Genomic DNA, 57,671 nt, shown 5'->3' with positions numbered 1-57,671 from the left:
CGGCAATGCCCACAATGGACGTGGAGTCGGACACCGTCTGAGCCGCCGTGGCCGGATTAAAGAGGCCCACCACAGCCTGAATGACCATGCCAATGTAGGTAAAGCCCGCCTGCAACGCCTGAAGCACCGAGGCATGAATGGTGATCAACTCGCCTGTCTCGGGATGCTGCACCTGAAAGCCGATGATCGAGAACACCAAAACGAAGACGAGCATGGCGAACAAGAGGTTCATGGCAATGCCCGCCAGCAGAATAACCGAGCGCTTCCAGAACGGCAGCGAGCGATACTGCTGAGAGTACTCGCTGTCGTACAGCGCGCGCGGATCATCAACCGGACGCGCCTCGCCCAGCTGATAGGAAGCAAGCGCCGGCTTTCCCGCCTTGGCCGCCTTGCGCTGCTGACGCTTGGTGGGCATCACGCGCGGAGCGCGATAGGTGTTGAACTGGTCCTGCTTGGTGGGGCCGATGACGCTGCCCCACTCCACCAGTTCCTCCAGCGCCTCGTAGGCCTCGTCGTCGGTGATGCCGCAGTCAAGGGCAATGTCCTCCATGTTCGCCGTACCGCGGCGATAGAGCGCAGCAAGCACTTCCTGCAAATGGGGCTGCATCGGTCCCGCCTCCATGCCGCACACCTTGGCGTAACCGCCCAGGGGGACGGCCGTCACGCCGAAGCGCGTCTCACCGCGGGTAAAGCCAATCGAGGGGCCGGGCAGACCCAGCATGAACTCGGTTACGCGCACGCCGAAGGCACGGGCCGCCAGATAATGGCCGCCTTCGTGAATGAACACCAGAAAGCCGATGACAATAACGGCACAGACCAGAATGATAAGAAGATCCATGTAAGCCCTCCTTGAGGGAACGGGGAAACGTACAGCAAAAGTAAAAGGCCGCGAATCACCGTCCGCAGCTTGGTTTCGCAGCCCATTATAAAGAGCAGGGTAAACGCGGGCCCTCACAACGCCCTCTCTCGCGAAATCCCTACAACACACGGGCATTTCTTCGCAGTTTCTTCACGACGCCTCCCGTCATTATCTCCTCCATGAACCTCGTAAGCGAACCGAACGCGAACCAGAGCCGACGGCTTCGCGAAGCTCCTGCGATTGACCGCACCTATGGTGCCCCCAGTCGGGTGTCTCGCTGCCAAACGCCAACCCACTCTCTCGGCCCCTTTTCTTCCGTGGACGTTTTGATGCAGCGGACACCCGATTGCTGTTTCATTCGTTGTCGCGTACGCAACGCGCAGAAAGGAGAGCCCATGAACCCCGCTCAAGCCGTTTCCTTGCGAGCCGCCCCGCCCGCACCCCAAAGACCTGTCCTGCCCGTTCCTCTTCTTCTCCGCGCGTCGTTGGCCCTGCTTTTGGCCCTGGGTCTTTTCACGGTTTTCTTGCCCGCCTCATCGGCCGCCTATGCGTCGGCGCCGTCGACGGTGCAGGTGGTCCTTCACTTCAAGGACAACAGCCTGGAGACCGTGGATTTCGCCAGCTATGACGCCGCGGCTGCCGTTGAAGGCGATACTCTGGTAGTACGCGTGAACGAAGACCCCAAAGCACTGTCTTTCGATTCCCCTCTTTCCTTCGAGGTCTACGACCAGTTCGCCACCTTTGATAATCGGCAGCGCGACATCACGGATCTCTGCCGCTACGACGCGGAAGCCGGCACCGTCACCATCCCGCGCGACGCCATTACCGACGAGAGCACTCTGGCCATTGTTTTCTGGCTCACCCCCGCCTACCCGGCCTACGAGCGCTACGTGACCGCCGATCTTGATACTAGCGACCTGGTTCTCACCCATCAGGGCGCCGAGATCACCTTCCAGTCCGACGTCCCCGATCTTGTGGCCCAAGCACAGCAAGAAAGCTATACGACCGACGGGCTGACCTTGCAAAGCGACACTGCGTTCCCAGGCGAAAGCGAGAAGCACTACCTCCTCAACCCGCGCACGCGTCTTGAGAATTTCGACCCCCGTATGAAGGCGAAGCAAGAGGCCTTTGGCTTTCCCTCGGGCATGATCGGACAACCTGGTTTCGGCGTATTCTTCGGTTGCGGACGAAGCTTCCAAGAAGGCACCCTGGAGAAAGAAAATTGGGATGACCGCATACTCAACACCAACGCAAGCACCTATGACGAGGCCGTTGAGATGTTCTTCAAGTATCTGCTTGCTGCCCACCAAGGTTCGCGTGCCAGATTCGCTGTTTCGACTGACGGAAGCGATTTTCGCCCTTGCTATATAACCTCCGGAGAGTTCTTCTACGACGACGGATTCCTGCCTGGCAGCGCACCCGAGAACAAAGCGATGGCTCATGGCGTGAGCGACACTTCCGAGTTTTCCAACAGTGGGGGCCTCTTGATGACCAACGAAGAAGGCGATAACTATATTGCCTTTAAAGGCGTCTATAACGGATCCGATCCCCACTATGCCGGTTGGCTTAAGTTCTATTACAAATTCGATGTCAAATATGCCTCTTCAGGACTGCTCTTTCCAAACATTTTTGGCTATGTCCTCGTCCCGCCTACTTTCTCTGGAAGAGCTCAAGTCATCAAAGTCTCATCCAATCCAGACATCTTAAATACCTCCCCCGATCACTCCCTCGAGCACGCCGTCATCGTTGCGTATTCCCAAAAGTCGAAAGCCGAGAAGCTCATTGACTCCCAAAATCGCAAGCAGTTTTCCACCTGGGAAGAGGCGCGCGACTGGGCGCAGTCGGATGCTGATATGACCTTCGTCACCAAGGCCGACGGGAAGAGCAACATCGTAGAGGATGCGCGACCGGGGACCTACTATGCCGTGGAGCTTTTCGCTCCTCCGGGCTTCCGTCTCTCTGACGACATCAAAACTCTGTCGGTGCAGCCCCGCGAAAGCCAGGACAACCCCGATACCGTCACCTTCGTCGATTATCCCGAAGGCGGCGTCATCGAGCTAGTCAAGGCTTCTTCCAATCAAGGGCTGACCGACGGCAACCCCTCCTACTCGCTGGACGGCGCCACCTACGGCGTGTTCACCGACGCCGCCTGCCTGAACAAATTCGGAGAGATTTCCGTGACCCTGAACGATCGCGGCCTGGCCATAGGACGCCTTACCGACGTGCCCTTGGGCTCCTACTGGGTGAAGGAGACCACGCGCGCTGCCCACGGCTACGCCCTCGACAGCCGCACCTACGCCGTCACCGTCACCGACGACGATGTAACCCGCGTCAACGACCCCGCTGTTAAGACCTATCCCAAGCTCAACCCGCTGCGCATTATGCTGCAGAAGCTGGACCATCAAACCCAGAAACCCCTCGCTCAAGGCGGAGCCAGCTTGGGCGACGCCCAATTCCGCGTGAACTACTACGCTACCCAGAAAGGCACCGCGGAATCCCTGGCCCAAGAGCAGCCCCGCGCTTCCTGGGTAGTACGCACCAACGACGAGGGCGTCTTCTCGCTCCAGGACGCTGATGGCTCGTTCACCCACCACAGCAGTCGCGGTGCCGACAAGGTGCTCCCCTACAAAGTATCCGGCTCTTCCTTCTACCGTGCCAGCGACAAGTCGCCGGCACTGCCCTTGGGCTCCTACACCATCCAGGAAATCCAGGCTCCGGAGGGTTATCTCGTCGACCCTGCCATTCATGTGCGCCACATCGATGACGAAGACCACGACCAGGAGTTCGTCGTCAACTTCCAAGCCATCCCCCACGATGACGGTTTTGCCAGTCAAGTGGCTCGCTCCGAGCTGACGTTCATGAAGAACGAACACGAGGCGCTGCAGGTTGCCGGCATCCCCTTTAAGGTCACTTCGAAGACAACAGGCGAGTGGCATATCCTGGTCACCGACAGCACGGGGCGCGCTTCTACGGCCGCCGCACCGCACTCGGAGCTCACCAACGGCAACGATGCACAGTTCCGCGCCGAGGATGGCAGCTTCGCGGCACCCTTCATTCTTGATGAGTCCACCCTCAACAGCCAGGCCGGCCTATGGTTCAGCGGCTCGTCGGAAACCGAAACGACCCCCGACGACGCCTTGGGCGCCCTTCCCTTCGATCAGTACGACGTCGAGGAGATTCGCTGCCTTTCCAACGAACTGTTCGATTTGAGCCAGGGCAACACCACCGTCGACACGGACGACCACGGCACCGTCATCGATATGGGCACCCTGAGCAGCTCTGATAACAATGGCCCCCGCATTGCCACCACCGCCCTCGATTTGGCTACCGATTCCCACGTTGGCGTCGTGCGCCCCGAGGCGGCCATTATCGATACGGTGTTCTACGAGGGTCTTACTCCCGGCCAAACCTACACGCTTACGGCCGTGCTCATGAACGCCACTACCGAAGCGCCCCTCGAGAACGACGGCGTGCCCGTTACCAGTGAGGCTTCGTTCACGCCCGAAGAGGCTTCCGGCTCCGTTGATATGAGCCTTTCCTTCTCGGCCGAGGATCTGAACGGCACCCGTGTTGTTGTTTTCGAGTCCCTCAGCCAGGAAGGCGAGGAAGTAGCGCTCCATGCCGATCTGGACAGCGAGGAGCAAAGCGTCACCTATCAGCTTGCGAGCAGCTCCGAAGCGGGCGAACCCGGCTCGGGCTCTGACGAGGCTGGCGGCAACGGAGACTCCTCCTCGGATGAACCAACATCCACCACCCTCAAGGACGGCTCCGAGGGAGGCTCTGGCAAAGGATCCGGCGACAGCTCTGGCTCTTCAAAAGCAGGCACAAAGCTTTCCCAGACCGGCGATGAGCACGAGACAACGGTTCGAGCCCTCAGCGCCTTGACGCTGCTGAGCGTCGCCGCGCTCTCCCTGGTGCTGTTCCGTCGCCTCCGTGCAAGCGCTGACTAACCGTCCGAAACATCGTCCCTTACGTTAAGAAGGAAGGCCGTCGCTAACTCCGGCCTTCCTTCTTTTGTGTCAATCGCTGAACAGTCCTTACGCTGACGCAGACGGGCACGCCCGCGCACCACAGCGCTGCGCGATCCTTTCTCAGTCCGATGCCCGACGCAACCCCACGTCATGCTCGGATCGGCGCTCTTCACAAGCGCCGCGCCCTTAGGCAAGCGGGTGCGTGCCGCACCAGCCGCGGGCGAACAGCCGCGTGCGCGCGTCGACCTCCTCCAGCTGCTCCAGACTTTCCACGGGCTCGACCTGGTGGGCATCCATGGCCGCCTCCACACAGGCAGCAATATCTAAGTAGCCGATGGATCCTGCCAGAAACTCGGCCACGGCCACTTCGTTGGCGGCGTTCATGACGCAGGGCAGCGTGCCCCCGCGCTCGCCCGCCGAACGGGCCAGGGCCAAGCAGCGGAACGTATGGGTATCGGGCGCGGCAAATTCCAAGGTTCCCAACGTCCGGAAATCCAGCGGTGCCACCGGAGCCTCCCAGCGATCGGGGTAGGACAGGGCGAACTGGATGGGAATGCGCATATCCGTAGTGCCCAGATGAGCCTTTACCGAGCCGTCGGTAAATTCCACCATGGAGTGAATGGCGCTTTGGGGCTGCACCACCACCTCGATCTTGTCGTAGGGCATGGCAAAAAGATGATGGGCCTCGATGACCTCCAGCCCCTTGTTCATGAGCGTGGAGGAGTCGATAGAGATCTTCGCTCCCATGTTCCAGGTGGGATGGGCCAGGGCCTGGGCCGGCGTAATGTGATGGAGATCGGCCCGCGTCTTGCCACGGAAGGGACCGCCCGAAGCCGTCACCCACAGCTTCGAAACCTCTCGGGGGTTCTCGCCCAACAGGCACTGGTAGATGGCCCCATGCTCCGAGTCGATGGGCATGAGCGCGCCAGCGGGGCCCACAGCCGGCGCCAGCCCGGCGGCGCGGCGCGCCTCGTCCACCTGGGCCGCCAGGGGCATGATGAGGTCGCCGCCTACCACAAGGGACTCCTTGTTGGCCAGCGCCAGCACTTTGCCGCAGGCCAGCGTCTCATAGCTGGCGCGCAGACCGGCAGCCCCCACCAGGGCGTTCACCACCACATCCACCTCGGGCAAACGCACCAGGTCAAGCACGGCGTCAGGCCCCACGCCCACAGTGCCCTCTTCGCCGGGATGAGCAGCCGCTATGGCGTCCACCACCTGCCGTGCCTCGTCGATGCGGCTGTCGGAAGCCAGCGCCTCATCGCCGAAAGCTACGTGGCAGACCTCAAAGGCGCGCGCCTGGGCCACTACCTCGTCGGTGCGGCTATGGGCCGCCAGGCCGACCACTTCAAGCTGATCGCTGTGCTGACGCACCACGTCAAGCGTTTGCGTACCAATGGAACCCGTTGAGCCCAGCACGACAATACGCCGCTTTTCCATGGGCGCTCCTTTCGCCAAATGGTTCGTTGGCGCTTTTCGCAGTTAGAAAAGCGCGTAGGGGATGCAACCGCCCACCACCAGCAAGATGGCGGCGGTGATGGAGGTAAGGAACAGCGAGTCGCTGCGATCGAGAAGGCCGCCATGACCGGGCATGATGGTGCCCGAGTCCTTGAAGCCCGAATTGCGCTTGATGCGGCTCTCGGCCAAGTCACCCAACACGCCCATGGCACCGGCAATAAGGCCGAATATCACCGCCTGCAGAATGCTCATGGTGACGCCGGGCACGAAGGTCATGGCGCACCAGAAGAGCACCGAGCCCACCAGGCCGGCAATAAAGCCTTCCCAGCTTTTCTTCGGGCTGGTGCGCGGCGCCAGCTTGTGCTTGCCAATTTTGCTGCCCACCAAGTAGGCGAAGGCGTCGTTGGCCCACACGCCCAGGAACAGCAGCAACACCATAACGCCGCCCCACGGATCGGGCAGCGACACGCGGATAACCACAAGGCCGCACAGCAAAAGCCCCGTGTAGGCCGCACCGAAAAAGCTGACGCCCACATCGGGGATGCGCGCGCGCAGCCAGAACACGTACCACACCAACAGCGCCAGCAGCAGCGCCAGACTCACGATCATGGCACCGACAAGCCCGGCCACGTACACGCTGGCCGGATAGAGCACCGCGGCAATAATGCCCAGCATCTCGTTGGGAAGCTTGGCGTCGGAGCGCAGCATGTAGAAGAATTCGCCGGCACAGATGCCGGCCACTGCCATGAGCATAAGCACCATGGGGATATTGCCCGCCAGCACGCAGATAACGGTGACGGCCGTATACACCACGCCCGTGCGGAAGCGCACCTGCAAATCCGAGGGGTTCTTCAACTTCTGCGGGGTTTTGTCGAGGGCCTTCTGCTTCAGCTGGTTGCGCTTTTCGGCGCGGGTCTCCCGCTTTTCCTGAAGCTGCTGGGCTTCCTCTTCAGACAGATCGTAGTGCCAAGGCGGCCCTGCGGGGGCCGTCTCGGGATCGCACACCAACGGCGGCAGCCCCTCGTCTTCCTGGGCTTCCGGGGCCTTATCGCCGTGGAGGCGGTGCTGCAAGCGCGCCTGGGCCTCACGGCGCCGACGCTGCTCGGGAGTTTCAAAATCCTCCTCGGGATCACCCTCGAAGGCCTCGATCTCCGCTACCTCTTCCGTTGCGGCCTCCTCGACGGGGTCCTGGGGCGCCGCATAGCTGCCCGCGCTGCGGCGCAGGCGCTCTCGGGCCTGCCGCGCACGGCTCTTCTTTTCGTCGGGAGAGAAGATGCTGGCCATTAGGCCACCCCTCCGAACCGACGATCGCGGTTCTGGTAGTCGAGCAAACACTCGAGGAAGGTGTAGCGGTTGAAGTCGGGCCACAGCACGTCCGTGACCACGAACTCGGCGTAGGCAATCTGCCACAGCAGGAAATTCGAGATGCGCATCTCGCCCGACGTACGAATGACCACGTCGGGATCGGGCATGCCGTAGGTGTACAGGCCCTCTTCGAACATGTCTTCAGTGGGGGCCACGACCTCGCCCGTTTCCTCGGCGTGGAGCACGGCCCGGCGCATGCAGGCCTCGGTAGCCCGCAGGATTTCCTGACGGCCGCCGTAGTTCACCGCCACCACCAACGTCATGCCGTCGTTGTGGCGGGTTTTCTCCCAGGCAGCGTCGAAGGCATCGCGGGTTTCCTGGGGCAGCGCGGCCAAATCACCGATGGTGCGCACGCGCACGCCCTCTTCATGAAGCCCGTCCACTTCGGCCAGCATAGTTTTGGCGAACAGATCCATAAGCCCGATGACCTCGTCTTCGGGCCGCTTCCAGTTCTCGGTGGAGAACGAGTAGATGGTAAGGTAGCGCACGCCCAGATCGGACGCGCAGCGAATGGTCTCGCGCACCGCCTCGATGCCGGCCTTGTGCCCCTTCAGACGGTTGAGGGCGCGCTTCTTCGCCCAGCGCCCGTTGCCGTCCATGATGACGGCCACCGATTCGGGAATGCGCGCCGTATCCAACGCCGTCGGGTCAAGCCCCGCCGGCGGATTCGGAAATATGTACTCCAAATCTTTGTTCATATACTCGTTCAAAACTTACTGGTAGTTGGCAATGCCAGCGAGGATCCTAGATCTCCATTACTTCCGCTTCTTTGTGCTTCAGAGCCTCGTCGATTTCGGCGACGAACTTGTCCGTGATCTTCTGGATCTCGGCCTCGGCGCGCTTGGACTCGTCCTCGGGGAGATTGTCGTTCTTAACGGCCTTCTCCACCGCCGTGTTGGCATCGCGGCGCGCATTGCGCACGGCCACGCGGGCCTCTTCGGCATAGGTGCGGCACTGCTTGGCCAGGTCGCGACGGCGCTCCTCGGTGAGCGAGGGGAAGGGCAGGCGGATGACCGAGCCGTCGTTGTTGGGGGTCACGCCCAGATCGCTTTCGAGGATGGCCTGCTCGATGGCGCGCAGCATGCCCTTGTCCCAAGGCTCCACCACCAGCAGATGAGCCTCGGGCACCTTGACGCCGGCCATCTGGTTGATGGGCGTGGGCACACCGTAGTAGTCCACCTTGATGCGATCGAGCACCATCGCATTGGCGCGGCCCGTGCGCACGCCGCCAAAGTTCTCCTTCAGCGCCGTGACGGCCTTCTCCATGCGCTCCTCGGCGCTCATCAGGATTTCATCGATATCTGCCATGGGGTTCCTCCCTATTCCAGCGGGATCGGTCGATCCCTTCATCACAATTGAGCCGTGCTATTACTCGACGACCGTGCCCACAGGCTCGCCCTGCAGGGCGGCCTTGATATTGCCCGTCTTGGTAAGATCGAACACAATCATGGGCACGTTGTTGTCCATGCACAGCGACGTGGCCGTGGCGTCCATGACGTTCAGACCGCGGCTGAGCACATCCATGTAGCTGATGTGGTCGAAGCGCTTGGCGTCGGGGTTCTTCACCGGATCGGCATCGTAGACGCCGTCGACCTTCGTGGCCTTCATGACGCAGTCGACGTCCAGCTCACAGGCGCGCAGAGCCGCCGTGGTGTCGGTGGTGAAGTACGGATTGCCGGTGCCGGCGGCCAAAATAACCACGCGCCCCTTTTCCAGATGGCGAATGGCGCGACGGCGAATATAGGGCTCGGACACTTCCTGCATGTTGATGGCGCTTTGGACGCGCGAGAAAATGCCGTGGCGCTCGAAGGCATCCTGAAGGGCCAGGGCGTTCATGACCGTAGCCAGCATGCCGATGTAATCGGCCTGGGAGCGATCCATGCCCTCGGCCGAGCCGGCCAGGCCGCGGAAGATGTTGCCTCCGCCGACAACGACCGCCAGCTGAACGCCGTCATGCACAATCTCGGCAATTTCCTCGGCCAGGTCATCGACGACTTTCGGATCGATGCCATAGCCCTGATCGCCCGCAAGGGCTTCGCCGGACAACTTGAGCAGGACGCGGTCGTACTTGTATTCGTTTGACATCGAATGAGTCCCTTCGTCGGCAAGGAATAGTTTAAACGGATATATAGTACCTGAAATGAGTTACAGACACTGCGTCACTGCCGCAACACCTGAAAAAACAAACGGCCCCTCGGTTGCATTCGAGGGGCCGTCGGTCAAGCTGCGAGAGCGTGAGGGCAGAAGCCTTAGGCAGCGTCCTGCTGTTCGGCGCCACGCTGGCCGAAGAGGTCTTCCAGGCTGTAGCCGTCATAGGACTGCTGGTGCTGCTGGGCCTCGGCCTTCTCCTTCTGCGTGGAGGAGTCGTCGCCCAGGGTTACCTGCACGTCGCTGGTCTGACCGCCGCGGTTCACCGTCAAGGTAACCGTGTCGCCGGGCTGCTTGGAGCGCACGTCCAGCATGAGGTCGGAGGCCGACTCAACCGCTTGGCCGTCGAAGGCGGTGATGATGTCGCCTACCTGGATACCGGCCGCGGCGGCGCCGGAGTCCTTGGATACGGCGGCCACATAGGCGCCCGTGTCAGTGGCCAGACCGTAGCGCTGGGCCGTGCTGGCGTCCACCGTGGAGAGGCTCACGCCCAGCTGGGCATGGGTGGGCGTTTCGCCAGCGATGATCTGCTGAGCCAGGTTGATGGCGTAGTTCACCGGGATGGCGAAGCCGACGCCGGAGTAGTTGCCGGAGTAGGAGGTGATCAGCGTGTTGATGCCGATGAGCTTACCCTCGGAATCCACCAGCGCACCGCCGGAGTTGCCCGGGTTGATGGCCGCGTCGGTCTGGATCATGTTGGGGTAGATGGTTACTTCACCCGTGCCGCCAGACTGCATGGACTCCTGGGCGTCCATGATCTGGGAGCGGCTGGTGGCCGACACGATGCCCGTGGCCACGGACTGCTCCAGGCCGAAGGGGGATCCCAGGGTCATGACCCACTCGCCGATGGTCAGGTTGTCGGAATCGCCGACCTCCATGACCGTCAAGCCGCTGGCGTCCTTCGCCTTCAGCACGGCCACGTCGGAGGAGGGATCGGCGCCCACCAGCTCGGCGTCGTAGGTCTCGCCGGCCACGGTGACCTTGTAGGCCTCGCCGCCCTCAACCACGTGGTTGTTGGTGATGATGTAGCCATCCTCGGTTAGCACCACACCGGAGCCCTGGGAGTACATCTGCAGGTCCTGGTTGCCCTGGCTGCCCTGGTCGGAACCATAGCCATAACCGAAGAGCTCTTCCAGACCGCCCATGCCGCTCATGCTCTGCTGAGGCGTGGCGTACACGTCGATGGCCACCACCGAGGGCAGGCACTTGGCCGCCACGGCCTCGGACAGGGTAGAGTCCTCGGCGCTCACGTTGATGGTCGTCTGCTCACCCGTGGTGGGATTCGTGATGGTTTCCGTGTGGCTGGTGGGATTCATGGCATTGAAGACGCCCCACACGCCGAAAGCCAGCACGCAGGCAACCAAAGCGCCGGCGAAGGCAATGAGGAAGGTCTTGCCGCCGGAAGCCTTCGGTGCCGCATGCTGGGCATGGACGGCCACGGGCTCGGCCTCGTAGGTTTGCTGGGTCGCGCCGGCGCCGTAGGGTTGATGCCCGTAAGCCTGCTGACCGCCGTAGGGCTGCTGGGCCGAGGCGTAGGGCTGATAGCCGCCCTGGGCATTGGCCGGAGCCGTGGGCTGGGTGGGCTGCAGCGGCGTGGGGTCGCCGCCGTAGGGGTTCTGATCCGGGTTCTGCCCCGGAGGGGTGGGGATGCCACCGTTCATATCGGTCATAGGAATCTCCTTTGAAGAGGGGCCATTTCCTTTTTGCTGGCGCAAACATTACCACCGACGTGCACTTTTCCACCTGCCTGGCAACACATCGTCACGGTTGCGTCACGGAGATACACCAAACGGTGTACTCCCCTCGCCTCCCAGGCCTCGCCCTGAGTCGTCTCGGCCACAACCGTCCCGAACTGAAGGAGGAGCCCCCTCCTGGCGCTGTGGCCGCGGAACGACTTTTCAACAAAGCCCCCGATGGGAGCTGCGCCGCGCCGCCCTGTGCCAGAATAGCGGGAGAACTTCGATTACCTGGATGCCCGAGGAGGCCCTCCCATGAAACTTCCTACTCTTACTACCGTGCAGCCGCAGAATGAAAAGCTCCTGGTAGAGCTGGCGAATATGGCCGGCGACTCCTATCTCGAGGAGCTGTGGGTGCGCGAGCTGCTCTCCGCCATGCCCGAAAACTCGGAAGGCTCCGATCGCGAGCGCTTCCTCTCCCGCGCCCTGGTGCTGAACGAGGCCATGGCCGCCGCTCCTTCGCAATCGGTGCACTGCACCGGCGACGGCTACGGCCTTACCATTGCCTACCAGCGCAGCGAGCTGGGCACAACCTCGTGGGCCCAGCTTATGAAGGACGCCTCGGCCAACCTCATTGCCTCGGTATTCTCCGACGAGGAAATTGACGCCTACGAGCAGCAGCAGCGCCGCATGGAGGGGGTAACCGTGCTCGATTGGGTCGAGCGCGAAGAGGCGCCGGGGGATTTCCTGCACATCACCCTGACCGCCGTCGACGCCGAGCATCGCGGCTCGGGCACCTTCCGCAAGCTTCTCGAACCAGTGCTCACCTATGCCGACGAGGCTCAGCTGCCCATCTTCCTGGAAACGTACTCCGATGACCTTACGGCCCTCTACGAGTACTTCGGGTTCAAAGTGGTGCACGAGTTCAAGAGCCCCGAGGTTTCCATAACGCAGCGCTGCCTGCGCCGCGATCCTCAGCCTCAGGAGGCCTAGAAGCTTTAAGCCCGCAACCGGAGCATTACGCAGCCGGCGTGGCTATCTTGTCGTCATTCAGCGACGGGACCGCGTCGGTTGTCGTTGGGGGCTCTTCCTCGACGGAAGGCGTCGCAGGCACCTTCGGAGCCGCGCCCGTCGTCAAATGGCTTGTGTCTCCCACAAGCTCGACAGTTACGGCACCGGCGTCCCACACCACCTTCGTCAGCGAGGCATTGGCAATGCGAGAAGGATCCTCCCCCAGGTCCTTGCCGAACATGAACACCAGTGCGCGAATGAACATAGCGTGCGTGACCACCAGCACATTGCCGCCTCCCGCACGGGCCACCGAAGCCCCGCAGTCGTCCAAAAACGAGGCAATGCGCGTGGAAATAGCGGCGAAGTTCTCGGCCCGGTGGCTTTTGTCGGTGCGCCAGATGTAATCGGCAATTTCGTCAATGCGCTTGTTCTGCTCAGCGCGGGGAAGGTCATCGCCAAACAAGTCGTACAGACGGTTGCGCAGCTTCACCGTCGGCTGGCCCTCCAAGTCGCCAAAGCACCACTCGCGCAAGCGCGTGTCGCGACGAATGGGCAGCGGGGGCTCGTCCTCTTCCCTGAAGGCATGGGACGGCAGTGTGCGTGCCGGATAGTCGATGGCGTCCACCTGGCTTACCGACGGGCTCCACTGTTCCGAGAGCACCATCCACTGGGTAAGCACCGGGGGCGTAGCGGGCGTATCGGGCACCGTAGAGCAGGGTTCAAGACACCCGCGCGTACGCAGGAACTGCTCAAGAGCGGCAATCTCGTCCATATCCCCGAACTCGGACAAATCGGGAAAGCCCTCATCGTTATCGAGAAGTATCTCTTCAGCCGCAAGGGTCTTGCCGCTACGGCGCCGGCGACGTTCGTTTTCGCGAGCCTCCAGGGCAATAGAAAGGGTGTCTTCCGCCCGCTGGCTGTCGCTGGTGCAGGCGCCGACAAAATCGATATCGGCCAAGCCATTGCCCAGCTTGTAAGCGGAATAGACGCCATAGGGAGAAAGGGGAGAATCAGCCCAGCCCTGCACTTTACCGGCGACATTGAACTGCGTCTCGCCGTGGCGGGCGAAGTAAAAGGTTACAGACAAGCGGCTTCGCCCCCTTTCGCGCGTCAAGCAGTTCGACGACGCGGTCGCGCGGAGGCATGAGAACAATCCGATCGGCTGTGCCATCGTGGGATCGCGGCGCGATCCCCCATGATTATTATCCCCTTCCCTCAAAACAGAATCAAGAAAAAGCTGACGACGGGTCAAGGAAGAAAAAAACGGCCCTGCTACGCCAACGCTGAGGGCAGCAGGGCCGTCTTAGGCGCGATACGCTAGTCGCGATCGTAGTTGGCAAGGAAGGCGCGGGTGCGCTCGTGCTGCGGGTTGTTGATAACCTGGTTGGCCGGGCCTTGCTCCACAATAACGCCGCCGTCCATGAAGATGAGGTGATCGGCCACGTCGCGGGCAAAGCCCATCTCGTGGGTCACAATGACCATGGTCATGCGCTCGGCAGCCAAATCGCGAATAACCTTGAGCACTTCACGGGTAAGCTCCGGGTCCAGGGCGCTGGTGGGCTCGTCGAAGTACAGCACGTCCGGATTCATGGCCATGGCGCGAGCAATGGCCACGCGCTGCTGCTGGCCGCCGGACAAATCGCACGGCACCATGGACTCCTTATCGGCCAGGCCCATCTTCGCCAGCAGAGCGCGTCCCTGGGCCAAAGCCTGATCCTTGGGCATCTTCTGCACGCAGATGAGGGCATCGGTGACGTTCTGCAGCACGGTGTAGTGCGGGAACAAGTTGAAGTTCTGGAACACCAGACCAAAGCGCGTCTTCGCCTGGGCGATGACGTCCTTGCCGCCATAAACGGCCCGACCCTCGGCGTTGTTCTGGCATACCACTAAGTCGCCGTAAGACAAATCGCCCGAGTCCAGGGTTTCCAGCAAGGTCAGGCAGCGCAAGAGCGTTGATTTGCCGCCGCCCGAGGGACCGATGATGGCCAGCACATCGCCCTTGTTCACCGTAAGGGAAATATCCTTCAGCACCTCGTTGCTACCGAAGGCCTTCTTGCCATGTTCGAGGGTTACGACTGCTTTATTCTCCATGAAACGCCTCCTAGTCGTGATAGTAATCGAGACGCTTCTCGACGCGATTCAGAATGAATTCGATGACCAGGCAGAATACCCAGTAGATAAGAGCGGCGATGGCATAGGGAACCATGGACACCTCGCTGGCCGCCAGAGCCTTCGCGGCCGAGAACATTTCCATGATGCCCAGCACGAAGGCCAGGGACGTGTCCTTCACCAGAGTGATGATCTCGTTGCCCATGGCCGGCAGAATCCGCTTGATCACCTGGGGAAGAATGATCTTCATGAACGTCTGGGCCTTGGTGTAGCCCAACACGTTGGCCGCCTCGTACTGGCCGCGCGGAATGGACTGAATGCCCGAGCGATAGATCTCGGCGAAATAGGCAGCGTAGTTGAGGATGAAGCCGATGGCGCAGGCCCAGAACTTCCAGTCGGAGCCCATGTTCAACCCCAGCAGATAATAGGGGCCGAACATGATGGCCATCAATTGCAGCATCAATGGCGTACCGCGCAGGATGGAGATATACAGCTGGGCAATCCAGGCCAGCGGCTTGAACTTGCTCATGCGCGCCAAGGCCACCACCACGCCCAAAGGCAGCGAGCCCACCAGGGTAATCACGAAGATCTGCGCCGTCAGCGCAAAGCCCTCCATGAGGATCCCCATCATGACCGAGAACTCCATCTCCACTTCCTCTCATCATCGCCCTCAAGCGACCGAAAGGGCAAGGCCCCGAAAAAGAGCCTCACCCTCCCCAAGTATAAATTTGTTTTCACCGACTCCGGGACACGCCCAAGGAAGTCAGCGAGGTTGCGACAGGTGCCTGGAATCGTGCTGAACCGCGGCTGAGCGTACTAAGGTACGCGAAGGAAAGCGGTGAAGTGCGAGGCCAGGTGCCTGTCGGAACCGCAGCGTCGGCGTTGATTAATCGCAAAAGCGATTAATCAACGAGTACCCAGTTGTCGATGCTGATGCCGTACTCGCCCCACTTCTCGCACAGCTGCTTGATGGTGCCGTCGTCGTACATTTCCTTCAGGGTCTTGTTCACAGCCTCGGCCATTTCGGTGTCGCCCTTCTTGAAGCCCACGGCGTAGTTCTCGGTGGACAGGGGCTCAAGCTTCACGAACATGTCCGGCTTGGCGGCCATCTGGTAGTCGGCAATGGACAGGTCGCAGGCCACGGCGTCCACGGCACCGGACTCCAGCTGCATGAACGCATTGTTGTAGTCGCTGATGGTTTGCACCTTGCCGCCGGCGAAGGTGTCGGCCAGGGCCTTCTGGTCGCCCTCCAGCACATCAAGAGCCGCCGAGTCGACCTGGGTCATGACGTTCTTGTCGGCCAGATCCTGCAGGCTGTTGATGCCGGCATCCTTCTTCACCACCACCACCTGCTCGTTGTGCATGTAGGGCTTGGAGAAGGTGTAATCGTCCTCGCGGCCCTCCATGGTGAAGCCGTTCCAGATGCAGTTGATGGTGCCCTGGTTCAGCAGCGCGTCCTTGGCATCCCAGTCGATGGCCTCGAGCTGCAGGTTCCAGCCGTTGCGCTCGGCCACCTGCGTGGCCAGGTCGATGTCGAAGCCGGTCAGGTTGCCATCGTCGCCGATGAAGCCGTAGGGCGGATAGGCATTGTCCAGGCCCACAATGAGCGTGGGGGTCTCGCTGCTGGCGTCGGTTGCCGCATCGCTGCTGCTTGCCGCATCGTTGCTCCCAGAGCAGCCAGCCAGCAGAGCCGCGCCCAGGCACAGAGCTGCGGCTACCGCAGCCAGCTTCGTCAGTTTCTTCATGAAGTTCCTCCCTTATAGGACCGGAAGCCCTTCGCTTCCCTCACTTTATAACTTTACTGTGCTAAAGCACTAAAGTGCAGCAGAGTATACCACGGAACGGGATGTGGTGAAACGGGAAAGGATCATCGGCCGTCTTGACGCGCCAACGACATCGCGGCGCCTGGGGCAATCCCCATCAGCCGAGATCATCGATGGCTACCGTTTGCGATTGAACAGCTTGTTGCCCTTCTTGGGCTTGGGAATCTCGATGAGTCGCGGCTCGAAATCGAAGAGCTCGGCCATGGACACCACCGGCACCACTTCCATGCACTTCTTCAGGCACGCGTCGACGCACAGGTTGCACTGGGTGCAATCGGCCACGCTGAACTCCAGATACTGCATTTCCTCGTCGGGATGGGTGTCATAGCCCTTGCGCAGGGCATCGGTGGGGCAGAACATGACGCACATGTTGCAGCCCGAGCAGAGCTCGGTGTCAATGACCACGTCGCCGAAGATGCGGGTGAACATCTCCTCCTCCACCGGCTCGCCGATGCGCGCCATACCGTCGAGAATGGCCAAGTTACGATCGGCCTCGATAGTGGGCATCTTGCCGGCCCCGGCCTTCACGCCCAGTTTGTCGCGCAGACTTTTCTCCTGCTTCTGCAGCTGCAGCTGCTTGAGCTTGTCGTTGACCATCTTCTCGGCCGCCGACTTCGCCACGTCCTTGGCGTAATGGCCGCTCTGGGTGAAGAAATCGCGACGGGCCGCTCCCACCGCCTTGCGCAGGTCTTCCACCTTCACCACGTCGGGCCACTCCGACGTGCGGGTAATCTGCGCCTGAGATCCTACCGCCTCCAGCAAACTGCGCGCCGAGTCCACCGTGTCGTCGATGGCCGGCACGGCCGCACGGTACTTGCAGGTTTGGCAGGTGCCGTCCACCAGCACGATGTCGTTCACATCGCGGGCGGCCAGTTCCACCATCAGCTGCTCCTCCATGCGCCCCAAACAGGGCACCACCGAGTACTTGTCTGGATCCCCGGTTTGGCGGGCGGCCATGCGAGCGCAGGCGATAACGGCAGCGCCCTCAGCCAGGGGCACCGTTTGGGCCACGCTATGGGCCAGTTCCTCCTCCATGGGATCAGTGGGGATCAACGCCTGGGTGGGGCACACAGCAATGCAGCAGCCGCAGGCAACACAGGCTCCGGCGTTGATGGTCAGCTCGTTTTTCTCAATTTCGATGGCGTCGGCAAAGCACACGTCGATGCAGCGGCGGCACTGGGAATTGCGGTTGCGCACCGCCACACAGCGCGTGGGCATGGTGACGACCGCCTTGGTCTCCAGGGCGTCCATCATCTCCATCAGGTCGTTCAAGCTGGGCATAGCCCCGTCCCTTCCCCTTATTCGCCCAAGTAGGACTGCTCGATGCGAGCAAGATCCTCGGGAGTGTTGGCATTAATGAAACAGCCTCCGCGCGGCTCCACCTCGAGCACCTTCTCCTGGCTGAAGGGGAGCACGGTGACGCGTTCGTCGTCAAAGAAGCTCTGCACGCGCTTCTCGCCCGCCTCGACGCGCTCGAGCACTGGCTTCAAGCAGCCGTCCTTGCGGTACATGGCGTGCAGCGGCTCGAATCCGTGCTTGTTGGCGGGCGTAACCACGTCGGCGCCGCTTTCGTGCATGGCCAGCGCCTCAGCCACCACCAGACGCGGGCTGGCGAACACCATGTCGCACGCTACCACGGCCACATAGGGATTGGTTGCTGCCTCCAAAGCCGTGGACAGGCCGGGCAGCGCCCCGCGCTCGTGATAGCGGTCGGGCACCAGCCGTATGGCAATATCGGGAAATTCGTCAGCCAGAAAACCCAGGTTCTCGGCTTCGTTGGTGGTGATGATGAGCTCGTCGGCCACCGGGGACAGGCGCTCCACCAAACGCGAGATAAGCGGGCGCCCCGCGAACGGCACCGTGGCCTTCGAGCGGCCCATGCGCCGCGATTCGCCGCCGGCCTGGATCACCACCGTCACGCGCGGACGCACAATGCGCCGCTCCAGGAAATCGGCCAAGCCGGCCACATCTCCCAAGCCGAACGCGGGCAACCCGTACAACGAGGCGGCTTCCAGAGCATCGGGGATGTCCGTCACCAGCGCGATGGTGGTGCCGACGGGCATTTTCTCGCGCAGATCGGCGGCGAAGCCCTCGTCGAGATGATCGTGCTCGCGGGCCAGCTGTGTGAAGTCGGTGCCCAGCGGCACATCTGCCCGGGCAGCCTCCAGCAGCACCGCGGCTGCGCGCGCATCCGCCTCGTTGCCCGAGCGCATAATCTCGATGGTGGGCAGGCCGCTTTTGCGATACCCTTCTACCACCACCACGTCGTGACCGGGCATGGAACGCACCAGCTCGGCGCACTCCACCTCTCCCTCCACCGTTTGGATGCGCGCCACCTGACCCGGCGCCGCAATAACGGTTTCCGAGGCCCCGGCGGCGCGATGGCGATAGGAATCTTTGCCCGGATAGTCGATGTCGAAGCCACGGTGGGAATGATGCTTGATGGATCCCACGTCGATGCCGCGTCCCACCAGCTCGGCAATGAGCGCCTCGATGAGCGTCGTCTTGCCCGAGTTGTGGCGTCCGACAATGGCAACCGCAGGACTGGGAATGTTCACCATATTGGGCCTTCTATCTTGGAACCGCAGCGTCACGGGGCATTCGCACTCCGCGATGCGGCTTTCTCGTCTTATTTCGGGAAGAGTATAGCACTCCCCTTGAGATCGGCTGCTTCCTTACCGCTTTGTCGTTACTTTTTTCACCGCTGACCAGGAAGAGACGAAAGACTCCCCGCCCACCTGGTACACCGTGCGCACGCGAACATAGTAGGTCTTTTTGGCTTTGAGCTTTTTCACCGTCTTGGACAACGTGCTCTTGCTGGACGCCTTCACCGTTGTCGTGGCGGTGGCGCTCTTGGTGAACTTCTTGCTGGTGGAGTATTGCACCTGGTAAGACGTTACCTTGCCCGATGCCTTTTTCCACGAGACCGTAAACGCGCTCTTCGCTGCCTTCAGCTTGCTGATTTTGACCGCCTTGACCGCCGGAGCCTTGATGGTGAAGCGCATTTGCAGCGTGCCCTTGTAGGCACCGATGCCGGTCATGGTAACCACAGCCGTACCCACGGCACGGTTGTTGCGGTAGCCCACCGTGTAATCCACGCCGGCCTTGAGCACGGTGCTGCCGAAGCGAAGCACGGGCTTGGGGCTGATGGCGCTGCCGGTGAAGGCGTAGCTGGCACTGATACCCGACACCGAGGCAGCGGCGATGTTCTTCTTGGCCACGGCCACGGGCTGCTCGGGGTCGGCGGGCGTCGTGGCCTTGTTAACGGGCGCCGTGGTGTCCACGCCGCTGGCGGGGCCGGGCGACGAGGGGTCCTTGACCACGGGCAGCGGCTCCGACGTGCCGCCCGCCCCCGTCGTCGGGGTCGAGACGCCGCCGGCCGCGCTTTCGGCAATGGCGAAGGAGGCCGTCTTGGAGCCGGTGTAGTTCCCCGTGCCCTTGACCGTCACCTGGGCGGTACCCACCTGGGTATTGTTGCTATAGGCCACGGTGTAGTCGGTGTTTTTGACCAGCTTCGCGCCGTTGAGGCTCACCGCGGGGGCCGGCGTAAGGGCCTTGCCGCTATAGGTTTGGGCCGCTACCTCAATGCGAGCGCTTCCGATATTCGCTGGGGCAATGGTGAAGGTCTTCTTCACTGTGCCGCTGTAGGAGCCGCGGCCTTGGATGGACACGGAGTAGGAGCCGGCGTTCTTCGGGGTGCCGCTCACGCTGACCGTATAGTCGGTACCCTGCTTCAAGGTCGTTCCGTTGACCTTGACCGTAACGGACGGCTCCTGAGAGGAGCCCGTGTACACCGCAGAGGAGACGGTTACATTCGCGTCTTTCAGCTCGACGGCCGTCGGTGTCGCTTGCACCGTCGAGGCAGCTCCGACCGCCGCCGCCACGGCCGCTCGGGCATTCACGACACCATAGCCCGTCTGGGCGTCCTTGCCCTTCGTGTGCAGATCGGTTGCCGTATCGCAAAGAACCTGGCGCACCTGGGCGGGAGACAGCTGGGGATTGGCGGCCATCACCAAGGCGGCCACGCCCGTTACCACAGGGCAGGCCATGGACGTACCGCTCATGGATTGGTAGCCGTCGGTTTTTCCGTTGAACTGATAGGTGCTGAGAATCTTCTCGCCAGGGGCGGAAAGGTCGCACCAGTCGCCGTAGTTCGAGAACGAGGAGCGCAGCACGGTCTCGGAGCCGTTTCCCCAGGCCGGCCTAGTAAACGTAACCGACGAGGCGCCCACGCTGGCGCGCTCGGACACGCTGATGACGCCCAGGGCCGACTTGCAGGCCGCCGGATAGCAGGTGGCCGAGGTGTTGCTGTTGCCTGCGGCGCTGACGATGAGCATGCCGTGATTGGTGGCCAAATCGGCGCAGAGCGCCTCGAAGAGACCGGCGACCTGGGCATCATCCGTTTGCACGCCCAGGCTCATGTTGACAATTTTGCATCCGGCATCGCGGGCGTACTCCAAAGCGAACACCAGATCCTGGAGCGACGCGTTGGCCTTCTTCGTGCCGCCGCTGTCCACCAAAAGGGAGAAAGCATCAATGACCACCAGGTCTACCAGCTTGTTCGCCTGGGCCGTGGTGCCGCCGCTGGCCACGCCCAGGATACCGCCGTTACCGGCTTCGCCGGCGATAATGCCCGACACGTGGGTTCCGTGACTGGACAGCTCGTCGACGGTGGAGCCGCCGTTGGTGTAGCCGTCGCCGCGGAGCGGTGCGGTCTTCCAGGAGGCCGCATTGGTGTTATCGGTCCACACCACTTCAGCGCTGACCTGCTTATTGATGATGTTGGTTAGGTCGGGATGGCTGAGGGACGCTCCGGTGTCCAGAACGGCCACTTTGACGGGCTTTGCCTTCGGTGCCTTCGCGGCCAGCAGATCCCAGGCCGCCGGCGCTTCGATGAAATTCAGGTACCACTGGTCGGCACTGCGCGAATCGACCCCAATGGCGCCGAAGGCCTCGGCGGCCGGGTCGTCGAACAGATCCACCACGTAGTTCGGTACCGCGTACTTGACCGCATCCTCGGCCTCCGCCTGGCGCACGGCCGTCTCCACGGTCATCCCGTCATCGATGGTCAGGGCAGACACATCGCCGGAGTCGAACTCGGCCACCTCGCCCGTCTCCTCGGCACCTAGGGACTCCACCGCCTCTTCGCGCTCGGCCTCGGTGGCATCGTCCTCGTAGACCACGACAATTTGGCCGGGCAGATAGCCCAGTTCATCCACATCGGTCGCGCGCTCTTCCTCGGCAAGCGCCGCTTCCTGGGCGGCGGTCCGATCGCTCATGGGAGCCGCATCGTCTTCTATGACGGTAACGCTGTCGGCCGGGGTGGCTATCGGTGTAGACGTGGCGCACCCCGCCAGCAGCCCGCTGACGCCCAGCGCAGCTGCCAACAGCACGGCCAGAGCGCGCTGCGCCATCGCATGCCCTGCCTCATTGGTGATCCGTTTCATGGCATACCTCTATACGCGGCAAGCACGCCATCGACCTCAGCCCCAGTCGAAGCATGCTGCATTTCTTCTTACGAGGCGTATCTTACTATGGAGAAACGGCCTTTACCTCGACGGCGTGTCAAATGGGCTGAGATTTTTCGACTGTTGATGAGCTGTAATCTTTCTCGCAACCTGCTCTTTGCAGCAGATCAAACGCTGCTTTTGCCCTCAGTCAACAGGCGCGTCGAAACCGTGCTACTAATCGATGACGGATGAGCCTTACTTTCCGCCTCCGCAATCCGCGGGACCTACACTGAGTCCATGGCCCGTACGACGCGCATGCCCCGATGCGCCCTATCTTGATTATTGGAAAGCGAGGTTCCCTTATGTCCGCGCCCTCATCATCCCCCTCTCTTCCGACCGGCCGCTCCCGAGGCCGCTCCTTCCGCACCCTGGGCAAAAAGACTTTGGCCGTCTTCGCCTCGGTGGCTCTGAGCTTCGGTCTCCTGCCGGCCATTCCGGCATGGGGCGCCGAAACGGCCGCCGAGGCCCCTGCCGCCGCCATGTCGGTGGACGAGACCTCCGACGCTACCGCTGAGCCGAGCAACCCCGAGGCCGCGGCGTCGACGACGGACGCCGAAGAGTCCGCCGACGACGCCACTCCGTCCGAAGGCGCTGACGACACCGCCGCAGACGAGCCAACTGCCACGACGCCCGACACCGGAACCGCCGACGAAGGCACCGATACCGACGAGAGCGGTACCACCGATCTTCCCGCCGACGACGGCACCCCCGGGGTCACCGTCGATCAGTACTTCCCCACCGACGAGGCAGCCACGGCCCAGCTTTTGAAAGAGCTTACGGCACGCTTCGTTGCGGACGGCCCCGATGGTGCCCTGGACGGCTCGCTGGTCAACGCCGCTATTGCTCTTAACTCCCTGGGCAAGGGCGAGGACATCGATGCCGATGCCATCATGAAGAGCCTGATCAAGGATGAGAAGCGCGCGAAGGACGGCCTGACGGGCGGCCAATACGGCGGCTACATCATGATGCTCACCGCTGCCGGCATCGACTGCACCGCCGTGGACCTCAACGGCACCACCCGCAACTTGGTGCAGGAGATGGAGAAGATCGTCGCCGACATGGAACCCACTCCCGATGAGGCGGTCTTCATGCTTCCTGTCTTCGGCAACGACGGCTATGAGCCTACCCAGGAAAACACTATCGAGGATCTGGTAGGCGCCATCTGGATGCTCCAGGACGACGATGGCTATATCTGGCCGAGCGAGACCGCTGAAACCTACTCCATCCCCCTTACCAGCCAGGCGCTCCTGGCGCTCATCCCCTTCGTCGACGACAAGGACCTTGCCAAGGCCTTTGGCAAGGGGGCGCTGCAGGATGCCGTGGACGCCGCGGCCGAAGGTCTTGCCGACGCTCAGCTCATCGATGGCAGCTGGCCCGTTGACGGCCTTGCTCTTGAAGGCGACGTCCCCTCTACCGCCTACGCCATGACCGCGCTGGTAGCCATGGGCGCCGATCCTCAGACCGACCTCAAGACCTCCAACGATTCCACCCCCCTGGGCTACTTGACCGCCCACGCCGACTCGTCCCTGGACGGCTACACCGGCCTTGACGGCGACGAGCCTGTGACAGCAGCCACGGTACTTATGGCCTTGGCCGCCAACGAAGGCTTCACCGCATCTCACGAGGCCTTCGATGTCTACGATGTGCGCGCCGTCGAGCGTCCCGATGAGAACGGCGACGAGGCTGCCGAGCACACCGGCACCTCGGCCACCAAGACCATTCCCCAATCTGGCGATGAACTGCCGCTCACCCTGGGCGCTACGGCCCTGGTGGGTTTGGGCAGCGCCGCCGTGGCCCTGCGTCTTCGCCGCAAAATGAACGAGGCCTAGGCCTTCCGCGCACCACCCGTTGAGCTTCCCAAAAGAAAGGGCTCCGTCCTCATGAGGACGGAGCCCTTCTTGTCGATGCAGGAGCTTCGGCGCCTTACTTCAAACCCTCAACGTCGAAGTTGGCGGCCTCCTCGATGTACTCCTCAACGGGATTCACACCAAAATCAGGCAGATCGGCCGTGGTCCAGCACTCGCAAGGAGGCATACCAGGCACGCTGGAAGCCAGGAACACCGGGTCCTTGCCGGCCTTGCGCTGAGCGGTGTAGTCGTCGAGCGCCTTGAGCGCCCACTTGCCCAGCAGCAGGATGGCGATCAAGTTGATGATGGCCATGAAGCCCATGAAGATGTCCGCCAGGTTCCAAGCCAAGTCGAAGCTGTTCACGCAGCCATAGAAGATGGCGGCCAGGCACAGCACGCGGAAGACCACCATGCCCCACTTCGTGTTCTTGAAGATGTAGCGGAAATTCGTCTCGGCGTAGAAGTAGTTGCCAATGAGGCTGGAGAACGCGAAGGCGAAGATGGCGAAGGTGATGAAGTGGATGCCCACCACGCCCACGGAGTTGTTCACGGCCAGCTGCACCAGCGGCATGCCGTTCAGGGCAGCAGCGGCGGCAGGATCCTGCACCCAGAAGATGAGCACCATCATAGCGGAGCAGGTGCAGATGAGCAGCGTGTCGATGTACACGGACAAGCTCTGCACCAGGCCCTGCTTCACGGGGTGGGACACCGAGGCCGTAGCGGCGGCGTTCGGGGCGGAGCCCATGCCGGCCTCATTGGAGAACAGGCCGCGCTTGATGCCCAGCATAACCACCGAGCCCGCAAAACCGCCGGCAATGGACTGGAAGTCGAACGCATTGGTGAAGATGAGCGAGAACACCGCGGGGATCTCACCGATGTTGGTCACCGTGGTCCAAATGGCCAGCAGGATGTAAGCGATGGCCATGATGGGCACGATGATGGAGGTGATAATGGAGATGCGCTTCGCACCACCGAAGATAACAAAGGCGGTGAACACGATGAGCACAATACCTACGCCCACAGCGGTGCCATTGGTGGCGTAATCGGGGATGTAGTACTCCAAGGCCGAAGTCATGTTGAAGGCCTGCAGCCCATTGAAGCCGAAGGCGAAGCACAGGATAAGAGCCACGGCGAAGATGATGCCCAGCCAGCGAGCGCCCAGGCCCTGCTGGATGTAGTAGGCGGGACCACCGCGGAACTCGCCCTCTTTGCCGCGGATCTTGTAGATCTGAGCCAAGGTGGACTCGATAAAGGCCGAAGCGGCACCGATGATGGACATAAGCCACATCCAGAACACCGCGCCCGGACCGCCCGTGGCAATGGCCGTGGCAATGCCGGCAATATTGCCCGTGCCCACGCGGGAAGCGGTGGACACCATGAGGGCCTGGAACGAGCTGATGGACTTCTCACCCTCGACATGCTTCTTCTCCGTCAACTGGGTGAACATGTCCTTGATGTAGCGAATCTGCACCGCCTTCGTGCGCACGGTGTAGTAGATGCCGACAGCCACCAGCAGGATCACCAGAATGTAGGTGTACATAAAGGTATCGATCTCGCCGGTCCAGTCGATGAGCATCTGGTTGATGTCTGCCATTGATGCCTTCCCTTCTGGAGGGGCGCACCTGTCATTTGCGCATTGGAGACGGGTTGAATGCGCGAGGGACAAGTGGCCTGCGTACAGGTGCCAGACCCCACTGGCACAAAAAGATACCCGTATTCTACCCTACAGCAGGCTAAAGTGCAGCGGCGGACTCAGGTTATTTGAGAGGGAAAAGAAGCGGCCCCGCTTGAGCGGGGCCGTGAAAGCACGGGGAACAAGAGGCGGGTCGCTATTTCAAGGCATGGGCCACTTTGCGCGCCGCGGCCGTGATGGACAGATCGTTCACGTCCACAGTGATGTCGGCATACTTCTCGTAGAGAGGCAAGCGCTCGTCGTACAAGTCGCGCAGGCTCATGCCAATGCCGTCGCGCATGACCACGCCGCGCTCCGAGAAGTCGGACAGGCGGTTCTTCAGCTCGTCGAAACTGATCTTCAGGTACACAATGCGGCCGATTTCGCCAAGGTGGCTCATGGCCGCGTCGCTGTAGATGGCCGAACCGCCCGTAGCGATAACCGAGTGCTCGAAGTTCATCTCCGAAAGCACCTGGTTCTCGATTTCCAGAAAGGCGTCGGGGCCCAAGGTGTCAATGAGGCGCTGGAGCGATTTGTCACACGACTCCTGAATGAGCAGATCGGCATCGATAAACTTATAGCAGAGGATCTTCGCCAAGACGATGCCCAAGGTAGACTTGCCGGCACCGGGCATGCCGATAAGCACGATGTTATCTTTGCCGGGAACCAGGGACTTCTCTTTCATGCAGCTCCTCCTTGCCAATGGGTTTCTGTCCGTGATTATAGCAGGGGCATCCGCGCTCTCCGCAGCGCCCCGCCATCGTTATCCAACTTTAACCTGAGGCTAAAAGTCATCGTCAATCTGATCTTCCTGCGACGAGGGCGAGCGCCGCCAGAAAGGACGCCAATGGGGCTCGACCCCTTGGTCGAGGGGCGCCTCGCCCGTGGATCCGGCCACTTCAGCGCGACGGGAGGACGATCGGAGGGCTCCCTCGCCAACGGCCGCGCCACGTTGTACCAAGGCCCCCAATTTCGTCGGAGGAAGTTGGTCCAGAACACCGAAGAGCACGCCATAGGGGACCAATGCCTCCACGGCGCCTTCGGGCCACGCCTCCGCTGCCGGGCCGCCATCGCGCATCCAGTTGCGCAGCGCCTTGGCGTGAGCCGTAATCTCGTTGCCTGCGGGGGAACGGCGCATGGTGTAGTTGGCCAGCACGCCCACGGCCGCTGCGGCTGCCAGCGTCAGCAACCCCGTTGCCACGCCGAGAACGAACAAGGCCGCCACCCCGGCCACGGCCAGAAGCGCCGCAACCACCAACATCGCACGCTGCGCCCGGCGGCTCTTGCTGTCAAAGAAGCCATAAGGTTCCACGGTGGCCGTCAGCACCTGCTGCCAGCCATTGACCGCACGAAGGAACGCACCGGGGCGCTGATGGGCAAAGGCCACCAGCTGCTCAGTGCTCAAAACGCCATCGCCCTGGGAAACGAAGGTAAGCAGCCGCAGCGTAGCCGCGTCCATAACATCGCGGCGCGACGCCGCCAGGACCGCCTCGGGCGTGGCTCGCTGGTCGGCCGCATGGGCGTCGGCCTCTTCTTGATTGGCTTCGCGACTCTCATTCTCCGAGAGCTCCGCTTCGCGCCACGGATCGAAGACAATCTCGCCCGAACCCCCCGCCGACTCCCTCAGCACAACCACCTCGCGCAGGACCATGTCGGCCACGGTGGCCATAACGTCGTCGAAGCTCAGATGATTCCAGCGCCACAGGCGTCCGAGCACCGCCGGCGCCAGGGCGGCGTCGGGCACGTCGCTGCTGTAATCATCGGTGAATCGAGGCGGCTTTTGACGCCCCCAGCGCGCATAGGCCCCCACGGCCCCCACCAGGGCCAAGGCCGCCAGGGCCAGCAGCCCCCCGGACAAGCCGTCGCGCGTGATCTTCTGGTAGGAGGCGCTATCTACCCAGCCTTCCTCATAGCGGGTGGTGTACTCATACTGCAACGAGCCCTGATGGGCGAAGCGCTCGTCATCGGGCATGTTGGTGAGCCACCCCACGGGGAACATGACACGACCGAGCGCATAGGCTTGCGAGGGCACTTGCGGGTCGGCGAAGGTAACGGTGCCGTCTTTCTCGATGTCCACCGTGCCGTCGGCGGGACCGTGGCCCCAGGCGCGCACGTTCTCGCCGGGCTGAACCTTGTCATCGGCGGGAACGGGAAGAACAACCTGCGCCCGTACCTGATGCAGATCGACCGGGTAGTTGCGGGGCGCGTACTCCCAGGAAAAGTCACCGGCATCATCGTAGGCCGTTACCGCATGACGCACCGTATAGGTAACCTCGAACACCACGCGCTCGTCCACATTCTCAATATAGGCGTACAGCGTGGAGCGGTACTTGTCGAACGACCAGGCCTCCTTCTCGGGACCGCCGCCGTCGCGCCAGGACAGCACGAAGGTGATGGGCTTGAGCTTGCGCCACTCGCCCGTCACGTTGCCCTCGGCATCGGCTGCGGCCATGCGCACGCGCTTGATGGTCACCTCGGCGTCTTCGCCAAAACCATCGTAGAGCCACTCGAGAGTCTGGCGGTGGGGAGCGGTGTCGGCCAGCTCCGTTGCCGTGGCCGCACCGTCGGCAGGGGTATCGCCCTTGCCCACGGTGGCGCTTTCGCCCTCCTTCTCCGAAGAGGCCTCTTCGTCTTTCGCAGCCGAGGCTTCGTCGGCCTCCGCCTCGGCCTCATCGGCCGGATAAGTGCCGTCTTCGGAAGCGAATTCGAAGATGCGCTGGTCCACAACGGAGACAGCGCCGTTCGTCTCCACCTGGGCCACCAGATCTACCTGCGCGCAGCGATAATCGGCTCCCCACGCAACGGAGGGGCCGGCCAATGCCGCAACCAACACGGCTACCACGGCTAAGGCAGCAAGCCAACTGCGGCGCCGGGGCCACGGCCGCTGCAGAACAGGAGGTCGGTGGGTGTCGGCGGCGGGCGGCACTAAAGCCCCTTGAAGGCCAGGCGCACGTCGTCGAGTACGTCCTCGTCAGCCACCACAATGGCCTTGTCACCGGGAAAAAGCAGGCTCTCCTCGTTGGCCACTTCCACATCGCCCTTGGTGGCCACGGCCGCAATAAGAGCATTGGGAGGCAGGGGGATTTCCTCGATGAGCACCCCATCGTCGTTGGAGAAGTGCTTCATGGTAGGCACCACCACCTCGGCCAGAGCCACGTTGCCGTGGTTGAGCGAGGAAACGACGCTGACCGATCCGAGCAGGGCCTCTTCCTCGATGAGGTTGGCGATAAGGGTGGTGGAGGATACGCACTCGATGCCCACTTCGCGGAAAATGCGCTCGTTCTTCGGATTGTTGACACGGGCAATGCAGCGCGGCACATGGAATACTCGCTGGGCAATTTCGCAGGACACCAGATTGGAGTCGTCCATGCCCGTGGTGGCCACGAACACATCGGCGCCGCGAATGCCCGCATCCTCCTGATAGCGCGAGTCGCAGCCGTCGCCGTGAATAACCAGATAGCGCCCTTCCAGCTGCACCGACAGGCGGTCGGCCGTGGCCAGCTTCTGCTCGATGACGGCCACGTCGTTGCCGCTTTTCAACAGGATAGAGGCAAGGTAGGAGCCAATTTTGCCACCACCGGCAATAACAACGTACATGCAGGCCTCCTAATCGAGAATGTAGCGCGAGAACTGCGCGATGACATCGTGCCGCACGCAAGCCAGCACCGAGTCGCCCGCGTAGAGCAGCGAGTCGGGCGTGGGAATGGAGGAGGCCGATCCGTCGGCGCGCTCAAAGGCGATGATGCGCACCTCGTGGTCGCGCTCGAGCTCCGACACGCGCACCGTCTTGTTGTTGTCGCGGCTGGAAAGGTCAAGGGTGAAACGCAGCACCTCGAATTCGCCGAAGGTCTCAATATGGGACCCGTGGCCCGAAACAATTTTCGAGAACACGTCCTCGGCCACGAGCGAGGTGCCGCAGACGTAGTCGATGCCCAGCTGCATGTAGGCGCGCTCGTGGTCGGGGTTGTACAAGCGCGAGATCACGTGCGGCACGCCGAAGAGATGGTTGGCCACCTCGGCACACATGAGGTTGGCGTTGTCGAACTGGGTAACAGCCGCCAGCACGTCGCACTCCTCTACCCCGGCGCGGATGAGCACATCCTCGTCAAAGCCCACGCCCTGCACCGTGGACCCATTGAAGTTGCGACCCAAATTGGCGAAGGCGTCGGCATTCTTATCGATGCAGCAGACATTGTTGCCGTTGTCGGAAAGCATGTTGGCCAGCTGCGAGCCCACGCGCCCACACCCCACCACAATCACATTGCTCATAAAACAGCCATTCTCTTTATAGATAAATTAGGTAGGAGCCATTATAGACCGAGGGATGCGCCCAAGGAAGCCAGCGAGGTTTCGACAGGTGCCTGGAATCGTGCTGAACCGCGGCTGAGCGTACTTCGTTACGCGAAGGAAAGCGGTGAAGTGCGAGGCCAGGTGCCTGTCGGAACCGCAGCGTCAATAGGATCGTTCGCCCCGGCAGGGCGAACGAAACTAAATGAGAGTCATTTGATTGAGGGTGTCCCGATACCAATTGTCGTAATTGGGCGGGCAGTAGCGCTGAGCGTACGAATAGCTGATGGTGAAGCCATAGCCGCGGGCCAAGCCGGCCACATGGGCGTTGATGGCCTGATCCCAATCGGGCCAGTTCGTCTGATCCCAGCCCCAAGCGTTGTTCTGCTTGAAGCATACGCGGCCCTTCGTGCTTTCCGTGTTGGAAATAGCCGGCGACCAGCGGGGGTCGATGCCGTGCTCCCAGGCGGCGCGGGCAAAGGTTTCACCGTGGCCGGCCAGAGGGCTGCCGAACAGGTAGTTATTGATGCGCTCGGTCCATTCGGCCACGAAGGCCTCCTCGCCGATGGAGAAATCGACATCGCCGGCGGGAAGGTCGCCGAAGGTGTTCAGATAGGCAGCGCGATTGTCGGCGGCGCGCTGGATGGCGGCCTCTTCGGCAGCGCGGGCCGCTTCCTCGGCGGCAATGCGGGCCGCCTCTTCCTCTTCGGCAATTTCCTGCACCCCGGCGCTGACGTCGCGCGAGGAGGCAACCTGAAGGGAAGCGCTGTCGGAAATATCCTGCACCGGCAGCACGTCGGCGTCGGATTTATCATCGACGGTGGCAGGAGAGACCTCCGACGTGTCGGGCTTTTTCTGAGAACTTTGCTGCTCGATGCCGAACGTGGTGGCATCCACGTCGTGGGAGCCGGCCGAAGCCCAGCCAAAGTTGAAGAAGCCCACAGCCACGAGCGAAAGCACGCAGGCCGCAGCAACGATAAGAAGCACTGCTCCTCCGTGACTTTGTTGACGCTTTGTAACCAAGGTTTTCCTCTCTCGGCAGCACGAAACCAACCGCCAGGGCGGTAAGCAGCGTGTTGGATTGTGGAGTGGAGTTTGCTGCCCAATAAAGGCTGTATGCTGTTTTTCGACTCGGGCTATTTTAGCCTAGTTGGCTCATTTAAGCTTCTAGACAGCGGCCGATGTTCACGTTTTGTTCGCTTGACAAACCCTTATTTGAGCGTTTCCGCAGGTAGCAGCGTTGACGTTTTAGACGGTTGTGGCTTCGTCTTCACAACTTTCTTCTTCAACCTTCTTCACACGGATCACCGAGATACGCGAGCGGCGCATCTTCTCGATCTTGAAGGAGTAGCCGTCGACGATGAACTCATCGCCCACCTTGGGCACATAGTCGAGACGGTCGATAAGCCAGCCGGCGATGGTCTCGTAGTCATCCGACTCCTCCAGCGGCCAGCCCAGCTCCACGGCATCTTCTACCGGGAGGCGACCATCCACGCGCCACTGATCCGGAGCCACAATAACTACCAGGTCGCGATCGCGATCGGTTTCGTCGGCAATCTCACCCACTACCTCTTCCACGATGTCTTCCATGGTGATGAGGCCGTCGGTACCGCCGTATTCGTCCACCACAATGGCCATCTGCATGCGGGCCTCTTGCAGCTCGCTGAGCAGCGCCAATACGTTTTTGGTTTCGGGCACGTAGAGCGGCTCGTACATGAAATCGGACACCGGGCCGTCCATCCGGCCGTCAAGCAAGGGGCCGATAAGATCCTTGTAGGAGACGATGCCGATGACGTCGTCCACTTCCTCGTGGTACACCGGCAGACGAGAGTAGCCCGTGCCGCGCATACGATCCAGCGCCGTGCGAATGGGCTCCACGTCCTCGGCCATGATCATGTCCACGCGGGGCTTCATAATTTCGCGCACGGTCATATCCCCCAAATCGAGGATGTCGTTGATCATGCGCTTTTCGTCTTCCAGCAGCTCGTCGTTGTCGGCCACCATGTCCTTGATTTCGTCCTCCGAGACGCTCTCGCGGCGTCCCGAGCGAAGAAAGTCAAGAAAGGCGGGCTTGCTGGGTGAGGTTTCGTCTGATTTGTTCATGGGCGCTACTTTACCACATTCCCGCCCGGCTTCACCCAGTCGAGCCACGCCAGGGCATCCTCGTGAGCCACGTCGATAAGCGTGGTGGTAGTGCCCCCGGAGCCGGCGGCAGTAGTGGCCATGAGCGTATCGGTGCCGGCCCGGCGCTGCAAGGGGTTGCTGCGCGCACAGCCGAACTGGATTTTCTGGCGAGGGAAGCTGACCGTCTCACGGGAAAGACCGCCGTTGCTCACCTGCATGAAGCGCCGGTTATAGGCAAAACTGGACTCACGCGCCCACAGCACGGCGTCGACGATGTCAATGATGAACAAGATGGCGGCCAGCACCAATCCGATGACCACCGCGACACCGCCGAAGGAAAGGCAGAGTCCCACGAGATAAGCGTCCTCGGCATCGAGCAGCAGGGCGCCGGTCTCCACCTGACCACCTAGCCAGCTGAGACCCCAGGCCACCAACACCACGCAGATGGCCAGCCAAAAGCCACTGCCGAACAGAACGCTGCGTCGCACCACGGCCCGGCGAAGCGCCACCGGCGCCAGCGGCCTTGTCTCCCGAGGCAAATCGGCAAACTCGGGAATAAGGCCGGCAAGGATGTCGGGTACGCGGTTCATCTTCACGAAGGGATGGATGATCAGGCCCTGCTGAGCGAGGGACCCTTTTTTCGCAGCGTCTTCGCTATCGTCGCTGGCATCGATCTTGCCCAACGAAAGCTCGCAGTAACCGAACAAACGGCGCAGGAAGCTTTGCTTGATGACCACTGACTGCACGCGATCCACCGAGACGCCCTGGTAGGTATGCTGCAACAGGCCGTACTCAACCTCGATGCGATTGTTGCGACGGCGCGCCTTGAAGCCGCCGTAGCTGATGCACGAGCCCAGCGCCGACAGGAGCCACAGCACCAGCACCAAGCCGACAACGGCCGCCGACACGCCGCCGATCAGCCAGGCAGCCGCCTGGGAGCCCGCATAGGTCAGAGCCCCCTCGACCATCGAGTTGGCCGAATCTCCCATAATGTCGAAAAGGAAGGACACCACCTGCAGAACCCCGACAAAGAGGCCGGCCATGATGAGGCCCACCGATGTGGTGTTCGAAAGCCCTGCCAGGAACAGCTCCTTGTTGGTCAGACCGTATTCGTAGGCAACTCGACCCGTGTCCTGGGCCGGACCGGCGAACAAGCCGCCCACCTCGTTCCAGGCCTCGGCGCCGGCATCAAGCACGTTGCCCGAGGGCGACGTTGCTGCTGCCGCAATAGCGGCCGGGTCAACAGCGCCCAGCCCGGGAGCCCCAGAGGCAACCGGCGTCCCCACCCCTGCGGCAACGGGGCCAGGGGTGGCGCCCTGCGCGAACGACGCCTGGGCCGTCAAAGCGGTCTTGCGGTTGTAGAGCTCGGTGCGCAGCCACTCGGCCTGGGCCTTGGTGACGTAAGGCACCACGATGGCCTTGTTGGAGGCACCGCCCGCAGTGTCGATGGCCACCGTACACACGCCGAAGATGCGCTGTAGCAGCGTGGCGCGCTGGTCTACCGACTGAACCCGCTGATAGGGCACGTGGACGCGCTTTTTATTGAACACGCCGGAATACAACGTGAACTCGTCCGGCCCCACCGTGAAGTAAAGATGCTTGTAGCTGACGAGACGCGTGACCACCACGATGGCCACCACTGCCACAATGAGAAACAGCGTGCCACCGCCCACAAGCGCCAAAAGCACTCCGCCGGACAAACCGTCCAGCTCCCCGTCGGCCAGCAGCCCCACCAAAGTAGAGAAGTTCGCGATGACAATCATGACGGCCACGATGAAGGCCGTGCGTACGCTTTCCAGCCACATATAGGAGTGGTGGACATGATGCTTCTGCAGAGGGGCTTGCGCCGGCGACGGAACTGGAGCGGCGCCGGGGACAGCGACCGCCGGGGGCTGCACTTGCCCTGGAACTTGGGGTTGCGGCTGGGCCAGGGGCTGCGGCTGCGACTGCGGCTGGACCGGAGGCTGCGCTTGCTCTTGGGCCTGGGCCTGGGCCTCGGCTTCGCCCTCTGCGCGTCGGCCGTCGCTCATGCTTCCGCTCATTACACGTCCTCTCGGGCCAAACGGGCAAGCTCGGCGGCGCGATCGCGCAGCACGTCGGCTTCTTCGATACCCAACCCGGGGATCTCGTGCTCGCCGGCAGCCGTGGCCACCGTGACGCTGGCCAAGCCGAAGGCGCGCAAAATAGGCCCTTGGCGCGTGTCGGTATTTTGCACGCGGATAAACGGGATGACGAAGCGCTTGCGCCAGAAAATGCCGCGGGCGATGTCCAGGTAATCGTCAGTCAGCTCGTAACGCCAGCGTGCATAGCGAATGGGCGGCAGCACCACCACGATAAAGATGAAAAGCGCCACGCACACCACGGCAACGACAAGGGCCACGGCACCGGCCCACTCGGCCTCAAGGGGATCAAGCGCCGCGATCAGCGCGAAGGGAGTAAAGCAGCATAGGAAGACAATGGCAATCCAGATGCTGTCGCTGATGCGCCACACCTTCTTGATGCGCGGATCCAACGGGTTCGAGGGCATTGCTCGCATGATCAGTCCTTTCCCATAGTTTCCTGATCATACTACCCTACTTTTAACAGAGGCGCTTTTCTTCCCAGCTTCGGAGGGGAGATTGATGCAAGTTTTTTCGTTCTGTTAGCAGCACGCACCTTCCACGGAGAGCCCCCTTGCTCGCATTGCCGCCTTCTTCCGTCCGTCACCCCCACAACCGGGCCATTTAAAGCAAGACGCGACCTGTCTGGAGCCCTAAGACTCGAACAGCGACAAACACGGTTAACGAAGCGCATTTTTTGAACAAAAAACGACGGCCTCCTTTGCTCAGGAGGCCGTGCGGGAGAAGACGGAAAGAGAGCGATGCCGTTCGACGCGGGAACCGCAGAAGGCGCCGCTCTCGTTCGCTTATTCAATGGGTCGAAAGGAGATTTACTCCACGCCCACCATTACGTCGGTGGACTTCACGATGGCCAGGGCCTTCGTACCCTCTTTCAGGCCGAGGTTCTCGATGGCCTCGTTAGTGATAGAGCCCTTGATGCGCACGCCGTTGGCGGTTTCGAGAACGACGTGGCCGTTGACGGCTCCCTCGCGTACCTCCACTACCGTGCCGGCCAGCTGGTTGCGGGCGGACAGGCAGGTGAGGCGCTCCTCGCCCGTGGCGAACATCACCGAGGTGGCCTTCACGATGGCGTAGCACTCCTTGCCGTACTCCAGGCCCAAGTCGCGAATGGCGTCCATGGTGATGTCGGCCTTCACGGTGTCGTTGCCCACCTTGATGGCCACCACGCCGTTGACGGCGCCCTCGGCCACGTTCTCGATCGTACCCTTCAGGATGTTGCGAGCAGAAATCTTCATAGGATGCAGTTCCTTTCTTCAGGCCCGGTTCGTCGGGCTGTTCGTTGCAGAAAGCACTATAGGGAAGACGGCAACCTTCTCGCGTCTCAATCGGGGCGCTTCACAACCGTCCTGCTCCCTCGTCCCACTTCGTCCCGCTTCGTCCCTGCCCTGACGGCTTCTTGACGAAAAAGAGCGAAGCCCAACCCTTCGAGCCCTATTTATTCTCATATGTATATAATATTCGCAAAGGAGGATATATGAACGACAAGGCTCTCAATGCGGAGGACGTGGCTTCCCTGCTGCACATTGGTCGCAATGCCGTATACGCCCTCGCGAAATCCGGGGATCTGCCCTCGTACCGCATGGGGCGCAAGCTGCTGTTCTTCCTCGAAGACGTCGAGCATTATCGCCTTTGCCAGCGCAGCGGCTCCTCGCAAAGCGGTGCGACAGAGCCGAAGAAGGCCGGCGTAACCCAGACAATGAAGCTTCCTGGCATCATCTCCTCCTCTCTCGCCGCCCTTCCAGCACGGCACCTAGGCGCCCCACCTTTGGACCCGCAATCCTCGCGGGGGTTCGACGAACCCTTCCTGCTTGCCGGCCAGGGCCTCGCCCTCGACCTCCTGGTGAACCGCCTCGATCAGGAGGGGGGCCGAACCGAGCGCGTCGCCCTCGAAAGCTATGCGGCGCTGGTGGCTCTCTATGAGGGAAGCGTCGACGGAGCCCTCATCCACTTGTACGACCAGCGAACGAACAGCTACAACGTGCCCTATGTACAGCGCCTGGCGCCCGGCCTTCCGATAGTAGTTATGCGGACCATCAGCCGCTACCAGGGATTCGCCGTCGCGGCAGGCAACCCTCGGGGTATTTCCTCTTGGGGCGCGCTTCTGAGACCGGGCGTGCGCCTGGCAAATCGCCCCATCGGCTGCGGAGCGCGTGTTCTTCTTGACGAGAAGCTTCTTGCTCTGGAAGCACACCTTCCGTCTCTCGAAGGCTACAAGCACTCCTTCCCTACGGGGCTTGCTGCTGCCCAAGCCGTTGCCAGCGGTCGTGCGGACGTAGCCGTCGTCGACGAGTCCCTTGTTGCCCAGGTCGACGGCGTGGAATTCGTGCCGCTCCAGCGCGAGTGGCTCGACGTGGCGGTATCAAAAAGCAACCGAAACCGGCCTTGGGTGCGGGCACTGCGCACCGTGCTCACCGACAAGGCTTTTGCCCGAGAATACGCCCGTGTCACGCACGGCAGCGCCGAGCAATTCGGCTCCATTGTTTACGAATGCTGAGAAATATATTCTCAGGTATAAATTATTCTTGACTTAGAATAATACCGCTCTATAATAGGACTCGTAGAGACCGATTCGTCGAAACCCCCCTCTCGACCCGGCCTCTCTCTCCTCTTCGTTCGGAGGCGCCCTTTCCCCCTCGGGCGTCAAGAACACTACGGGCCCCGAACCTTTCCTCTGGTTCGGGGCCCGCTCTCTTTTATCGCCTTTAGTTATCGCGGCGCCGAATGGCCGCTTGCTGGCGTCACCTTACTTGCGGTGACGACGTTTTCCCTGGCCGTGACGGCGACCATGCTTGCGTGCGCCGTGAGCGCCCATCTCCTTGCACTGGACGATAATCTTCTCGGTCAGGGCGTTCAGCTGCTCTACCTCTTCGGGGGTAAGAGCCGACAGCACGCGGTCGGCCACCTCACTTTGAGCAGCGCAGCGCTTTTCGGCCACTGCATCGCCCTCGGGCGTAATGCGCACAAGATAGGCACGCTCGCCAGGGACGTCCTCGAGAGTAGCGTACCCACCGCGCACGGCCTTGCGCACGACGTCCTTCAGGTAGCGGCGGTCATAGCCGAGCTTGTCCACCAGCTCCGTCGAGACCATTTCGCCGCCGGAGCAGTGCAGCACCTTCAGAAGAGCACCTTGACCCTTCTTGTAGCTCTTCGGTCCCTCTTTGCGGAACGCGCGATTGGTCAGTTTAGCAGCCTTGCGCAACTGCTTCAGGGTTTTCGTTGCCTTGGTCATTGATTGTCCTTTCTTGCCTTCTCGTGTGCTGGCACTATAGACAAGCTTCTCGCCATTTTGCCTTGGAATTCTCTGGACTCCATATTGTCTACAGATAATTATATTGCCTGATAAATTGATCATTATTTGAAATAGTGAATAATATAATTCCCTCTTAAAACGTCGCTCTGCAGAACCTGCAGGCCTCTTGATTCAACGACGCTCCCCACTGGACAGCCCTTACGGTTGCGTAAGGTTGCAAGTCAGTCGACCGCTTTTGACGCCACGGCGATACAATAAACATCGACTTGTTTTTGACCACCAGGAGGCGTCATGGCCCAGCGCATCTATTTGATCGAAGACGACACTGCCCTTCGCAACGAACTGGCTCATCTTCTTGAGCTTGCAGGGTTCGCCGTAGGCGTCTGCACCTCCGGTTTTTCGCAGGCTGCGACCATGGCTCTCGACGCACGACCTGATTGCATTGTGCTCGACCTCAAGCTGCCCGGCGCCGACGGCCACAGCATCTGCCGCGATCTACGTGCCAAAAGCACCGTCCCCATCATCATGCTCACCTCATCGGAAAGCGAGTTCGACGAGGTTATGGCCATGAACCTCGGGGCCGACGACTACGTAGTGAAGCCCTATCGCCCCGCCGTCCTGCTCGCGCACATTCAAGCTCTGCTGCGCCGCACCGCCGCGGGAACGCCGGCCCTGATCATGGAGCATCGCGGCGTGACGCTCAATCTGGGCGAGGCGACCGTCGGCTATCAGGGACGTACCGCCGAGCTTACGCGCAACGAGCTGCGCATTCTGCAAACCCTCATGAAGACGCCGGGGACGGTGGTATCGCGCAGCGACATCATGTGCGCCCTGTGGGAGTCGGACGCCTTTATCGACGACAACACCCTGACGGTCAATGTGAATCGGCTGCGCAAGACGCTGGGGTCCCTGGGCGTTCCCGAGGACTTCCTGGTCACTCGGCGCGGACAGGGCTACGCCGTATGAATCGGCCGCCTCATCGCGAAAGCGGGGAATTCGAAGCAGGTTTGCCACCCTTCACGCCAGCAAGCTATGCGCGCGACCACTGGTTCGCCCTGCTGGCTCTGGTACTGTGCCTGGCGGGACTCTTCCTTATGCTGCCCACCCTGGGCGTGTCAGGCCACGGCACCTTGCTTATCGCCGATTTCGTCACCCTGTGCGGCCTCAGTGTGGCCGTCATCGACTATCGACGCAAAGCAGCCTGGTACCGCGAGCTCAGCCAACTCGTTGCGTCGTTGCGCCGCGCCAGCGTTTTCGCCTCGCTGGTGGCTGAGCCGTCCTTCCTCGAGGGAGCCATTGCCTACGAAACCGGGCGCGCCGTGGGCTCCCTGTCGGCTACCGAAGTCGATGGGATCGCGGCAGACGACGAGGCCTATCGACGCTATATCGAGTTGTGGATCCACGAGATAAAAACGCCCATTGCCGCCGTCAAGCTCATGACCGCCAACGAGGGAGGCCCCCTGGCTAGTAAGGTGGCTCGCGAGATGGAGCGCATTGAAGCCCAGGTTGACCAGGCTCTTTATTACGCGCGCTCCTCTTCGCTTTCTCAAGACTATGCCATTCGCGAGGTCGATTTGCTCGACGCGGCGCGGGAAGCCTGCAAGCGCAACGCCCGCTTCCTCATCGAGCGCGGCTGCACGCCCCGCTTCTCTATCCCCGAGGGCCTTACCGTGCTGGCCGACGAGCCCTGGCTCGTGTTCATTCTCAGCCAGCTTACCGTCAACGCCGCCAAATACGGCGCTACCGAGCTGACCTTTGTCGCTCGGGAGGAGGAAGCGGGCACGCCCCGCGGCCGCACGGTGCTGGAGGTACGCGACAACGGCTGCGGTATTCCCGCCCAGGACGTGCCCCGCGTCTTCGAGCGCGGCTTTACGGGCGAGGTGGGTCGCGCCCACGGTTCGGCCACCGGCATGGGCCTCTACCTAGTAGCCAGCCTCTGTGCCGCCATGGGACTGCATGTGGGGCTGGCCAGCGAGGAAGGGGTTGGCACCCGCGTCATCCTCACCTTCTCCCACGATCGCACCCGCAAGCTTCTGGCCTCGCAGTAGCGCGGAAGGGCGACGAAGCAGGGACCAGCAGAGAAACAGACGGCGAAGCGGGCGGCTGGCAGAGGGGCGGGCAGCGGAGAAGGACGGCAGATTCCCAAAACTGGCTGTTTGGTTTCCCTGCTGTCTAGACGCCGCCACTCTCACCTGGCCTTTTGCCAAAGCGGGGAACCAAACGGCCTCTTTCTGACACCTCAAAAGATACCAAAGAGGCCGTTTCTGGAACCTTCTCGCTGCCCCCAAGAGGAATGAGACGAGTCAGACGGCTGGCCGTCTCATTGAGAGGGCGCCCAGGAATGAGACGGCCAACCGTCTGACTTGTCTCGTTCCCGAGTCCGGAAACCGAGCAGCGGAGCGGGCGGCCAGACGACGAGGCCGCCGCCCTCCCGCGCGGACAGCAACGGCTACCCTTGCTGCAGGACGCCCTTCACGATGCCGCGGCTGGCGAAGTACGTAACTACCATATAGCCACCGTAGACAACCAGGGTAAGACCTGCGGCCAGCATAATGGGAGCGAACGTGCTTACCCCCATGGCGTTGAATAGGCTCTCCGCCATGACGCCGACGGCGCAGACCACGTGGCATACGGCCAAGCCCAGAGGCACGAGAAAGTACACCAGCACCTGGGCCAACAGCGAGCGGAATACCATGCGGCGGTCGCAGCCCAGCTTCCACAGAGTGCGGTAGCGCTGGCTGGAGTCGGAGGCCTGGGACAGCTGCTGGATGGCCAGAATGGCAGCCGTGGACACCAGGAAGATGAAGCCGATATAGAGTGCCAGGTAAGTGATCATAAGGCGCAAGCCTGCAGCCTGAGTCGCCATGTCGTTGGCGGTGATAACACGGGTGACTGGCCACAGCAGACTCGCCCACTGGTCCGACGACCCCGAGGCTCCCTTCTCGAAGCCGCCCATGTCGACCGGCTGAGCAGCGGCCACGATGTCCTGCAAGGCGGCGTCGTTCTCCTCCACCGTCTTGCCGTTGTCGGCATAATTCACGTCCAGAAGCGACCGCGAAGGAATGATACCCTCGTCCACCAGCGAGTCGATTACCGTATCGGGCACCACGAGAATAAGCCCCGCGGAGGTCATGGCGTTGTCCTCTAACTGGGTATCTAGAACGTCGCCCGTCAGCGTCAAGGCCTGCCCCTGTACAGCCACCGCCGGAGCCGCTTTCACAACGGCGCGGGCAAGCTCGGCCGAAATCTCCATGTTGTTGGCCAGAGCGTACTGGCTCGCCTCCAGCGCAATGGGCTCCTGGCCCTGCAGGGCGCGCAAGTCGTTGAACTCCGACAGTCCCACCACCCCAAGCTCCGTCGAGCGGATGCTCTCGAGGTCGTCCATGCGAAGATTGACGCCGGGAGAGGCCTCCTCGGCCGGCTTGATCAGCTCGTCGTAGGTGCTATCGGGCACCAAGTACTCGTTTATCTGGGCATACTCGCCGATCGTCTCGGCCCAGAGCTCGGGCGCGGCCTCTTGCAGCGGCAACGCCATATCCCAGTTTGCCGCCTCGGCTGCCTCCAGCCGTTCGGGGGCCTCGGCTGCCATCTCGTCATGGCGAGCCGCGCTGCCCGCCGAAGCCCGCGGATCACCGTCAGGCCCATACCACACCGCGGCCGTCAGAGTAGCGGAATAGGGGTTCGCCTTCTCGATGCCACCGACGAACACCTCCACAAAGCCCATGCCCGTAGAGAACACCGTGATGGAGAAGAACAGCAGCACGCACACGGCCCACAACGACAGGAATGCCGTGTTGATCTTGCTGGCAATCTGACGCACAGTAAACATGCGCAGGCCCTTGAGGTACACGCTGCGCAGCCGCGTGACCACGGCTACCACAAACCCAGCCAGCGACCAGAAGAACAGCAGCGATCCCGCCAACATGGCCACCGTGGCGCGGAAGAACCGCGGATCGTCCAGCATGACCAGGCCGCTCTCAATAAGCTGCTGGTAGGCGTAGGCCAAAACGCCCAGCGACGCCACGAAGACCACAAGGCACACCCAGGGGTTGCGCACGCCGGTCCTTTGATTCTGGGCTTCGGCATGCAGCAGGTTGATCAGCTTCTGGCGACTGACCGTAATGGTGTTGAACAGGGCCACCACTACGTAAATGGCGGCGAAGCAGACCAGCGTGGTGAAGAACGCGTCCTGGGAGAACACGAATTGGTAGTTGCTCATGGTGGTGCCGAACAGCATTGCGGTCAGAAAACTCAGCCCCTGGGACAGGAGCATGCCAGCCACCAGGCCCACAGCCAGCGACACCAGGCCCACCAGCACCGTTTCGTACAGCACGATGCGCGACACATGGCCCGGGCTCATGCCCAGTACCAGATACGTGCCGAACTCGCGCTTACGGCGGCGAATGAGAAACTGATTCGCGTACAGAATGAGAAAGCCCAGCACAAAGGCCACCACCACGGAAAACATGCCGAGGAATTGGGCCGTGGTCTCAAATTGTCGCTCCGACGTAGACGACTGCAGGTCGAACAGAATTTGCTGGCTGCCAATGGAGTTGAACGCGTAGAACACGGCCACGCCGAAGAGCAGCGTGACGAAGTAGATAGCGTAATCGCGCACCGAACGGCGCACGTTGCGCAAGGCAAGCTTAAGATACATGGCCCGCCTCGCCTCCCAGGAAGGCCACCACTTCCATAATGCGCGCGAAGAACGCTTCGCGGGTCTCGTCGCCGCGGCGCAACTCGTTGAACACGGCGCCGTCCTTGATGAACAGCACGCGATTGGTGTAGCTGGCGGCAAAGGCATCGTGGGTCACCATCATGATGGTAGCGCCCAGCTGCTGGTTCATCATCTCCATGATCTCCAGCATGACGGCGGCGGAGCGTGAATCCAGCGCGCCGGTAGGCTCGTCGGCCAAGATGAGCTTCGGGTCGGTCACCATGGCGCGGGCCGCCGCAATGCGCTGACGCTGACCGCCGGACATCTGGTAGGGGTACTTCTGCAGCACCGCGTCAACACCCAGACGGGTTGCCATGGCGTTCACCTTGCCGGGAATGGAGCGCGCGGGAGCACCCTTGATGGTCAGCGCCAACGAAATGTTCTCGAACCCGGTAAGCGTGTCCAGCAAATTCGAATCCTGGAAAATGAAACCCAGGTCATCGCGGCGGAACTTCGCCAGCTGGCGACGGGACAGGGCGGTAATATCGCGGCCGCCCACCAGGATGTGACCGCTGGTAACGGTGTCGATGGTGGAAACGCAATTCAAGAGCGTGGACTTGCCAGAACCCGAAGGCCCCATGATGCCCACGAACTCACCGGTGCCCACGTCAAAGCTGACACCGGCCAATGCTCGGGTTACCGAGTCGCGGCTGCCGAACATCTTTTCCACATCACGCACCGAGAGCATGGGGGCACCGCCGTTGGCCGCGCCAACGCCCGAAGACATCGGGCGCCCGTGAGCTCCGTACTGCTCTCGCGCAAAGGCATCGATCGGCGGGGCGCCCGCCGGAGAAGCCGCCGGGAACGGCTCAGTGTACACTTCAGCCATTAGTAGCTCCTCTCGATCTTCGGCAGCTGACCCAGCGCCACCACGCCCACGGCCCCTATCACTACTAACGCGATGATAACTTTCCCCACGGTCTTCACGACAGTCCTTTCTCTCGGCGGACAGGCTTTTCTTACCTATTTCATCCTAGAGAGAGGCCCGGGCGCGTTCCATCGATCGAACTTACCGTTGCCTTACGAAGATGCAAGATACCAAGAGCGTCACAACCCAGCTGGCCGATTCCGCGTAGACCTGCGGAAAGCAAAGAAGCAGCTTATCGCCTGAAGCAAACGACTCGTTAAGGTATCATGGGAAGAAAAGGTCGATCGCGAAAGGACCGCCATGGAATACCAGCAGCTGCAGGACGAGATCAAGAACGCTATGAAGGCCCGCGACAATGCGCGCCGCGACATTTTGCGTCAGGTGCACACCGAGCTGAAGAGCATCGAGGTGAACGAGCGCCGCGAGGTAACCGAGGCCGACGTGGACGCCATGCTGAAGCGCACCATCAAGCAGACGAAGGAAACCCTGGACGGCTCCATCAAGGCCGGCAACAACCAGGAGCGCACCGACACCCTGACCGCACAGGTAGCCATTCTGGAAGAGTACCTGCCGAAGCAAGTGGAGGGCGAAGAGCTGGTGGCCCTCATTGACGTGGTGCTGGCCGACACCGGCGCTTCCACGAAGAAGGACATGGGCCGCGTCATGGGAGAGCTGACCAAGCGCACGGGCGGCAACTTCGACAAGGCAGCCGCCGCGAAGGAACTGGGCGGGAAGCTGAGCTAGTCGCTCTCCTCCAGCAGAGGTCGCAGCGCCTCCTCAAAACTTGAGCGCGCGGCGACGGATAGCAACCCGTCTTTCTCGTCGCGGGTCAACTGCTTGAACGCATACTCAGCGTGCATGGCATCATGCTTAGTCTCAAACGAAGCATAGGCCAAAAGACTGACGGGCAAGCGGGCGCGCGTGTATTTCGCGCCCTTGCCCGCGTTATGCACCGCCAGGCGCGCGTGAACATCCACAGCATAGCCCGTGTACAACGAGCCATCGACGCACTCAAGCACATACATATAGTGAGATTGGGAAGCGGCCACGAGTCGCCTCGCGTCCTAGTAGTACCGGTAGTACGCTGCGCAGCTGCCCTCGCTGGACACCATGCAGGGACCTACGGGGTTCTCGGGGGTGCACACCGTGCGGAACAGGGGACACTCGCTGGGCGCCATGATGCCGCGCAGCACATCGCCGCAGCGACAGCCCTTGGGCTCCACCGTAGGCTCGATGATCGGGTCGAAGCGGCGCATAGCATCGAAATCGGCAAACTCTTCGCGAATACGATAGCCCGAACCGGGAATTTCTCCCAGGCCGCGCCAGGTAGCGGGACAGGTTTCGAAGACCTCGTCGATAGCGGCCAGAGCCACGGGATTGCCCTCGGGCATGACCCCGCGCGCATAGGCAATCTCGATATCGGCGCGTCCTTCGTGCAGCTGGCGCATGATCATGGCAATGCCTTGCAGAACATCCACGGGCTCGAACCCCGTGATAACCCCGGGCACGCCGTATTTCTCGGCAAGGAAGCGATAGGGCTCGACACCGATAATGGTAGACACATGGCCCGGCAGAATAAGCGCATCCAGCTGTACGCCGGGATCGTTGATGATCACTTCCAAAGCTCCCGGCATATTTTTGTGAGCGCCGTAAACAGAGAAGTTCTTCAGTCCCATGGCCTTGGCACGCTTGATGGCCATGGCCACCAGCGGCGTCGTGGTTTCGAAGCCCACGCCCACGAAGACAATTTGCTTGTCAGGGTTTTCGGCCGCCAGCTTCAGCGCGTCCAGCGGCGAGTAAACGATTTCCACCGCGCGACCTGCGGCCTGTTCGGCTAGCAGACTGGACGAAGAACCCGGCACGCGCGTCATGTCACCGAACGTGGCGATGGTCACTTCAGGCACGCGCGCCAGAGCAATGACCTTGTCGATGTCGTGATTGCTGGTTACGCACACGGGGCACCCCGGCCCCGAGGCCAAGCGCGTGCCTTCGGGCATGAGACCACGAATGCCATTGCGAGCAATGGCCACCGTATGGGTGCCGCACACTTCCATGAGCGTGGCTTGCTCGGGGGCAAGTGCCTGGATGGACTCGATGAGGCCGTGGGCAAGCTTCGGATCCTTGAAGGCCTTCAATTCCTCTTTCAGGGAATCCATGGCTAAGCCGCCGACGCGTCGAGGTCCGCCAGTTCGGGAAACTGCTTGATGAGGTCGATGGTCTCCTGAGCAAACTGCTCGTCCACCACCTCGATGGCAAAGCCGGCATGCACCAATACGTAATCGCCCACCTGGGCCTGAGGCGTCAGATCGACGGAAATTTCGCGGGTTACCCCCAGGATATCAACGGTGGCCAAGTTGCCCTCTTCGAGCTTCGCCACCTTCGCGGGAATTGCCAAGCACATACGCTACTCCGTTCAGCAAGCTTCTTTTCGCCCATTGTCTCAAGTTGCCCCGCCCTTGAGAGCGAGGATTCGGCTAGTCTACCTGCTCAGCGGAACGAGCGGAGCACACCACCGCCTGACCATAGGAAATACACCCATCATTGGGTGGAAGATCGCGATTGATGGCCGCCGTGAAGCCGGCCTCGGCCAAAGCGGGCAACGCATGCTCTACCAGATAGCGATTCATGAACACGCCGCCCGAGAGCACCACGGTGGCGATGCCGTACATAGCACGCACCAGCTCGGCAGCCATAACTATGGCCGACACCATGGCGTCGTGGAAGCGACGTGCGATGATAGCGACGGGCACGCCGGCAGAGACATCGTCCAACAGGGCGCGGAAGGTGGTCTCGGCGTCGAGAAGCACCACCGACGTGTCCTCGGCTGTGCTGGCCTCCGTGGCGGTGTTCTTCACGACCGTAATGGCGTAGCGCTCTTTGGCGCCCAACTCGTCCTCCGGTATGACGCCAGCGGCTTCTTCGTGGGCGGCCGCCCCCGGCGCCGCAGCGCCGGTCGACTCCATGGCCGCTTCCAGCAAAATGGCCCCTTCGCCCTCGTAGGACGGCTCGGTACATACGCCCAGCAACGCGCTGGCAGCATCGAACAGGCGCCCGACCGAAGAGGTCATGGGCGTATTCAAGCCGCGGTCGATCATCTTCTCGCACACCTCGGCTTCTTCGCCCAGGGGCGCCAGAGCCTTTTGAGCTGCCGGATGATCCAGCAGGTCATAGGCCCACAGCACCCCGTAGGCCATGCGCAGCGGGTGCTTGATGGCCGCCACGCCGCCGGGCATGGGCACGTAGGCGAAGTTGGCGAAGCGCTCGAACGCCTGACGGTTAGCCAGCAGCACCTCGCCGCCCCAGATGGCCCCGTCGACACCATAGCCAGTGCCGTCAAAGGCAATGCCGCACACCGCATCGGTCAGACCGTGCTCGGCCATCACCGAGACGAGGTGCGCGTGATGATGCTGCACTTCGGTAACGGGGAGGTCCTGGTGATGAGCCCATTTTGAGGTAAGGTACTCCGGATGCAGGTCACAGGCCACTTGGGTGGGCGTCATCTCGAAAAGACGCTCGAAGCGGTCTTTTGTAGCCAGCCACGCATCGTAGGTCTCGGCGTTCTCGACATCTCCGATATGCTGGGACACAAAGCCATCGGTGCCGCGCAGCAGCGTGAAGGTGTTCTTTTGCTCAGGGCCGGCGGCGAAGATAATGCCGCCGACAGGCGCATTGGGCGCGGCGCCCTTCTGGGCCTCGTCCCCAGGTGCGGCCTCCGCTTCAGCCACCACGCCTGCTGCCTTCTCGGCGCCCTGGGCCGCCGCATTCTCGGCCACGGCCACAGCCCCCGTGGCGGTGGAAAGGGGCACGGGAGCATACCCGCGGGCGCGACGGAGGAACTGCACGGCGTAGTCGGGGCGACCCTCGGTCTCCCCCACGCGGATGAGACGCACGACAGTGTCGTCGAACCGCGTCAGGATGGGACGGTTGTTGCCCAGGAAGGCATCGGCGATGCCGGCCAGCTTCTCGCGGGCTTCCTCGTCGGTGACGCAGATGGGCTCGTCGTGGACGTTGCCCGACGTCATCACCAGCAGCGGCACGACCTGGCCAGGAACCGCATCGCCCGGCTTCGTAGTCCCCGCCTGGCGCTGCCAGGCTTCGGCGAAATCGTGCATGAGCAAGTGCTGCACCGGCGTGTAGGGCAGCATAACGCCCAGTTCAGTTAGCTTATCAGCCACGCCGGCACCAATGGCGCCGTCGGGGCGTTTGCGCAGCAGCACGATAGGCCGCGCCGAGCCCGTCAGCACCGCCTCCTCTTCTTCGGACACGCTGCACAGGCAGCGCGCGTCCGCCACCGAGGAAGCCATGACCGCAAAGGCCTTGCCGTCGCGACGCTTGCGGCGTCGCAGTTCGGCCACAGCCTCGGCGTTGTTCGCATCGCACACTAAGTGGAAGCCGCCCAGGCCCTTTACAGCCAGAATCTTACCCCCCATCAGCATATCCACGGCAGCTGCAAAGATAGCGTCCGACTCCTCGCGCGTCTTGCCAAGGGACTCCTCGCCGTTCGCCCCCACGCGCCACGTCACCGAAGGACCGCATTCGAAGCAGGCATCGGGCTGCGCGTGGAAACGGCGGTCGAGGGGGTCGGCGTACTCGGCCGCGCAGCGCTGGCACATGGGGAAAGCCGCCATTGAGGTGGCCGCGCGGTCATAGGGCAAATGATCGATGATGGTGAAGCGCGGCCCGCAGTTCGTGCAGTTGATGAAGGGGTAACGATAGCGGCGGTCGTTCGGGTTGAACAGCTCCGCCACGCAATCGTCGCAGGTGGCAAGGTCGGGCGAGACCAGCGTAGTCTCAGCCACCTCATCGTCATCAGAGAAGCGGATCTCAAAGGAGTCGAAGTCCTCAAGCGGCACTTCCTTGATATCGATTTCCTCCACCTTAGCGGCGGCCGGGGCGTTGTCGGACAACTCCATGATGAACTCGTCCACCAGCTTGCTCTCGCCCTCAGCATGAATGTGCACACCGTCGGTAGCGTTCAGCACCCACCCGTTGATCAGGTACTTTTTCGCCATACGATAAACGAAGGGGCGGAATCCCACCCCTTGCACAATGCCCTTAACCCAAATATCAACCGCATCGATCATGGTGGCTCCTTAAAACGCGTTTCGTCCATTGTAGACCATGCATGGCATCATAGCTTCGGAGCGTGACCAGTCGGTAATACGCCGCACGCGAAGGCAAGGGGAAGGTTAGAGCTGGGCGCCCTCGAGGGAGTCGTTAGTGTTGGCCTCGGTTTCGCCCATGGGCTCGACCGTCTCGACCACCGCGGTAACCTCAGCCGCTTCGACCTCTTCTTCGGCCAGCGCGGCTGCTTCGGCCAGGGCGCGGTCGGTAAGGATGTCGGCGATGACATCGTCCACCACCTGGGCCAGCAAGCGCAGCGTCACCCCGGAGTTGTCCGGCAGGTGCAGGTGCACGCAGCGACGGCCCCGCTTGGCCAAGGTGACCAAATCACCAGCGGCCTGGGCCTTCGCCAGAGCGCCAAGACTCGGCGCCGTGGCGCCCTCGGGCAGCGGAATGTCCTTGAGCTCGTCGGCGGACAGAATAAGGAAGACGCCCATGTTCGGGCCGCCCTTCTGCAGCTGGCCCGTGGAGTGCAGGTAGCGCGGCCCCACCTCCAGGCACGACACCACGCCGAAGGACTCGGCCACGCCATGGCGCATCTGCTCGATGGCCTCGCGACGGCCCTCTCCCGTAAAAGGCAGGAAGGCGTTCAATGCGAAGAAATCGCCCGGCTGAATGGAGGACAGCAGCGCGTACAGCGTCTCGTGCAGCTCCTCGCAACCCTCGAACATAGGCGCGTAACTAACTTCCACATTGCCCATGTCCACATCCTGGGTGAACACCTCGGTGAAATTCGGCTCCGGCTGGCCGTTCTCCAGAATTTCCAGAACCTCGGCCTTGGCCGACGCCACATCGGGCTGATCGAAGGGGCTTACCTGCATAAGGTAGCCGCACATAGCGATGGCATACTCCCACATGACAAAATGCTCGGCCAGCTCGGCCACGGTGTCGATGCGGTAATTCAATCGCGGAATGGCCGGATCGATGTAGGCCAGACTCATCTCGAAGTTGCGGCGCTCGTCCCACAAATCCGTTTGAGTTTGGTACATGATGATGCAGCGATCGCCGGGGTCTTCGGTGAGCAGCAGCGAGTCGATCTCGATGTTCGGCAGAATGCCCTGGCCTTCCTTACCCAGCGACTCGGCCACCAGCTGCTCGATCCACAGACCCAGCACGCGGCCGCGCTTCGGCGTCAGGAAGGAGAACTTGTTGCGACCCTTCAGGTAGTTGTCGTACAGGAAGGCCGCCAAATTAATGGCGGGGTTGTCGATGGCGTCTTCGCTGCAAATCTCCTCAGCCTGACGGGCATGCTCCAGGAACTCCTCCATGTCGATGCCGGCCAGCGCCGCGGGCACCAGACCGAACACCGAAAGAGCCGAGAAGCGCCCCCCTACCGTCGGCTCTCCGGAGAAGACGGCGCGCCAGCCTTCTTCCCGCGCCATCTTGCCCAGCTCGCTACCGGGGTCGGTAATAGCCACCAAGTGCTTAACGGCGTGGTCGCCCAGCTCTTTTTCGAACGAGGCGCGCACGGCATCCAGCAACATGCGCGGCTCGATGGTGCCGCCGCTTTTGGATGAGATGATGACCAGGGTGCGATGGGGATCGCAAATGGTGAGCATCTCGCGCACGCGCACGGGAGAGTCCGAATCGAGGGTGCGGAACTTCACCCGCGTGGAATCGTGCTTGTTGTACTTGGTGATGGTCATGGGCGCCTGGGTGGAGCCGCCCTGGCCGATCAGTAGAATGGTGTCCAGCCCGGCCTCCACCACCTCATCGGCAAAGGCCTGAATGGTGGCAAGATCGCACGGGGGGTTGGTGGCCAGATCGGCCCAGCCAAGGAACTCGGCCGCACAGGCCTGAGCGTCGTCGGAAAAGTCGTACAGCGTGGCATCCTTCTGGTGGATGCGGCTGGCCGCATGGGCCTTCACCAGTGTTTTTGCCGCGGGGTACATCTTCTCGATATCTGCGGAGAGCATAGGCTTTCCTTCTCTTCAGGACAATGCCAGCCAAAAACGAAGCGGGCCGCGCCTTCTCGCTGCGGCCGCCTGTTCGTTAACTTGTTTGAAACATTCTACCAAAGGGGTATCTCTCCGTCAGAAAACGCCCTGAGGGTATGGCGGTTCTGTGAACCCTGAAGTGTCCTTTAACCCAAATGGCGCAGGCGAAGGCGCCGTAAGCAAAAAAATAACCCTCCCGGAGGAGGGTTAGTTCATAGGTTCGCCCAAGGAAGCCAGCAAGGTTTCGACAGGTGCCTCCCGGAACCGCAGCGTCGAGGTGAACGTCGTTGCGTCAGCAACGACGGAACGCTAAAGGTTGAGGGCCTTCTTCAGCGAGGACACGCGGCGGCGGGAGACGGGAATCTTTTCCTCGACGCCGTTGAGCGTAAGCAGCAGCGTACCGCCGGACACGGACTCGATTTCCTCCACCATGGAAAGATTCACCAGGTAGCCGCGGTGCACGCGGAAGAACCCATGACCATCGAGGCGCTTCTCCAGCTGAGCCAAGCTGACCGTGGAGAAGTAGCGGTCGGTGTCCGTCTGCAGGTAGGCGTAATCATCGCGGGCCATGACGAAGCGGATCTTGTCGATGCCGATGAGGATTTTCTTGCCGCCCTTTTCCACGGGGATGCGCTCGGACTTATGGGCCTGCATATGCAGGGCCACATGCTCGCGCACACGGGCGATGGCCTGGGCCAAGCGCTCGGTTTCCACGGGCTTGACCAGGTAGTCGATGGCACTGACCTTGAACGCATCAAGGGCATGCTCGCTATAGGCGGTCACGAACACCACCGCCGGGGGGAACTTCAGATGCTGCAGGGCCTCGGCCAGCTGCAGGCCCGTTGCCTCGGGCATATTCACGTCGAGGAACATCACGTCGCAGGGATATTCCTTGAGTTTCTCGATAGCCTCGCGCACGCTGGCGGCTTCAGCCGTTACCTCAACCCCGCCTACTTCATCAAGCAGGAAACGAAGTTCGGAACGCGCGGGCGCTTCGTCGTCAACGATGATAGCGTTAAGCACTTTGTCCTCCAAAATACGCAGGTAAAACTTTCTCTATTCTATAGCACACAAAGGCCCCCGCCGTCCACGAAAAAGAATAACCACGGGTTTAACCCAGATCAGACTTTTCTATGGATGACGGGGGCTTTCTATAGTTCGCCGCGTCGAGGAGGCGTCAGTGACTACTCGTCAGCAAGGTCCAGCTGCTGCAAGTCGTAGAGACCCAGCACGTAGATGATGAAGGCCGTGCGCAGCAGGTCGATAGCCACGCCCTCGTCAGGGCCATGTTCGCCGCCGACCCAGTCGGGATTGGGAATCCAAGGCATATTCACACCAAAGGATGCACCCTTCTTGAACTCGCGGGCATAGGTGCCGCCGCCGATGGTGAAGGGCTGGTGGTCGTCGCCCGTTACCTCGTGGAAGGCATTCTGCAGGGCCTGAATTTCCGGATCGTCGGGCTTCACCAGGAACGGCACCATGAGCAGGGTGTTCTCGAACGTGGCGCCAATGGCGTCGGTCTGCTTGGTCATGATGTCGATGATCTCGTCCGAGGTGATGGACGTGGGCCAACGGCTGTCCATGGTCTGCACGAAGCGGCCGTCCACAATATGGATGGTGCCGCCCACCACGGTCAGCGGGCCGAAGTACTCGTCGGCCGTGGCAATGCCCACGCCGGAGCCGTCAGTATGGCTGACCAGCTTCTGGTCGAACTCCAGGAAGGCGCGCTCCTGCTCGTTGCACAAGTTGTTGGCCAGCAGATAATCGACGATGAGCTTGATGGCGCTGATGCCGCGCTCGGGCCACGCCGCGTGGGCGTTCACGCCCTCGGCATCGATGCGCACCAGACCGTCGCCCTCATCGGTGATGGTCAGGCGCTCGGCTGCGGGCAGATCGGCCGCATTGGCCTTCACCAGGGCCGTGGCCACACCGGGCACGGCGTTGGTGACCACGCCGCCGTCGAACTCGAGGATAACGGGGTCGTCGATTATCGCGCTGGTGATACGGCCGTCAAAGCCGCCTTTCTCACCGTAGCAGGTGGGGAAGTCGGCATCGGGCGTGAAGATGAAGGCCGGATCATCGTAGTGCTCGTGATAGTAAACCACGTCGGCCATGGAAGTTTCCTCGTTGGCCCCGAACAGGAAGCGCATGGTATAGCGGCGATCCACGGGCAGCTCGCCCAGGCACTTCATGGCATGGAGGGCCACCACCGAGGGGCCCTTGTCGTCCAGCGTACCGCGGCCGATGAGATAGCCGTCTTTCTCGGTGACCTCAAAGGGAGGGAAGGTCCAACCCGGACCGGCAGGCACCACGTCCATATGGCCGATAATGCCCAGCTGAACTGGTGTATCACCCGCCAGATCGGCAAAACCGATGTGGCCTTCGCAGTTGGTAGTTTCAAAGCCCATGCCGGCGGCAATGTCCAAAGCCGCGGCCAGCGCCTTCGCGGGGCCGGGGCCATAAGGCTCGCCCGGGCCGGCCGCAGCCAAATCTTCCGTGCTGGGAATTTCTACCAGGGTGGCGATATCAGCCTTGATAGCGGGCCAATTCTGGTCCCAATAGGCCTCTGCCGCCTTCACGACGTCGTTTCGTTCCATAGGGCATCCTTTCGCGTGAGCAACGGGTTGTCGCAAATTGCCAACAGGCAGCCAACAACCTCTTTTCCTTCACTCTTTCCTTGGGCTCATTATGGCATGGGAAGCATCAGCAGCTCCAGCTTGTCGCGGTTTGTAAGAGGGTCGTTTTCTTGGGAAAAGAGGTTGGTTCTGCGTTACACTGCTCCCATCTGAAGTTCCGAAAAAGGAGGCGCTATGAGCGACCCGATGGACACCCTTGATGAAAACGAGCTCGATCTCGAACGCTTTATGGTGGTCGAAGAGGATGGCGTCATTGCCACCTACGAAACCGTGGCCACCTTCCATGTGGACGAAACCGATGAAGACTTCATCATCTTCGCCGAAGATGATGCCGAGGAGGGCGAAGAACTTGAAGTGCTGGCGGCCCTGTACCGCCCCGAAGAGGTGGTCCTTGGCGACTCCGGGCTGCCCCTGCTCGTCCTGGATCAGCTGGAATCCGAAGAGCAGCTGGAGCTGGTGCAAGCGGTGCTCGAGGACATGATGGAGGACGACGAGGAGTAACTCGTTCCTTCCCCGTTCTTCTCACTCAATATGCGCCCGCCCACTCTGGCGGGCGCAAGTATTTTCAGCCTCCAACTTACCCTTTCCCCCTGCGCGTTCTTCTTTATATAATGAACTCTCGCAAGCAGGGCCCTCTGGGCACTTCGTTACGAAAGGGCTTTCCATGGAGAAATCCGATGCCGCAACCACTTCCGTCGAAGAGGCTCCCAAACCGAAACCTTGGTTCAAGAAGCTCTCTTTGACCACCTGGATCTTCATCGCCCTTGTCCTGGGCGTGCTGGTGGGGTTGGCCCTGCAGGGCGTTCCGGAAGTTGCCGACACCTACATCAAGCCCTTCGGCACCATCTTCTTGAACCTCATCAAGATGATCGTCGTGCCCTTGGTGCTGTTTTCCATCATTGCCGGCGTGGTATCGCTTGACGACGTCAAGAAGGTGGGAGCCATCGGCGGCAAGACTATTTTGTTCTACCTGGCCACCACTGCCTGCGCCGTTACCTTGGGCTTGGTGTTCGCCAACTTGATGAATGTGGGCGCGGGCTACCAGATGCCCACGGAGGACCTCTCCTACGAGGCCACCGATCCGCCGTCGCTCATCGACACCATTGTGAACATCTTCCCCAGCAACTTCTTCCAGCCCATGGCCGACGCCACCATGCTGCAGGTCATCGTCATCGCCGTGGTGTTCGGCTTCGGTATGATTGCCGCGGGCAAGAAGGCCAAGCCGGTTATCGAGATCTGCAACTCGCTGTCTGACGTGTGCATTGCCATCATGCGCGGCATCATTCTGGTGGCGCCCTTTGGCGTGTTCGGGCTCATCTGCCCCGTCATTGCCAACAACGGCATCGATGTGCTGCGCCCGCTGCTCTGGCTCATTGTGGTGGCCTACGTGGCCATGGCATGTCAGATTCTTCTGGTGTACTCGGGCATCATCAAGCTCTTCGCCCGCATGAATCCGCTCAAGTTCCTCAAGGGCGAGATGCCGGTCATCGGCTTCGCCTTCGCCTCGGCCTCCTCGGTGGGCACACTGCCCATCAACATGGAGTGCACCGAGAAGATGGGGGTGTCGAAGGAGGTTACGTCTTTCGTGCTGCCGCTGGGCGCCACCATCAATATGGACGGCACCGCTATCTACCAGGGTGTTTGCGCCATCTTCATCGCCCAGGTGTTCGGCATCGATCTGACCATCGGCCAGCAGTTCACCATTGTAATGACCAGCGTGCTGGCCTCCATCGGCACCGCCGGCGTGCCCGGTTCCGGCATGATCATGCTGGCCATGGTGCTGCAGTCGGTGGGCTTGCCCGTGGAGGGCGTGGCCCTGGTGGCCGGCGTCGACCGTATTCTGGACATGGCCCGCACCACGGTGAACGTCACCGGCGACGCCGCCGTAGCCACCTGCGTCGACGCCATGCAGAAGCGCGCCTACGCCCGCAAAGCCAAGAAGGCCGCCCGCTCTGCTTCGTAAGAACGGGCACGTCCGCGATGTTTCGCGGAGCTACGGTGCAGAACGGGACTACGGTACAAAATGGAGTTACGGTGCAGAATCGGCCAGTTTGGTTCCCCTGAGACAACCAAGAACCGCTGCTTTGGTTCCTATTGATGAAGAAACCCCAGGTCGGATCATCCCGTAACTGGTGCCTGGGGGAACCAAACCAGCCATTTTCGGAACCCAATCCCCCGGAGACCAACGCAAAAGGCCGCGAGTAGTCGCTAGACTCACTCGCGGCCTTTAGGTAAGGCGGGTTGCTAAGCTCGCTCTACGCGCGGGAGCGGAAGGGGTCAGCGGCGGCGAGGGCGCCGAAGCCGACGAGGGCGAGGGCAATCCAGCCCATGGCACCGGCAGTTACGATAGCGTCGTCGGCCTGACCCAAACCCAGCAGGTGCCAAGCAGCCAGCAGCACGGCGGCAGCGGCGACAACGATAAGCGCGATGATCCAGAGATTGTTCTTCATGGTCTTACCCTCCTTTGGTAAGTCGGTTGCACAACGGTTCGCTTAAAGCAGGATGACGATACTAATCTTTGTCAAAAGAAGGTCAACACCGACAAAAGCGCAGTTCACAACCCCTTCAAAAAAGTGAGGGTGTAATTCGGTTGTAGATGAATTAACTCATCGTTGAGTTTACCGCTAACCGTTTCAGGGCAACCGCTCAAGCGCTAAGGCGCGCGATGGCCCGTCGGCGCAGTCGCCCTGGCCGAAGCTCGCGGCACCGCTCCGCCGGACTAGGAAGCGCCCCACTGAAACCTGCAACGAGGGTCCAGGACCCAGGGACGCCCCAGCCGCAACGAAGACCTGGGCAAAACCAGCCCTACAGCGAGGCCTCTACCTCGCGCACATCGAGCCCCGCCTCACGCAGCGCCTCGATGATACGCTCCTTGTGCTGGGCGTCGAAAGCCTCGATGGTCACGCGCAGCTCCACGGCCGCGTTGCGATTCACCGTGGCGAACTGGTTGTGGTTAAGGCGAATGACGTTGCCGCTATGCTCGGCCACAATCTGAGACACCTGCACCAGGCCGCCCGGTCGATCAGGCAGCATGATGGACACCGTGAAGATACGGCCTCGGGCAATAAGACCCAACTGCACGACGTTCGACATGGTGATGACATCCATATTGCCGCCCGAGAGAATAGCCACCACGTTTTTGCCCTCGGCGGGCAAATGCGAAAGGGCCGCCACGGTCAGAAGACCGGAGTTCTCAACCACCATCTTGTGGTTTTCCACCATGTCCAAAAAGGCGGGAATCAGCTCCTCGTCGGGCACGGTAATAATGCCGTCCAAGTTTTTCTGAATGTAGGGGAACACCTTATGCCCCGGCTCTAGCACGGCGGTGCCATCGGCAATGGTAGAGGCTCCAGGAAGAGCCACCACTTCCCCAGCTTCCAGGGAGGCCTTCATGCACGCCGCCCCCTCCGGCTCCACGCCGATAACCTTCACTTCGGGATTCATGAGCTTCGCCGCGGTCGAGACGCCCGAGGCCAAGCCACCGCCGCCAATGGGCACCAGAATGATGTCCACCTCGGGCAGCTCCTCGAAGATTTCCATGGCCACCGAGCCCTGACCGCAGGCTACGTCCACATCATCGAAGGGGTGCACCATGGTAAGCCCCTGCTCGGCCGCGAGCTGCTGAGCATGGGCAAAGGCCTCGTCGAACACGGAGCCGTGTAACACCACTTCCGCTCCCAGCGCCTCGGTGCGCGAAATCTTGATGGGCGGCGTGGTTTCCGGCATGACCACCACGGCGCGCACGCCGTACTGCTTGGCCGCGCGAGCCACGCCCTGGGCATGATTGCCCGCCGAAGCGGTAATGAGCCCGCGCTCGCGCTCCTCCTCGGTAAGTGTCGAGATTTTATAGTAGGCCCCGCGCACCTTGTAGGCGCCGGTACGCTGCATGTTCTCGGGCTTGAGGAAGACGCGATTGCCCGTGCTTCGCCCGAAAGCCGGGCTTTCCACCAACGGTGTGGGCAGCGTGACCTCTTTCACCTTGCGCGCGGCCCGTTGAAACGTATTTAGATTGTCCATGGTTCCTTCTTTGAAAACGCCAGCGGTCTAGTCGCGCTCGCCGGGCTGACGCACGCGAATCTCCTGCTCCTTCACGGACACCCGGGAGTTTGCCGGCACACTGAACGTGACGAAGGTGGAGCCGGCAATAACCGAGCCCTCGCCAATGACCGTCTCGCCGCCCAAAACGCTGGCGTTCGAGTAAATGGTAACGTTGTCCTCGATGGTAGGATGACGCTTCACGCCGGCCAGGCGTTGACCGCCGCGGGTAGAGAGCGCGCCCAGGGTAACGCCCTGGTACAGCTTCACGTGCTCGCCGATAATGGTGGTCTCGCCAATAACCACGCCGGTGCCGTGGTCGATGAAGAAGTACTCGCCGATAGTAGCCCCGGCGCCAATATCGATGCCCGTGGACGAATGAGCGATCTCGGTCATCACGCGCGGGATGATGGGCACGCCCAGCTTGTACAGCACGTTGGCAATGCGGTACACATAGATGGCGTAAAGGCCCGGGTAGGTGAAGATAACCTCTTCCTTCGAGCCCGCGGCCGGGTCGCCGTCGTACAGCGCCTGCACGTCGGTGAGCAGCACACGCTGAATGTGAGGCAGCTCATCGAAGAAAGCGGTGCAGATGTCGGCGGCCTGCTTGCAAATGGCGTCGGAGCCGCAACCCAGGCAGTGGGGATTTCCGGCTTCAATAAGATCGTCGCGCTCTTCGGAGGTGTAGGTGAGGGCCAAGATGAGCTGCTCACGCAGGACGGCCTCGATATCGATAAGCGACTGGCCGATGAAATAGGCCGGACTCGTTTGGGGCGTCAGCATTTCAGGACCGAAATAGCCAGGGAACAGCACCCGACGCAGCTCGGTAATGAGCCCCTTGATGGCGGTGCGACTGGGGAAGCGCCGTCCGGGCTTGGTGAAGAAGATTTCGTCGGCCTCGTAGTTCTTCTCGATAGCGGCCACAATACGCTCGAGATTGTCTCCGAACATGGGACTCTCCTGTCCTCGATTTTAGTTGCCTGCTAGTTTAGCAGTTCGGCCACGTTTCGCCGCCGCGCACGGCCGAGGAACGGGAAATGGCTACCATGGAAGTCAGAGATACTGAATGCCAATCCTGCCTCAAACGACACCACTTCACTCAGCCTCTGGTAGCACGGAAGCCCATC

At 61.6% G+C, this 57,671-nt stretch carries 46 protein-coding genes (1 of these 46 running past the window's edge); 9 read left to right on the top strand and 37 right to left on the bottom strand.

Annotation, left to right across the window (positions count from 1 at the left end; translation table 11 throughout):
- Nucleotides 1–838, bottom strand: partial view of a site-2 protease family protein gene (locus PZH32_RS01850; protein WP_275205927.1) — the 5' portion only. The gene continues 275 nt to the left of window position 1, outside the view; 838 of the gene's 1,113 nt are visible here — the first part of the coding sequence; it begins with the start codon at nucleotides 836–838; its stop codon lies off the left edge, out of view.
- 416 nt (nucleotides 839–1,254) lie between these two features.
- Between PZH32_RS01850 and PZH32_RS01845 the strand changes: the two genes are divergently transcribed.
- Nucleotides 1,255–4,809 carry a VaFE repeat-containing surface-anchored protein gene (locus tag PZH32_RS01845; protein WP_275205926.1) on the top strand — a complete coding sequence of 1,185 codons (3,555 nt, stop codon included), beginning with the start codon at nucleotides 1,255–1,257 and terminating at the stop codon, nucleotides 4,807–4,809.
- Between the two features lie 207 nt (nucleotides 4,810–5,016).
- Here PZH32_RS01845 and dxr read toward each other — a convergent pair whose 3' ends face one another.
- From dxr to PZH32_RS01815, 6 genes are all read right to left on the bottom strand, one after another.
- Nucleotides 5,017–6,267 carry a 1-deoxy-D-xylulose-5-phosphate reductoisomerase gene (gene dxr, locus PZH32_RS01840; RefSeq protein ID WP_275205925.1) on the bottom strand — a complete coding sequence of 417 codons (1,251 nt, stop codon included), beginning with the start codon at nucleotides 6,265–6,267 and terminating at the stop codon, nucleotides 5,017–5,019.
- A 42-nt stretch (nucleotides 6,268–6,309) separates the two neighbouring features.
- Entirely contained in the window at nucleotides 6,310–7,176 is an 867-nt protein-coding gene (locus PZH32_RS01835) for a phosphatidate cytidylyltransferase (protein WP_428994017.1), read from the bottom strand.
- Between the two features lie 392 nt (nucleotides 7,177–7,568).
- Entirely contained in the window at nucleotides 7,569–8,348 is a 780-nt protein-coding gene (locus PZH32_RS01830) for an isoprenyl transferase (protein ID WP_275205923.1), read from the bottom strand.
- 46 nt (nucleotides 8,349–8,394) lie between these two features.
- A complete protein-coding gene (frr, locus tag PZH32_RS01825; protein WP_275205922.1) occupies nucleotides 8,395–8,958 on the bottom strand; it encodes a ribosome recycling factor in 564 nt (187 codons plus the stop codon).
- Between the two features lie 60 nt (nucleotides 8,959–9,018).
- A complete protein-coding gene (gene pyrH, locus PZH32_RS01820) occupies nucleotides 9,019–9,735 on the bottom strand; it encodes a UMP kinase (protein WP_275205921.1) in 717 nt (238 codons plus the stop codon).
- Between the two features lie 164 nt (nucleotides 9,736–9,899).
- Entirely contained in the window at nucleotides 9,900–11,468 is a 1,569-nt protein-coding gene (locus tag PZH32_RS01815; RefSeq protein ID WP_275205920.1) for a S1C family serine protease, read from the bottom strand.
- Between the two features lie 321 nt (nucleotides 11,469–11,789).
- On the opposite strand from PZH32_RS01815, the gene PZH32_RS01810 reads away from it, so the two are divergent.
- Nucleotides 11,790–12,467, top strand: a complete 678-nt coding sequence (locus tag PZH32_RS01810; protein ID WP_275205919.1) for a GNAT family N-acetyltransferase — start codon at nucleotides 11,790–11,792, stop codon at nucleotides 12,465–12,467.
- 25 nt (nucleotides 12,468–12,492) lie between these two features.
- Here PZH32_RS01810 and PZH32_RS01805 read toward each other — a convergent pair whose 3' ends face one another.
- The 7 genes from PZH32_RS01805 to PZH32_RS01775 all read right to left on the bottom strand — a co-directional run bounded on the left by PZH32_RS01805 (nucleotide 12,493) and on the right by PZH32_RS01775 (nucleotide 21,864).
- A complete protein-coding gene (locus PZH32_RS01805) occupies nucleotides 12,493–13,572 on the bottom strand; it encodes a histidine phosphatase family protein (RefSeq protein WP_275205918.1) in 1,080 nt (359 codons plus the stop codon).
- Nucleotides 13,573–13,802: 230 nt separating this feature from the next.
- Nucleotides 13,803–14,576, bottom strand: a complete 774-nt coding sequence (locus tag PZH32_RS01800) for an amino acid ABC transporter ATP-binding protein (protein ID WP_275205917.1) — start codon at nucleotides 14,574–14,576, stop codon at nucleotides 13,803–13,805.
- 10 nt (nucleotides 14,577–14,586) lie between these two features.
- Nucleotides 14,587–15,240, bottom strand: a complete 654-nt coding sequence (locus PZH32_RS01795) for an amino acid ABC transporter permease (RefSeq protein ID WP_275205916.1) — start codon at nucleotides 15,238–15,240, stop codon at nucleotides 14,587–14,589.
- 256 nt (nucleotides 15,241–15,496) lie between these two features.
- Nucleotides 15,497–16,339 (bottom strand): amino acid ABC transporter substrate-binding protein, encoded by an 843-nt coding sequence (locus PZH32_RS01790; RefSeq protein WP_275205915.1) that lies wholly within the window; start codon nucleotides 16,337–16,339, stop codon nucleotides 15,497–15,499.
- 195 nt (nucleotides 16,340–16,534) lie between these two features.
- Entirely contained in the window at nucleotides 16,535–17,698 is a 1,164-nt protein-coding gene (locus PZH32_RS01785; protein WP_275205914.1) for a 4Fe-4S binding protein, read from the bottom strand.
- Between the two features lie 17 nt (nucleotides 17,699–17,715).
- Complete coding sequence (gene mobB, locus PZH32_RS01780) at nucleotides 17,716–18,978, bottom strand: molybdopterin-guanine dinucleotide biosynthesis protein B (RefSeq protein ID WP_275205913.1); 1,263 nt, start codon at nucleotides 18,976–18,978, stop codon at nucleotides 17,716–17,718.
- 114 nt (nucleotides 18,979–19,092) lie between these two features.
- The gene (locus PZH32_RS01775; protein WP_275205912.1) at nucleotides 19,093–21,864 is read right to left on the bottom strand and encodes a S8 family serine peptidase; all 2,772 of its coding nucleotides are present in this window, start codon (nucleotides 21,862–21,864) and stop codon (nucleotides 19,093–19,095) included.
- A gap of 365 nt (nucleotides 21,865–22,229) precedes the next feature.
- Here PZH32_RS01775 and PZH32_RS01770 point away from each other — a divergent pair, with 365 nt between their 5' ends.
- Nucleotides 22,230–23,756, top strand: a complete 1,527-nt coding sequence (locus PZH32_RS01770; RefSeq protein WP_275205911.1) for a hypothetical protein — start codon at nucleotides 22,230–22,232, stop codon at nucleotides 23,754–23,756.
- 94 nt (nucleotides 23,757–23,850) lie between these two features.
- Here PZH32_RS01770 and PZH32_RS01765 read toward each other — a convergent pair whose 3' ends face one another.
- The 10 genes from PZH32_RS01765 to PZH32_RS01720 all read right to left on the bottom strand — a co-directional run bounded on the left by PZH32_RS01765 (nucleotide 23,851) and on the right by PZH32_RS01720 (nucleotide 35,212).
- The gene (locus PZH32_RS01765; protein ID WP_275205910.1) at nucleotides 23,851–25,368 is read right to left on the bottom strand and encodes an alanine/glycine:cation symporter family protein; all 1,518 of its coding nucleotides are present in this window, start codon (nucleotides 25,366–25,368) and stop codon (nucleotides 23,851–23,853) included.
- Between the two features lie 235 nt (nucleotides 25,369–25,603).
- Entirely contained in the window at nucleotides 25,604–26,131 is a 528-nt protein-coding gene (locus PZH32_RS01760; protein WP_275205909.1) for a shikimate kinase, read from the bottom strand.
- A gap of 99 nt (nucleotides 26,132–26,230) precedes the next feature.
- The gene (locus tag PZH32_RS01755) at nucleotides 26,231–28,372 is read right to left on the bottom strand and encodes a DUF2207 family protein (RefSeq protein WP_275205908.1); all 2,142 of its coding nucleotides are present in this window, start codon (nucleotides 28,370–28,372) and stop codon (nucleotides 26,231–26,233) included.
- Nucleotides 28,372–29,043 carry a potassium channel family protein gene (locus PZH32_RS01750; RefSeq protein WP_275205907.1) on the bottom strand — a complete coding sequence of 224 codons (672 nt, stop codon included), beginning with the start codon at nucleotides 29,041–29,043 and terminating at the stop codon, nucleotides 28,372–28,374. The genes PZH32_RS01755 and PZH32_RS01750 overlap by 1 nt, the downstream gene beginning before the upstream one ends.
- A 9-nt stretch (nucleotides 29,044–29,052) precedes the next feature.
- Nucleotides 29,053–29,715, bottom strand: a complete 663-nt coding sequence (locus PZH32_RS01745) for a potassium channel family protein (protein WP_275205906.1) — start codon at nucleotides 29,713–29,715, stop codon at nucleotides 29,053–29,055.
- A 219-nt stretch (nucleotides 29,716–29,934) separates the two neighbouring features.
- A complete protein-coding gene (locus tag PZH32_RS01740; RefSeq protein ID WP_275205905.1) occupies nucleotides 29,935–30,720 on the bottom strand; it encodes a CMP-2-keto-3-deoxyoctulosonic acid synthetase in 786 nt (261 codons plus the stop codon).
- A gap of 261 nt (nucleotides 30,721–30,981) precedes the next feature.
- Nucleotides 30,982–31,836: a hemolysin family protein gene (locus tag PZH32_RS01735; protein WP_275205904.1), complete on the bottom strand. Its 855-nt coding sequence runs from the start codon at nucleotides 31,834–31,836 to the stop codon at nucleotides 30,982–30,984.
- 5 nt (nucleotides 31,837–31,841) lie between these two features.
- Nucleotides 31,842–33,899: a PH domain-containing protein gene (locus PZH32_RS01730; RefSeq protein ID WP_275205903.1), complete on the bottom strand. Its 2,058-nt coding sequence runs from the start codon at nucleotides 33,897–33,899 to the stop codon at nucleotides 31,842–31,844.
- The gene (locus tag PZH32_RS01725; protein WP_275205902.1) at nucleotides 33,899–34,393 is read right to left on the bottom strand and encodes a PH domain-containing protein; all 495 of its coding nucleotides are present in this window, start codon (nucleotides 34,391–34,393) and stop codon (nucleotides 33,899–33,901) included. Before PZH32_RS01725 ends, PZH32_RS01730 begins: the two co-directional genes overlap by 1 nt.
- Before the next feature lie 393 nt (nucleotides 34,394–34,786).
- Entirely contained in the window at nucleotides 34,787–35,212 is a 426-nt protein-coding gene (locus tag PZH32_RS01720) for a TOBE domain-containing protein (RefSeq protein WP_275205901.1), read from the bottom strand.
- Nucleotides 35,213–35,451: 239 nt separating this feature from the next.
- On the opposite strand from PZH32_RS01720, the gene PZH32_RS01715 reads away from it, so the two are divergent.
- Nucleotides 35,452–36,471 carry a helix-turn-helix transcriptional regulator gene (locus PZH32_RS01715; protein WP_275205900.1) on the top strand — a complete coding sequence of 340 codons (1,020 nt, stop codon included), beginning with the start codon at nucleotides 35,452–35,454 and terminating at the stop codon, nucleotides 36,469–36,471.
- Between the two features lie 249 nt (nucleotides 36,472–36,720).
- Here the strand turns inward: PZH32_RS01715 and PZH32_RS01710 are convergent, their stop codons facing one another.
- The gene (locus PZH32_RS01710) at nucleotides 36,721–37,206 is read right to left on the bottom strand and encodes a MarR family winged helix-turn-helix transcriptional regulator (RefSeq protein WP_275205899.1); all 486 of its coding nucleotides are present in this window, start codon (nucleotides 37,204–37,206) and stop codon (nucleotides 36,721–36,723) included.
- 312 nt (nucleotides 37,207–37,518) lie between these two features.
- On the opposite strand from PZH32_RS01710, the gene PZH32_RS01705 reads away from it, so the two are divergent.
- Together PZH32_RS01705 and PZH32_RS01700 are read left to right on the top strand one after the other, a co-directional pair.
- Nucleotides 37,519–38,193: a response regulator transcription factor gene (locus PZH32_RS01705; RefSeq protein ID WP_275205898.1), complete on the top strand. Its 675-nt coding sequence runs from the start codon at nucleotides 37,519–37,521 to the stop codon at nucleotides 38,191–38,193.
- Nucleotides 38,190–39,275, top strand: a complete 1,086-nt coding sequence (locus PZH32_RS01700; protein WP_275205897.1) for a sensor histidine kinase — start codon at nucleotides 38,190–38,192, stop codon at nucleotides 39,273–39,275. Before PZH32_RS01705 ends, PZH32_RS01700 begins: the two co-directional genes overlap by 4 nt.
- A gap of 401 nt (nucleotides 39,276–39,676) precedes the next feature.
- On the opposite strand, the gene PZH32_RS01695 is transcribed toward PZH32_RS01700, so the two are convergent.
- Together PZH32_RS01695 and PZH32_RS01690 are read right to left on the bottom strand one after the other, a co-directional pair.
- Nucleotides 39,677–41,884: an ABC transporter permease gene (locus PZH32_RS01695; protein WP_275205896.1), complete on the bottom strand. Its 2,208-nt coding sequence runs from the start codon at nucleotides 41,882–41,884 to the stop codon at nucleotides 39,677–39,679.
- Nucleotides 41,874–42,671: an ABC transporter ATP-binding protein gene (locus PZH32_RS01690; protein ID WP_428994016.1), complete on the bottom strand. Its 798-nt coding sequence runs from the start codon at nucleotides 42,669–42,671 to the stop codon at nucleotides 41,874–41,876. Before PZH32_RS01690 ends, PZH32_RS01695 begins: the two co-directional genes overlap by 11 nt.
- Nucleotides 42,672–43,112: 441 nt before the next feature.
- On the opposite strand from PZH32_RS01690, the gene PZH32_RS01685 reads away from it, so the two are divergent.
- The gene (locus tag PZH32_RS01685) at nucleotides 43,113–43,556 is read left to right on the top strand and encodes a GatB/YqeY domain-containing protein (RefSeq protein WP_275205895.1); all 444 of its coding nucleotides are present in this window, start codon (nucleotides 43,113–43,115) and stop codon (nucleotides 43,554–43,556) included.
- Here the strand turns inward: PZH32_RS01685 and PZH32_RS01680 are convergent.
- From PZH32_RS01680 to PZH32_RS01650, 7 genes are all read right to left on the bottom strand, one after another.
- Nucleotides 43,553–43,861 carry a GIY-YIG nuclease family protein gene (locus PZH32_RS01680; RefSeq protein WP_343074485.1) on the bottom strand — a complete coding sequence of 103 codons (309 nt, stop codon included), beginning with the start codon at nucleotides 43,859–43,861 and terminating at the stop codon, nucleotides 43,553–43,555. The two genes, PZH32_RS01685 and PZH32_RS01680, sit on opposite strands and share 4 nt — an antisense overlap.
- Before the next feature lie 15 nt (nucleotides 43,862–43,876).
- Nucleotides 43,877–44,968 (bottom strand): hydrogenase formation protein HypD, encoded by a 1,092-nt coding sequence (gene hypD / locus PZH32_RS01675; protein WP_275205894.1) that lies wholly within the window; start codon nucleotides 44,966–44,968, stop codon nucleotides 43,877–43,879.
- A gap of 2 nt (nucleotides 44,969–44,970) precedes the next feature.
- A complete protein-coding gene (locus tag PZH32_RS01670; protein WP_275205893.1) occupies nucleotides 44,971–45,213 on the bottom strand; it encodes a HypC/HybG/HupF family hydrogenase formation chaperone in 243 nt (80 codons plus the stop codon).
- 73 nt (nucleotides 45,214–45,286) lie between these two features.
- Nucleotides 45,287–47,896, bottom strand: coding sequence for a carbamoyltransferase HypF (locus PZH32_RS01665; protein ID WP_275205892.1), 2,610 nt, complete (start codon nucleotides 47,894–47,896; stop codon nucleotides 45,287–45,289).
- A 105-nt stretch (nucleotides 47,897–48,001) separates the two neighbouring features.
- Nucleotides 48,002–49,852: a glucose-6-phosphate isomerase gene (locus PZH32_RS01660; RefSeq protein ID WP_275205891.1), complete on the bottom strand. Its 1,851-nt coding sequence runs from the start codon at nucleotides 49,850–49,852 to the stop codon at nucleotides 48,002–48,004.
- A gap of 330 nt (nucleotides 49,853–50,182) precedes the next feature.
- Complete coding sequence (locus PZH32_RS01655) at nucleotides 50,183–50,896, bottom strand: LytR/AlgR family response regulator transcription factor (protein ID WP_275205890.1); 714 nt, start codon at nucleotides 50,894–50,896, stop codon at nucleotides 50,183–50,185.
- 161 nt (nucleotides 50,897–51,057) lie between these two features.
- Complete coding sequence (locus PZH32_RS01650) at nucleotides 51,058–52,470, bottom strand: Sapep family Mn(2+)-dependent dipeptidase (RefSeq protein WP_275205889.1); 1,413 nt, start codon at nucleotides 52,468–52,470, stop codon at nucleotides 51,058–51,060.
- A 213-nt stretch (nucleotides 52,471–52,683) separates the two neighbouring features.
- Here PZH32_RS01650 and PZH32_RS01645 point away from each other — a divergent pair, with 213 nt between their 5' ends.
- A complete protein-coding gene (locus PZH32_RS01645; protein ID WP_275205888.1) occupies nucleotides 52,684–53,010 on the top strand; it encodes a hypothetical protein in 327 nt (108 codons plus the stop codon).
- 163 nt (nucleotides 53,011–53,173) lie between these two features.
- The gene (locus PZH32_RS01640; protein ID WP_275205887.1) at nucleotides 53,174–54,472 is read left to right on the top strand and encodes a dicarboxylate/amino acid:cation symporter; all 1,299 of its coding nucleotides are present in this window, start codon (nucleotides 53,174–53,176) and stop codon (nucleotides 54,470–54,472) included.
- A 292-nt stretch (nucleotides 54,473–54,764) separates the two neighbouring features.
- Here PZH32_RS01640 and PZH32_RS01635 read toward each other — a convergent pair whose 3' ends face one another.
- The 3 genes from PZH32_RS01635 to PZH32_RS01625 form a co-directional block, all read right to left on the bottom strand.
- Nucleotides 54,765–54,959 (bottom strand): hypothetical protein, encoded by a 195-nt coding sequence (locus tag PZH32_RS01635; RefSeq protein ID WP_275205886.1) that lies wholly within the window; start codon nucleotides 54,957–54,959, stop codon nucleotides 54,765–54,767.
- Between the two features lie 355 nt (nucleotides 54,960–55,314).
- Nucleotides 55,315–56,526 (bottom strand): threonine ammonia-lyase, encoded by a 1,212-nt coding sequence (gene ilvA / locus PZH32_RS01630; RefSeq protein WP_275205885.1) that lies wholly within the window; start codon nucleotides 56,524–56,526, stop codon nucleotides 55,315–55,317.
- Nucleotides 56,527–56,553: 27 nt separating this feature from the next.
- On the bottom strand, nucleotides 56,554–57,495 hold the full coding sequence (locus PZH32_RS01625) for a serine O-acetyltransferase (protein WP_275205884.1): 942 nt from the start codon (nucleotides 57,493–57,495) through the stop codon (nucleotides 56,554–56,556).
- Nucleotides 57,496–57,671 lie beyond the last annotated feature (176 nt).

The sequence above is a fragment of the Adlercreutzia equolifaciens genome (assembly GCF_029076695.1).
GTDB lineage: Bacteria > Actinomycetota > Coriobacteriia > Coriobacteriales > Eggerthellaceae > Adlercreutzia > Adlercreutzia equolifaciens_A.
The sequence above is the reverse complement of the archived record's forward strand: the minus strand, read 5'-3'. Positions and strand labels throughout refer to the sequence as shown.

Excerpts from the sequence above, each read along its gene's own strand:
- PZH32_RS01845 (WP_275205926.1), top strand. The coding sequence starts at position 1,255 with ATGAACCCCGCTCAAGCCGTTTCCTTGCGAGCCGCCCCGCCCGCACCC.
- dxr (WP_275205925.1), bottom strand. The coding sequence starts at position 6,267 with ATGGAAAAGCGGCGTATTGTCGTGCTGGGCTCAACGGGTTCCATTGGT.
- PZH32_RS01830 (WP_275205923.1), bottom strand. The coding sequence starts at position 8,348 with ATGAACAAAGATTTGGAGTACATATTTCCGAATCCGCCGGCGGGGCTT.
- frr (WP_275205922.1), bottom strand. The coding sequence starts at position 8,958 with ATGGCAGATATCGATGAAATCCTGATGAGCGCCGAGGAGCGCATGGAG.
- pyrH (WP_275205921.1), bottom strand. The coding sequence starts at position 9,735 with ATGTCAAACGAATACAAGTACGACCGCGTCCTGCTCAAGTTGTCCGGC.
- PZH32_RS01815 (WP_275205920.1), bottom strand. The coding sequence starts at position 11,468 with ATGACCGATATGAACGGTGGCATCCCCACCCCTCCGGGGCAGAACCCG.
- PZH32_RS01810 (WP_275205919.1), top strand. The coding sequence starts at position 11,790 with ATGAAACTTCCTACTCTTACTACCGTGCAGCCGCAGAATGAAAAGCTC.
- PZH32_RS01800 (WP_275205917.1), bottom strand. The coding sequence starts at position 14,576 with ATGGAGAATAAAGCAGTCGTAACCCTCGAACATGGCAAGAAGGCCTTC.
- PZH32_RS01795 (WP_275205916.1), bottom strand. The coding sequence starts at position 15,240 with ATGGAGTTCTCGGTCATGATGGGGATCCTCATGGAGGGCTTTGCGCTG.
- PZH32_RS01790 (WP_275205915.1), bottom strand. The coding sequence starts at position 16,339 with ATGAAGAAACTGACGAAGCTGGCTGCGGTAGCCGCAGCTCTGTGCCTG.
- PZH32_RS01785 (WP_275205914.1), bottom strand. The coding sequence starts at position 17,698 with ATGCCCAGCTTGAACGACCTGATGGAGATGATGGACGCCCTGGAGACC.
- mobB (WP_275205913.1), bottom strand. The coding sequence starts at position 18,978 with ATGGTGAACATTCCCAGTCCTGCGGTTGCCATTGTCGGACGCCACAAC.
- PZH32_RS01775 (WP_275205912.1), bottom strand. The coding sequence starts at position 21,864 with ATGAAACGGATCACCAATGAGGCAGGGCATGCGATGGCGCAGCGCGCT.
- PZH32_RS01770 (WP_275205911.1), top strand. The coding sequence starts at position 22,230 with ATGTCCGCGCCCTCATCATCCCCCTCTCTTCCGACCGGCCGCTCCCGA.
- PZH32_RS01765 (WP_275205910.1), bottom strand. The coding sequence starts at position 25,368 with ATGGCAGACATCAACCAGATGCTCATCGACTGGACCGGCGAGATCGAT.
- PZH32_RS01760 (WP_275205909.1), bottom strand. The coding sequence starts at position 26,131 with ATGAAAGAGAAGTCCCTGGTTCCCGGCAAAGATAACATCGTGCTTATC.
- PZH32_RS01750 (WP_275205907.1), bottom strand. The coding sequence starts at position 29,043 with ATGTACGTTGTTATTGCCGGTGGTGGCAAAATTGGCTCCTACCTTGCC.
- PZH32_RS01745 (WP_275205906.1), bottom strand. The coding sequence starts at position 29,715 with ATGAGCAATGTGATTGTGGTGGGGTGTGGGCGCGTGGGCTCGCAGCTG.
- PZH32_RS01735 (WP_275205904.1), bottom strand. The coding sequence starts at position 31,836 with ATGAACAAATCAGACGAAACCTCACCCAGCAAGCCCGCCTTTCTTGAC.
- PZH32_RS01730 (WP_275205903.1), bottom strand. The coding sequence starts at position 33,899 with ATGAGCGGAAGCATGAGCGACGGCCGACGCGCAGAGGGCGAAGCCGAG.
- PZH32_RS01725 (WP_275205902.1), bottom strand. The coding sequence starts at position 34,393 with ATGCGAGCAATGCCCTCGAACCCGTTGGATCCGCGCATCAAGAAGGTG.
- PZH32_RS01720 (WP_275205901.1), bottom strand. The coding sequence starts at position 35,212 with ATGAAGATTTCTGCTCGCAACATCCTGAAGGGTACGATCGAGAACGTG.
- PZH32_RS01715 (WP_275205900.1), top strand. The coding sequence starts at position 35,452 with ATGAACGACAAGGCTCTCAATGCGGAGGACGTGGCTTCCCTGCTGCAC.
- PZH32_RS01710 (WP_275205899.1), bottom strand. The coding sequence starts at position 37,206 with ATGACCAAGGCAACGAAAACCCTGAAGCAGTTGCGCAAGGCTGCTAAA.
- PZH32_RS01705 (WP_275205898.1), top strand. The coding sequence starts at position 37,519 with ATGGCCCAGCGCATCTATTTGATCGAAGACGACACTGCCCTTCGCAAC.
- PZH32_RS01700 (WP_275205897.1), top strand. The coding sequence starts at position 38,190 with ATGAATCGGCCGCCTCATCGCGAAAGCGGGGAATTCGAAGCAGGTTTG.
- PZH32_RS01695 (WP_275205896.1), bottom strand. The coding sequence starts at position 41,884 with ATGTATCTTAAGCTTGCCTTGCGCAACGTGCGCCGTTCGGTGCGCGAT.
- PZH32_RS01690 (WP_428994016.1), bottom strand. The coding sequence starts at position 42,671 with ATGTCTTCGGGCGTTGGCGCGGCCAACGGCGGTGCCCCCATGCTCTCG.
- PZH32_RS01685 (WP_275205895.1), top strand. The coding sequence starts at position 43,113 with ATGGAATACCAGCAGCTGCAGGACGAGATCAAGAACGCTATGAAGGCC.
- hypD (WP_275205894.1), bottom strand. The coding sequence starts at position 44,968 with ATGGATTCCCTGAAAGAGGAATTGAAGGCCTTCAAGGATCCGAAGCTT.
- PZH32_RS01670 (WP_275205893.1), bottom strand. The coding sequence starts at position 45,213 with ATGTGCTTGGCAATTCCCGCGAAGGTGGCGAAGCTCGAAGAGGGCAAC.
- PZH32_RS01665 (WP_275205892.1), bottom strand. The coding sequence starts at position 47,896 with ATGATCGATGCGGTTGATATTTGGGTTAAGGGCATTGTGCAAGGGGTG.
- PZH32_RS01660 (WP_275205891.1), bottom strand. The coding sequence starts at position 49,852 with ATGCTCTCCGCAGATATCGAGAAGATGTACCCCGCGGCAAAAACACTG.
- PZH32_RS01650 (WP_275205889.1), bottom strand. The coding sequence starts at position 52,470 with ATGGAACGAAACGACGTCGTGAAGGCGGCAGAGGCCTATTGGGACCAG.
- PZH32_RS01645 (WP_275205888.1), top strand. The coding sequence starts at position 52,684 with ATGAGCGACCCGATGGACACCCTTGATGAAAACGAGCTCGATCTCGAA.
- PZH32_RS01640 (WP_275205887.1), top strand. The coding sequence starts at position 53,174 with ATGGAGAAATCCGATGCCGCAACCACTTCCGTCGAAGAGGCTCCCAAA.
- PZH32_RS01635 (WP_275205886.1), bottom strand. The coding sequence starts at position 54,959 with ATGAAGAACAATCTCTGGATCATCGCGCTTATCGTTGTCGCCGCTGCC.
- ilvA (WP_275205885.1), bottom strand. The coding sequence starts at position 56,526 with ATGGACAATCTAAATACGTTTCAACGGGCCGCGCGCAAGGTGAAAGAG.
- PZH32_RS01625 (WP_275205884.1), bottom strand. The coding sequence starts at position 57,495 with ATGTTCGGAGACAATCTCGAGCGTATTGTGGCCGCTATCGAGAAGAAC.